Here is a 54,873-nt window from a genome sequence, read left to right on the forward strand (position 1 = left end):
CTCCCGAGGAGCTGCGCGCCCTGATCGCCTTCTACAAGAGCCCGATCGGCCAGAAATTCCTCGAGAAGACCCCGGCCGTGACCCAGCAGTCCCTGCTCGCTGGCCAGAAGTTCGGCCAGTCGGTGGCCGCGGACATGCGGCAGCGGATCGTCGAGGAGCTGCGCAAGAAGGGGCACGACCTCTGACCTAGTAAGGCCCCGCCTGAGCGACATTGCACCCGCTGATCCCCGCGGCCCACCGTCGCTGCGCGGCGGCTTAACCGCCATTTTCGCGTCGTGGCGCAGGCTAACATCAACGTTATCGGGCGAATGGCACCTATGAAAGGTAATTAGAGACCGTTGCTGACTGATTCGCGACTCGCAATGTCGGCCGAGACCCCCTAAATCGCCTCCCCGGGGCCGGACGGCCCAACCGGAACCAAGCCAAAACAATCGGCATTGCCGGGAGAACAGGAACAGCAGGGCGTCTGACAGAGATGATGGATCAGCAGAACATCGAGGCTGCACGGCTCGTTTCCGCCGATCCTGCTGTTGCCCTCGCGAAGGCGCTGGGTCAGTGGCCGAAGCAGCCGCCGGCAAAGTCCAAGATCAGTGCCAAGATCGCCGCTCCTGCCGCCGTCAAGACCTCGGTCGAGGAGCTTGCGCGCGACTTGGGCCTCCGGCTCGGCGACCAGAACGAGCTGACCATTCGCCGCGTCAAGCGCGGCAAGAGCTATTCATTCGTTCGCGCCAACGGTTCGCACATCCGCGATGCCCGTACGATCCGCAGACTCCATTCGATGGCGGTTCCGCCGGCCTATCGCCACGTGCGTTATTCCAGCGATCCGAGCTCGCATCTGCAGGCGGTCGGCCGTGATGCCGCCGGCAGGCTGCAATACCGCTATCACGCGGACTGGGAGAAGGTTCGCGAGCAGCGCAAGGCGCATCGCCTCGCCAAGCTGGTGGCGGCGCTGCCGAAAATCCGGCGCAAGGTTTCGGCGTTTCTGTCCGGCGACGAGCCGACGCGCGAATTCGCGCTCTCGGCCGTGATCGAACTGATCGCGCGCACCGCGATCCGTCCCGGCAACGAATCCTATGCGCGCCTCAACGGCACCCGCGGCGCTACCACGCTGCTCAAGTCCAACGTCACGCTGGAAGACGACAGTCTGGTGCTGACCTTCAAGGCCAAGGGCGGCAAGGCCGTGCGCAAGGAATGCGATGCGGCCAAGCTGGTGCGCGCGATCGGCATTCTGCGTACCGTGCCGGGCAAGCGCATGTTCCAGTATTACGATCGCTCCGGTGTCGTGCGCGCCGCCTCGACCACGGCGGTGAACGCGTTCCTGCGCGAAATCGCCGGCATCAAGATCTCGCTGAAGGATTTTCGCACGCTGATGGCATCCGCCGTCGTCGTGGAGTCGCTGTCGCGCATCACGCCGGCCACCAGCGAGCGCGGCCGCAAGCGCCAGGTGCTGGACGCGATCCGCGCCGCGGCCGACCAGCTCTCCAACACGCCTGCGATCTGCCGCAAGAGCTACGTCCACGACACCATCGTCACCGCCTTCGAGGACGGCATCCTCGAACGTTTCGCGGCGACGATGAAGGGCTACCGCACCCAGTCCAAGCGCGAGCAGTTGCTGGCGCAGGTGGTGACGGCGGCGGGGGCGTAAGCCTCGCTTTTTCAACCGGGGTCGTCCCGGCCTAGTGCGCAATTGCGCACTAGGCCGGGACGACATCAAAGTCCGCCCATCTTGCAGACCATCTTCCATTCCTCGGCCGTGACCGGCTGCACCGAGAGCCGCGAATATTTCACCAGCGCCATGTCGGCGAGCTTCTTGTCTGCCTTGATCGCGACCATCGTCACCGCCGTCTTCAGCGGCTTGTCGGCCTTGATGTCGACGCAGACGAACTTGCCGGTCTTGTCGGTTGGGTCCGGATAGGCCTCTTTGATGACCTCCGCGATACCGACGATCTCCTTGCCCTCGTTGGAATGATAGAAGAAGGCCTTGTCGCCCTTCTTCATGTTCACGAGGTTTTGCCGCGCCGTGAAGTTGCGCACGCCGGTCCAGGCCTCTCCCTTTGCGCCCTTCGCCACCTGTTGGTCCCACGACCAGACGGACGGTTCGGATTTCACCAGCCAGTAATTCATGTCGCCACCCACTTCATTTCCGCGCGCATTATCTCGACGCGGACGCCCGTGCCGTCAAGCGCGAACGCTCACCCATCATAGGCGATTGAACGCCATCTGCGGAATCCTGGCGGCGGCAAAGTCCAGGAATGCGCGGACACGCGGCGCCAAAAGGCGCGCGCTGGGATAGACCAGCTGGACCGGGAGGGGCGCGAGCTCGTAGCTCCTGAGCAGGCGGACCAGCGATCCCTCGGCAAGCTCGCGTGCGACCTGGTACGACAGCACGCGCGTCAGTCCCATGCCGTCACGCGCCAGTCTAATTGCGGCCTCGGCGCGATTGACCTCGATGCGGCTCGCAACCCTGACCTTGATCGGGCCGTGCGGCTTGCGCTGAAAGGTCCACGCGGCGGGGTTCGCCTGATTGACGAAGGTTACGGCGTGATGCCGCGCGAGATCGCCGGGCGTTCGCGGCCGGCCGTGGCGTCGCAGATAATCCGGACTGGCGACGGCAATACGCCTGACATCACCGACACGCCGCGCGACCAGCGAGGAGTCCGCGAGATGGCCGATCCGCAGCGCGATGTCGATGCGCTCGTCGATCAGGTCGACGAGCCGATCCTCCAGGGCGAGATGCAGCGTGATATCGGGGTGGAATTCGAGGAACTCCTGCGCCAGCGGCGCGATATGCCGGCTGCCGAACAACGTCGGCGCCGACAGCCGCGCAGGCTCGCGGCCTCTCCGATCGCGTCATCGATCGCGTCGTCATAATCGGCGAGCAGCCGGCGCGCCTGCTCTGCAAGCCGCGTGCCGGCATCGGTCAGCGACAATTTTCGCGTGGTCCGGTGCAAGAGCCGTGTGCCGAGGCGCCTTTCCAGCTCGCCGACAATGCGCGTCGTCGACGACGGCGAGCGGGCGAACCTGCGGCCGCCGGCCGCAAAGTTGCCGCTGTCGACGATCGCAAGGAAAAGCCTGAGCTCATCGAGCCGGTCCATGAACGCCTCCCTCGCATTCTTCTGAAATGTGGAATGATCTCTGCTGATTTCTGGCGATTGTGCCAAAACGCAATTGTGTGAACGCTCGCGTCTCGCAATGCGAGGAAACGACATGCTTCTCAATCGCCGGACGTTTACGGCCTTGGCTGCAGCGGGTGCTGCCGCAGCTTTGGTGCTGCCCGATCGGGCGCACGCGGCAGGCCGCCCGTCATTCAAGGCGATCGCCTTCGACGGCTTTCCGATCATCGACCCGCGTCCCGTATTTGCGCGCGTGGAGGAGATGTTTCCGGGCAAGGGTGCGGAGCTGAGCGCCTCCTGGCGCACGCGGCAGTTCGAATACAGCTGGCTCAGGACGCTTGGCGGCCGCTACGCCGACTTCTGGCGCGTCACCGAGGAGGCGCTGATGTTCGCGGCCAGATCGATGAAGATCGAGCTGTCGCCGGAGCAGCGCGACCGCTTGATGCAGACGTACCTCGAATTGAAGGCGTGGCCCGACGTGTCGGCGGCGCTCAGGCAATTGCGCGACGCCGGCCTGCGCCTGGCGTTCCTGTCGAACTTCACCGCACCAATGCTGGATGCGGCGATCAGGAATTCCGGGCTTGAAGGTCTGTTGGAGGATCACCTCAGCACCGACAAGGTTCAGGCCTTCAAGCCGGATGCCCGCGCCTATCAGATGGGGCTCGACGCGTTCGGCGTGCGCAAGGAGGAGATTGTGTTTGCTGCATTCGCCGGGTGGGACGCCGCCGGCGCGAAATGGTTCGGCTATCCGACCTTCTGGGTCAATCGCGCGAGTGCGCCCGTCGAGGAGCTTGGCGTGGTGCCTGACGGGATCGGGTCTGGGCTGCAGGATCTCGTCAACTTCGTGACCGCGGGTTGATCGTCGCGGTAACTACTCTTCCGCCTTGAACGGCCGCGTCAGCAGGCCCTCGATCGCGGCATCGACGGTCAGCTTGCCGCCAAGGATCGCCGCCACCGCCTGCGAGACCGGCATGTCGACGTTGCGCGAAGCGGCCAGCTCGACCAGCACCGGCGCGGTGAAGGCGCCTTCGGCGAGCTTGCCGCTGGGGGCCGCTTCGCCGCGGCCGAGCGCGATGCCGAGCGCGAAATTGCGCGATTGCGCGGTCGAGCAGCTCAGGATGAGATCGCCAAGCCCGGAGAGTCCCGACAGCGTTTCGGCGCGCGCGCCGCAGGCACGGCCCAGTCGGGCGAGCTCGCTGAAGCCGCGCGTGGTCAGCGCGGCTAGCGCGGAGGCACCGAGCTGGCGGCCCTCGACGATGCCGGCAGCGATCGCCAGCACGTTCTTTGCCGCGCCGCCGATCTCGACGCCGCGCACGTCGGTCGTGTGATAGGGCCGGAAGGTCGCCGAACCCAGCGCCTGCACCAGGCGGCCCGCGAGCGCTTCATCCTTGGCAGCGAGCGTCACCGCGGTCGGCAGCCCGCGGGCGACGTCGTCGGCGAAGCTCGGCCCCGACAGGATGGCGGGCGTCGCCTGCGGTGCCGCTTCAGCGATCACCTCGGTCATGAATTTGTGCGTGCCGTGCTCGATGCCCTTGGCGCAGGCGATCACGGGCGTGCCCGATGCGACATGCGGTGCAAGGTGACTGACGGCGCCGCGCAAATGCTGCGCGGGCGTCGCGGCCAGGATCAATTCCGCGCGTGCGGCGGCCGCGATATCAGAGGTCACGGTGATGCCGGGATCGAGCCGCACGCCGGCCAGCCTCGGATTGACGCGCGTCGCCTCGATCAGCGCCGCATGCTCGGGATTGCGCGCATACAGCGTGACGCTGCGTCCGGCGCGCGCCGCGACACCGGCCAGCGCCGTGCCCCAGGCACCGGCTCCGATCACGCTGACTGACATTTGCGCGGGCATCGGCGGTACCGTGAGTTAATACGCAGCGCGGCTGTTGGCGAAGCCGGCCGGCGCCTTGGCGTTGGCATCGAGCAGCCAGCGGGCGCGCGGCGGCGCATCCATCGTATCGGTCAGGCCGATCGCCATCCGCTCGGCGCCGGCCCAGGCGATCATCGCGCCATTGTCGGTGCAGAGCGCCGGCGGCGGGATGATCAACGTGGTCTGTGCCCTGGCCGCGACATCCTGCAACGCACCGCGGATGGCGTGGTTGGCGGCAACACCGCCGGCCGCGACCAGCGCCCGCGGCGCACCGAACCGCTCCTGAAACAATTTCAGCCCGACGCTCAGGCGATCCTCGGTCGATTCCAGCACCGCAGCCTGGAAGCTCGCGCAGAGATCGCTGATGTCCTGCGGCTCCAGCGGCGTCAGCCGGCTTGCTTCGTTGCGAACCGCGGTCTTCAGTCCCGACAGCGAGAAATTGGCGTCCGGCCGGCCGAGCATCGGGCGCGGAAACGCAAAGCGCTTGGCGTCGCCGCCCTCGGCCGCGCGTTCGACCTGCGGCCCGCCCGGATAGGGCAGCGAGAGCATCTTGGCGACCTTGTCGAAGGCTTCGCCCATCGCATCGTCAACCGTGGTGCCGAGGCGCACATATTCGCCGACGCCGACCACGGCGACGATCTGGGTGTGGCCGCCGGAGGCCAGGAACAGGCAGTAGGGAAACGCCAGCGCGCAGGTCAGCCGCGGCGTCAACGCATGCGCCTCGAGATGGTTCACCGCGATCAGCGGCGTGTTGTGCACCATCGCGATCGCCTTCGCGGTGGTCAGTCCGACGATCACCCCGCCGATCAGGCCGGGCCCGGCGGCTGCGGCGACCGCCGACAATTGCGCGTAGCCTGTGCCGGCCTCCTTCATTGCGCTCGCGACGATGCCGTCGAGCAGGTCGACATGGGCGCGCGCCGCGATCTCCGGCACCACGCCGCCGAAACGGGCGTGCTCGTCGGTCTGCGAGCGCACGATGTTGGAGAGGATCCGCCCCGACCCGTCGGCCTGGCGCTCGACCACGGCGGCTGCGGTTTCATCGCAGGTGGTCTCGATCCCCAACACCAGCATCGGTGGTTCGTTACCCAATTTCGGCCCTTGTGCTATCGCTTGAGACATGCTCCCGACGTAGCATTGCGAGGTCTCAAAGTGCAATCGGTAGCGAACCCCCATTTCGTGCGGCTGGAGCCCTGACCGTGGCCGTCCTCGTCACCCGTCCGCATCACGACAATGAAGCAACGCTGGCCAGTCTGCACGCGCGAGGCTTTGCCGCGCTATCAGCCCCGATGCTGCGTTTCGAGCCGCTGCCGTTTCATGACGATTCCGAGGCTGAATATGACGGCGTCATCGTGACCAGCGCCAATGCGCTGCGCGCGATCGATCTCGCCGGCAGCCGGTTGCTCGCACTGCCGGTGTTCGCGGTCGGGGCCCACAGCGCCGACGCCGCGCGCATCGCCGGCTTCGGCGCGGTGATCGCGGCCAAGGGCGACGCCGGCGCGCTACGCGATCTCATCGTCGCGCGCGTCAAGGCGGGGCAGTTGAGGAAAGCGGCGACCCTGCTTTACCTCGCCGGCGCCGATCTTTCGCGCGACCTTGCGGGCGAGTTGGGCGAGAAGGGATTTGCGGTCGTCACCCACACCACCTACCGGATGGCGCCGGTCGAAAGCTTTCCGCGCGAGATCTGCGACGCGTTCATGGCGAACGAGATCACGGCGGTGCTGCATTATTCTCGCCGCAGCGCGCGGGCCTTCCTGGCGGCGGCGCGGGCCGGCGGCGTCGAGATTTCGGCCTTGGCGCTGCCGCAATGCTGCATTTCAGCGTCGGTCGCCGCCGTCCTCCACGATGCGGGCGCCTCCCACGTGGTGGTGGCGGCGTCGACGGACGAAAACGCCCTGCTGGATGCGCTCAGCCGCACCTTGCGGTCCTGACGCGCATGATTCCTTCGTTTGAACATGGTGTTAGCCAATGCCTTGTTTCGTGCTCTAAGAACCCGGGCCGATTCTGATACAATGTGCCGCGACTAGTTTGAGGACCCCCGCGATGGTTGAAGACAGGCCTGAGGACACTGGACCATCGCCGGATTCCGCCCGGCCCAAGCGCGCGCCGCCGACCATCGAGCTTCAGGCCACCGATGTCTCGAGCGAGGCGTCCGCCTCGGCCGAGGCGGCCAAACCATCCGTCGAAACGACCGAGCCCGAGGCTGCGCCGGAGCCAGAGCCAGCCCCCGAACCCGTCCCGGCGGCAGCCGCCACGGAGCCGTCACGGCCGGTCTCGCCCTGGGTGGTCGCGCCGGTATCGGGTGCGGTGGCTGCGGCGCTCGTGATCGGTGTCGGCTGGCTGCTCGGCTGGCCTGCGGTGCCGCCGGCATCCGCGCCCGCGCCCCAGCTCAATGCCGCCGCGATCGACGATCTCACCGCGCGCGTCGCCGGCCTCGAGCAGAAGCTCGGCAAGCCCGCTGCACAAGCGGGCGATCCTGCCACAGCGGCGCGGCTCGACGCGCTTGATAAATCGATCGCGGCACTGCGCAGCGAACTTGCCGGCACGCGCTCGCAATCGGACAAGCTTGCCGCAGCGATCAACGAGGTGAAGGCGGCGCCCAGCGGCGGCGCCGCGGCGCCGGATCTGTCGGGCATCACGGCGCGCATCGAGAAGATCGAGAGCGCCGTGAAGGCGCAGAACGCCGAGATCGCGAAGCAGGACAGCAAGATCGCGGACAGCAAGGCCGATGCGAAACCCTCCGATGACGCGCCGCTGCGCCGCGTGGTGGCGGCATCGCTGCTCGACGTCGCGGTCCGCCATGGCGATCCCTTCGTCTCCGCGCTCGCCGCGGCCAAGGCGCTCGCCGACGACGCCGACAAGCTCAAGCCGCTCGAGGCCTTCGCCGCATCCGGTGTGCCGAACCCGAATGCGCTCTGCCGCGAATTGCTCGAGATCGTGCCAAAGCTTGCACCGCCGCCGCCAGAGGCGGCGACAACCGGCGCGGGCCTCGTCGATCGCCTGCAGGCCGGCGCGTCCAAGCTCGTCCGCATCGAACGGACCGATGCCACAGGCACCGATCGCGGCAGCATCGTTGCGCGCGTCACCACGGCCGCCCTGCACAACGATCTCGCATTGGCCGAGCGTGAGTTGAAGTCGCTGCCGGCGTCCGATCGGACGGCCGCGCAGGGCTGGATCGACAAGGTGGAGGCGCGCAGGGCCGCGCTTGCCGCCTCCCGCAAATTCGCCGACGCTGCGATGGCGTCGCTCGCCTCGGTCAATCAATAGGTCCTTGATGATCCGCATCATTCTGTTTCTGCTGCTGATCGCGCTCGCTGCGGCGGGCGCGGCCTGGGTGGTCGATCAGCCTGGCGATCTCGTGATGTCATGGGGCGGCTTGCGTCTGACGTCCAAGCAGCCAATGCTTCTGCTCGGTATTGTCGTCTTGGCTGCAATGTTTGTCGGGGCGATCCTGTGGGCGGTGTGGAATGTGCCTAGGCGCATCCGCCGTGGCAGGCGCGAGCGGCGCCACGCGCGGGGCCGCCACGCCATCACGCAAGGCCTGCTCGCGATCGGCCACGGCGATTCGTCGGCCGCCCGCGAGCATGCCGAGGTGGCGCGGCGCCATGCCGGCCACGATCCGCTGACGCTGTTGCTGCACGCGCAATCGGCGCAGCTCGACGGCGATCGCGCCGGCGCGCAACGCGCCTTCCGTGCGATGGCGGAGCGCGAGGACACGCGGCTGCTCGGCCTGCGCGGCCTGTTCATCGAAGCGCAGCGCGCCGATGATCCAGTGGCTGCCGTGATGATCGCGGAGGAAGCGCTGAAGCTGGCGCCGTCCTCGTCATGGGCCTCGCATGCCGTGCTCGGCTTCTGCTGCGCCAAGGGCGATTGGGCCGGCGCGCTGTCGATCCTCGACAACAACCAGAGCTCGGGCCTGATCGACAAGGCGACCTATCGACGGCAGCGCGGCGTGCTGCTGACGGCGCGCGCAATGGAGCTGGAAAATGTCGATCGGGATCTCGCTCGCGATAGCGCGATGGAGGCGATCAAGCTTTCGCCGACATTGATCCCGGCGGCGGTGCTCGCGAGCAAATTCGAGAGCGAGGCGCACCAGGTGCGCCGCGCGATGCGGATCGTCGAAGCTGCCTGGCTGGCGCAGCCGCATCCCGATCTCGCCGACGCCTATGCGCATGTGCGGCTCGGCGATTCCGCGCGCCAGCGCCTGGTGCGGGTCGAGACGCTGGCGGCCAAGACATCAGGCCATATCGAGGGCGCGCTGGCGATCGCGCGCGCCGCGATCGATGCGTCCGAGTTTGCCAAGGCACGCGCCGCGCTCGAGCCGTTCATCGCGACGCCGACCCAGCGCGTCGCGCTGCTGATGGCGGAGATCGAGCGCACCGAGCATGGCGACAGCGGCCGGGCGCGAGCCTGGACCTTGCGCGCGGTGCGCGCGCTGCACGATCCGGTCTGGACCGCGGACGGCTATGTCTCGGACCGCTGGCGCCCGGTCTCGCCGGTCACCGGCCGGCTCGACGCCTTCCAATGGCAGACGCCGGTTGCCGCGCTGCCGTCCGACAAGGCCAGCGCAATCGAGCCGTCGCCGTTCGAGGAGGCGATGCTGGCCCCGCGCCGGGTCGAGCCGCCGAAGGAAGTGGCAACCGATCCGCCACCTCCCGCCAAGCCCGTTGAGCCGGTCGAAGCCAACCCGGTCGAGATGCACCCGGCCGGATCAGCGGCGCCCGCGGCCCAGGACAATGCCCCGCCGGCTGCCGTCGACGCTCAGCCGGTTCCCGACGCGCCGGCTCCTCCTGCCGAATCAGCGCCTCCCGCGCCGGCACCCCTGTTCCGGGCCCGGGCCGACCTCGCCAAGCCGGCCGCGGCGCCGATTCCGGCGGTCATTCCCATCATTCGAGCCCCTGACGACCCCGGGGTCGATGAGGACGGCATTCGCGACGAATTCGCGGAACAAATCGGCCCGCCCAAGGCCCAGGCCGGCGGCTGGCGCGGATTTTTGTCACGCTGGGGCAGTTGAAGGGCGGTCAGGTAACCGCGTTTTCCTTGCCAATCGGGGCCATGCCCGATATCAGGTGGCACGCCTTTCAAGGCAGTTGCCGAACGGTCCGCCGCAATAGCTCAGTCGGTAGAGCACGTCATTCGTAATGACGGGGTCGGGGGTTCGAATCCCTCTTGCGGCACCACTCTTCGCCTGTCCGGCCCGGAGACATCCGTAACGGGTCGTCCCCAAAGATTAAAGGACCGTCCGCCCCAGACAAGGATGCGGATCGTTGCGCTTGAAGCGTAGGAGAGCGTCACGGGTTCAACTGCTCGTGCGTCACCGCATCCGCTCCCGCGGTCACCTCGCCGTCCATGATCGCCGAAACGGCGGCACAGGCGTCTCTACACACGCTGGACCCAAGGGCGCATCATCACCGAGCGCACCCGACGTCGCTTGCTGATAGCTCGAAAGCAAAAGCGCCCCTGGATTTCTCTAGGGGCGCTTTTGTTACCGCGGAAATGTCCGCAAATGACGGACAGAACCCTAATCCGACACCGTCTGCACGACGCTGCCCACCGGGCGGCTCGATGCGGTCGGAACCTTCTCGTTCTTCACCATCATCGCGTCGTATTCGGGCAGCGTCTCGAGCGTGGTCTTGGCCCGCATCGCGACCACCTTGTAGCCGCCGGCCTTCAGCCGGCGCAGCAGGGTCGGCAGCGCCTGCGCGGTGTGCTTCTGCAGGTCGTGCATCAGGATGATGCCTTTGCCCTGCTTGTCGAGCTTGGTCATCACGTTCTGGATCACCTGCTCGGCGCTAGAGGACTTGAAGTCGTTGGAATCGACGTCGACCGAGAACATCGCGATGTTGCGGGTGCCGAGATAGGCCTGCGTCGCCGGTGTGTGCGCCAACGCTGGGAAGCGGAAGAACGGCGCAGGATTGCTGCCCAGCGCCATCTTCACGGCGCTAAAACCTTTCTCGATCTCGTCCTTGGCCTGCTGCTCGCTGAGCTTCTTGCTGGCGAGATGCGCGTGCGACCAGGTGTGCGCACCGATCGTGTGGCCTGCGGCTGCGACCTGCCGGAGGATGTCGGGGTGGTAGGTGGTGTGCAGGCCGATCGGGAAGAACACCGCCTTGGTGCACTCATCCGCCAGCGCCTTGAGCACGGCGGGCGTGGTCGGCCACGGACCGTCATCGAAGGTCAGCAGGACCTCCTTGTCGGTCAGGAAGTCGAACTGCTTGTACTGCAGGAAGCCAAAGCCTGGGCCGCCGGTTGTATCGACCACGACGGTGCGGCTGACGCCGAGCGCATCGGGATTGGCGCAGGCCGCCTTGGGTGCGGCCGCCACGGGCGCTGGCGCCGGCGCCGGTGCGGGGGCCGCCTCGGCGCGCTTCGACAGCGCGGCGGTGACGTCGACGTCGTCCTTGGCTGGCTTCGCCGCCTGTGCGGGAAGCGGATCGGCCGCCCGGGCGGCCACGGTTTGGGGGGCAGCCGCGTCGGCGCGCGGGGAGGAGGTCCAGAACCACACTCCGGCGATCACGACTGCCGCTACAACACTGGCCAGCATCAGGCCTAACGCATTACGCATCGCTACACACTTTCTGGGAACGCTGAGTACGCCACATCCGTAACGAGCGATTAATGCCAACAAGGTCTTAACGCGGTCCCAACGCGGGGCCGGGAGCTCAAGAAAAAGAGCGCCTTATCCTTGCGTGATGACCGTCACAGTCGGGTGGCACGCCGCGGCGCATGATCGGACGGTCAAACAGCGGGCCCGCCTCCGGCGGTGCCAATGGGAGCCGATCATGACCACCGTCTTCAGGAGCCAGGTTCTTGGGAGCCGAGTTCGCAGGGCCAGTGTCGCGTTGGCTTTTGCGGCTGTTATTTCCGCGCTGTCCTCGACGGCAAGCTTCGCTTTCAGCGCCGAAGCGCAGCAAATGTGCACGGGCGATGCGTTCCGCCTCTGCAGCTCGGAGATCCCGAACATTCCAAAGATCACCGCCTGTATGATCAAGCACCGCACGGAGTTGAGCAGCGGCTGTCGCGTGGTCATGGACCGTGACCTGGCCGCGCGATCGCGCAAGGTTGCCGAACAATAATTGCGGCACCGCATCGATCCCGGTCGGCCTGCGGCGACGAGCCGCAGTCTAATCCCGGAACGGGCGGCCGGGCAGGAGCTCGCCGCCGGCCTGGTCGTTTCAAGCTTCTTCGGCGCCTCGAAACGCTATAGAACCCGGCGCCGCGTTTTCTTAGAGACTTTGAAAGATGGTCAAGTTTCTGGTTTTTGCCGTTCCGCTGGTTCTGGTGGCGTCGGCTGCGTCGGCGCAGCAGGGGCGTGATGCCTGCACGCGGGACGCGTCGCGGTTCTGCCGCGCCCATCTCAGTGAGGGCGACCAGGTCGTTTTGGCCTGCCTGAAGCAAAATCGCGCCCGGCTGAGCAAGGCGTGCCAGCAGACGCTGATCGATCACGGACAGTAAAAGCCACCGCCGTCATTCCGGGCCATCGCCAACGGGTCGCGCGAATACGCGCGCCCCGGAATGACGCTGAGAGGCTACGTGCTGCTGCCCGCCGCGGTCGCGACCACCGGGATGACCTCGTTGGCGGCGCGGTCCGGGGTTTCGTCCTTCCAGCGCACCGATCCGAACGGACGCTCCAGCATCCGGCGCACCCGCACCGGCTCGCTGCCGATGTGGAAGTCTGCCGCCTTCTGGTGCAGTTCGCGCTCGATCTGGGTGGCGCGGTTGCGCTGGCGCAGGAAGTCGAGCCAGGTCGGGCAGTGGTAGCGCTCGGTCCAGAGTTCGGGATCGGCGATGTCGCGCGCGATCGACCAGCCATAGGCGCCGTTGCGTTGGCGGCTGAGCTGCACCTCCAGCATCACATTGTGGAAGGCGCGGGCCTTGTCCTGTGCCACGCGATATTCGATCTCGACCACCAGCGGTCCGCTGCGGCCCTTGAGTTGCAGCCGCACCTCGGGATCGGCGAGCGCCTCGGTCGCAGTCTCGTTCCGCGCGCCGACCGGCGGCATCCTGAGCCAGATGCCGAGCAGCGGCGACAGGACCATCAGGCCGGCTGAAATCAACAGCGCGGTCTCGACGCCGGCGACGTCGGTGAGATGGCCCCAGCCCCAGCTTCCGATCGCGATGCCGCCGGCGATCGCAGCCTGGAACGCCGCGAGCGAACGGCCCGCGACCCAGCGCGGCGCGGATAGCTGCACGCCGATATTGAACAGCGCCACCGCGAGCATCCACACCGCGCCGGCGATCACCAGCGCCGCCGCCGTGATCACCGGCTGCGTGCTCAATGCGACTGCTGCGATTGCGCCCGCCATCGATAGCGCACAGGCGCGGATCGCGGCTTCGCCGCTGAGGCGGCGGCGCACCTCGCTGATATTGAGCGCGCCGATCACCGCACCCATGCCGAAGGCGCCGAGCATGATGCCGTAGGTCTGCGCGCCGCCATGCAGGAGGTCGCGCGCCACCAGCGGCATCAGCGCCGAGACCGAGCCGCCGATGATGCCGGTGACCATGGTGCGGGTCAGCACGATCTTGATCGACGGCGAATTGGTGATGTAGCGCACGCCGGAGACGATGGCGCGGTTGAGCCGCTCGCGCGGCAGCCGCGATGGCTCGCTGGCGCGCTCCCACAGGAACAGCACGACGAGAAGCGGAAGATAGAGCACCGCATTCGCCGCGAACGCGGCCACGGCGCCTGCGGTCGCGACCACAATGCCGCCGATCGCCGGGCCGAAGCTGCGCGCGATGTTGTAGCTGATGCCGTTGAGCGCGACCGCGGCCGGCAGCGTTTCCGCCGGCACCTGTTCGCTGACCGAGGATTGCCAGGCCGGGCCGAACAGCGCCATGCCGCAGCCGACGACGAAGCACAGCGCGAGCAGGATGTTCGGCGTCACCAGGTTGAACCAGGCCAGCATCGTGAGCGCGGTGGCGCCTACGAGCGCGATCGCCAGCGACACCATCGCGACGATGCGGCGGTCATGCATGTCGGCGATCGCGCCTGCGGGCATCGAGATCAGCATCACCGGCAGCATCAAGGCGGTCTGCACCAGCGCGACCTTGTCGGCCGACGACGTCATCTGGGTCATCGCCCAGGCCGCGCCGACGCCCTGGATCAGGATGCCGAGGTTGGACAGCAGGCTGGCGAGCCAGATCCGCCTGAAAATTGAGTGCCGTAACGGTGCAGTGATACTGTCGGTACGTTTCGGCGGTTGGGTCATATCCGGTCCCGTTTGGCCTGCTATGGCTTGCTGATGATTCCGGCTGGATCAACAAATGCCTGCGAAAAGCTTGTCCTGTCCAGTAGTTACGGCACTGTTCGCCGGCTTAGGGCACAGCTAAAGTACTGAAAAGCCTGGGGGAGGAAATAATGGACCTATCGCGCCGGACGCTTCTGAAGGGGGCCGGAGCCCTGTCGCTGCTGGGAGGCTATTTCGATACCCCAGCATGGGCACAGACGGCTCAGGCGGCGCCGGCGGTCGACATCCCGCCGATCCTGTTCGTGCACGGCAATGGCGATCAGGCGCCGCTCTGGGTGACGACGATCTGGCGGATGGAATCCAACGGTGTGCAGCGCGAGCGGCTGTTCGCGATCAACTTCACGGATCCATTGGCGCGCAATGACGACAAGGTCGAGCAGGCGGGCCGCTCCTCGACCGAGGATGCGCGCCGCGAGCTTGGCGAGGCGATCAAGGAATTGAAGCAGACGACCGGCGCCGCGCGCGTCGCGCTGGTCGGCAATTCGCGCGGCGGCAACGCCATTCGCAACTACATCAAGAGCGGCGGTGGCGGCGATGTCAGCCATGCCGTCCTGTGCGGCACGCCCAATCATGGCGTCTACGCATGGGACGACGGGCTCGGCAACGAATTCAACGGCCGCGGCCCGTTCCTGCGTGGCTTGAACGACGGCGACAGCGAGGTGACGGCGGGTACCGCGTTTCTGACACTGCGCAGCGACGGGCTCGACAAATATGCGCAGGCCGACGGCCGCTTTGTCGGCAAGGCGGGCACGCCAACCAATGTCACCACCGACGGCACGGCGCTGAAGGGCGCGACCAATCTGGTGCTCGGCGCGGTCGATCATCGCGAGACCGCGTTCCATCCGCGCGCCTTCCGCGAGATCTACAAATTCATTGCCGGCCGCGAGCCGTCGCGAATCGAGATCGTGCCGGAGACGATAGTCAGGCTCAGCGGCCTGGTCACGGGCACGCCGGGCGGCGTGCAGACCAACCGTCCGGTGTCGGGTGCGTCCGTCGACGTCTATCATGTGTCGACTGAGACCGGCGAACGGATGGGCGGGCCGGTTCACAGCTCGCAGACCGGCGCCGACGGCCGCTGGGGTCCGGCGCAGGTCGATCCCGGCTGGTCGCTTGAGATCGTGTTGGCCTCGCCGGGCGCGGTGACCACGCATATCTACCGCTCGCCATTCCCGCGCTCCTCCGACATCGTGCATCTGCGCGCCGCGCGGCCGCTTGGGGCCGCCGATGCAGGCGCCGGCGCCGTGGTGCTGATGTCGCGGCCGCGCGGCTATTTCGGCCTGCCGCGCGATGTTGTGCTGCTCGACGGCAAGGAGCCGGCGGACGTGAAACCGGGCGTGCCGACGGATTCGGTCACGACCTTGCGGCTGCCCGCCGCCGAGGCCGGCCGTCCGGTGGTTGCCATCTTCAACGAGGAGCGGATCGTCGCGCGGGCCTGGCCGGCGTCGGAAAACCGGATTGCGGTGGCCGAGCTGACTTACTAGCTTTTCTATCGGTCCACCCGCCTTCAAGGCGCCGGGATCGGGTGCCTGAATCCATTGTCGCGAGGGGCTGGAGCGAGGGCCATGAGCATAGCCGAAGTCTACGACATGACGCTCACGCGGCGGCCCCTGGTGCCGCCGACCCCGCCGCGCGCGCCCGACAGCATGACCGCGTTCGGGCGGATGCGGGCGATGCGCAAAAGCCCGATCGAGACCTGGGCCCAGCGCGCCTATGAGGAGGACATCCTTCAGGGTCGCTTCTTCGGTCGCTCGAGCTTCATCCTCAACACGCCGGATGCGATCCGGCATGTGCTGGTCGACAACTACGAGAACTACACCCGTACGCCGGCCGGCATCCGCGTGCTGCGCCCGATGCTTGGCGAAGGCTTGCTGATCGCAGAAGGCCGCGCCTGGAAGCATCAGCGCCGTACGCTGGCGCCGGCGTTCACGCCGCGCGCGGTGACGACACTCGTGCCCTACATGGTCTCGGCGATCGACGAGACGATCGCCAAGCTGAACGCCGCGAGCAATGGCCCGGTCGACCTGCGCGAGGCAATGCAGCGCATGACGCTCGAGATCGCCGGTCGCACCATGTTCTCGTTCGGCATGGATCGTCACGGCGCGGCGCTGCGCGACTTCGTGATGGAGTATGGCGAGACGCTGGCACGGCCGCATATGCTCGACCTGCTGCTGCCGCTGAACTGGCCAAGCCCGCAGGATTTCCGCCGCGCTCGGTTCCGCAAGCGCTGGACCGCGTTCGTCGGCATGCTGATGGCCGAGCGCCGTGCCGCGGGGAAAAACGACAACGCGCCTGCGCGCGACCTGTTCGACCTGATGGGAGAAGCCCGCGATCCCGAAACCGGCGTGGCCTTCACCGACGACCAGCTCGGCGACCAGGTCGCGACCATGATCCTCGCCGGCCACGAGACCACCGCGACCGCGCTGTTCTGGGCGCTCTATCTGCTCGCGCTCGATCCCGCGACCCAGGAGCAAGTCGCGGCGGAAGTGCGGAGCGTGGCAGCAGCCGGCACGCCGGACATCGAACGGCTGAAATTCACCCGTGCGGTGATGGACGAGACGATGCGGCTGTATCCGCCGGCATTCCTGATCGCACGCGCGGCGGGGGGGCCGGACACGGTCGCGGGCCGACCGGTCAGGAAGGGCGACGTGATCCTGATCGCGCCCTGGCTGTTGCACCGGCATGAAAAGCTGTGGCGCGATCCGAACGCGTTCGTGCCGCAGCGCTTCATGACGGGACCGCCGCCCGACCGTTTCGCCTATCTTCCGTTCGGCGTCGGCGCGCGCGTCTGCATCGGCGCGCATTTCGCGCTGGTCGAGGCGACGCTGGCGCTGGCAAAGATCATCGGTGCCTTCCGCGTCGCGCTGGCGGACAAGGAGCCGGTGCTGCCGATCGGCGTGGTGACGACGCAGCCGGACCGCTCGCCGATGTTTGCGATCACACCGCGCTGAAAACACTTGCGCGGACCTTTCCGAATGCTCATCTAGGTCCTCACCATGAGCGATACACAGGCCCAGTTCGCAGTCCTCAGACAGACCGCCGATCCGGCCGTCGTCGATGCCATCGAGCGGCTGATTGCCGAGGGACATGATCGCGACCTCAATCGCATCAACCTGCTGGATTTCTCGCGCCGCGCCGGGCTCGACCAGGAGAAGGTGATCTCCGGCTTCCTGCATGCGTCGCGGCTCGGCCTGTTCGACATGAGCTGGAACGTGCTCTGTCCCGGCTGCGGCGGCGTGCTCGACGCGCATTCGACGCTGAAGTCGCTGCGCCACGACGACTACAATTGCGCGCTGTGCGCGGCGGGTTATGAGGCTTCCGTCGACGAGCTTGTCGAGGTCGCCTTCACCGTCAGCCCGCGCGTCCGCCGTATCGCCGCGCACGATCCCAATTCGCTACCGATCTGGGAATACTTCCGGCAGATGTTCTGGAGTTCGGGCATCGACCTCAACGAGGAGTCGCTGTCGACGTTGATCAACGAGGTGACGCTCGAGGGGCTCGAGCTGCCGCCCGGTGAGAAGGCAATTCTGTCGCTCAATCTGCCCAATCAATTCGTCATCGTGTTCGAGCCGGTGACGCATTCCGCGCACTTCTTCTCCGTCGAGGGCGAGCCGACCACCGAGCGCCAGCAATTTTCGATCGCATTCAACAAGCTGCAGGCGCCGACCGGCACCTCTACGATGCGACCCGGGCCGCTGCGGCTCTCACTGGAGAATCAGGCCGACGTTCGTGTGCTGCCCTCGGTCTGGATCGCGGGCGACCCGCTGCACAAATTGCTAGGCAAACGCAAGCCGATCCTGACGGCAAAGCGGATGCTGTCGAACCAGACCTTCCGCGACGTCTTCAAGGCCGACAATCTCAATGTCGACCAGCGGCTGAAGATCACGGCGCTAACGTTCCTGTTCACCGACCTGAAGGGATCGACCGCGCTCTATGAGCGTGTCGGCGATCTCGCCGCCTTCGATCTGGTGCGCGCGCATTTCCACGCATTGCTCGACATCATCGCATCCGAGCGCGGCGCCGTCGTGAAGACGATCGGCGACGCCGTGATGGCGACCTTCATCAAGCCCGAGCACGCGCTGTCTGCTGGCTTGCGGATGCGCGCGGCGATGGCGAAGCTCAACGCCGAGCGCGGCAAGGAGGATCTGATCGTCAAGATCGGCATCCACGAAGGTCCCTGCCTTGCGGTGATGCTCAACGAGCGGCAGGACTATTTCGGCCAGACCGTGAACATCGCGGCGCGGGTGCAGAGCTTATCGACGTCACAGGAAATTCATCTTACCCAGCCGGTGATGGAATCGCCCGAGGTCGCCGGCATTCTCGATCGCGCCGCGATCAGGCCGATCCAGAAGGAAGCGGCGCTGCGCGGCATCGCCGACAAGCTCGTGGTGTACGAGATACCTTGATAGCCGGCAGACGCGCTCAAGCGGCTTGAATGCGTCATGCCTGGGCTGGTCCTCCGCATCACGCGATGGTGTTATTGCCAAAACGTAATGCGCTCTCCGGAGCCCGCGTCGATTGCGCCGGTTGTGTTTCCACGCCATATGTGTTTCACGCCGGAAACATTTCATCAGGCTTCAATCGATAGACACACGATGCTCGACGGACTTCGCCAATTCATTGCCGATATCGTCTCCCCCGACGCGCAGGCTGACCGGACGTTCGACGAGGGCGATTATCGCCTGGCCGCGACCGCGCTGCTCGTTCACGTCGTCTCGCTCGATGGCGAGCCGACCGAGGTCGAGAAGCGCAAGCTACACGGCCTGATCGAAAGCCGATTCAAGCTCGATCCCGGCACCGCCGACAGGTTGATCGCGTCCGCAACGCGGGTCGAGGGCGAAGCAGTCGATCTCTATCACTTTACCAGCGTGATCATGCGCTCGGTGAATGAGGAGTGCCGGCTGCGCATCGTCGAGATGATGTGGGAGCTGGTCTACGCCGACGGCCAGGTCAGCGAGTTCGAGGACAATGTGGTCTGGCGCGCCGCCGACCTGCTCGCCGTTTCCTCGCGCGATCGCCTCGATCTGAAACACCGTGTCGCCGAGCAGCAGGCGGCCCTGCCCAAGGGGCCTTGGGGAACGGCAGACGCGGCAATCTGACACGCCTGCCGTGTTCGTGCGGCCACAGTCGTGCCGGTATCGCAGATGACGAAACTTTAATCTGGGGCACGATTTGTCGCCATCGCGAGCGATAAGCCTGAAAACCCTGCGTTTCACTTCGAAAACGGCACACCTCAGCATGGCAAAATGCTTACGGACGGCTTGCGTCGCACCGCAAGCCTATGCTCTCGTCGCCCCAGTTCGTAACCTCGCGGCAATTTGAAATAAGAGTTTGAATCGTGACCGAGCGTGTGACGCTGATAACCGGGGCATCGGCGGGCATAGGCACCGAACTGGCGCGCGTATTTGCATCGAACGGTCACCGTGTGGCGCTGGTGGCGCGACGGGCAGATCGCCTGAAGGCGCTGGCCGACGAGCTCGGCGGCAAGGGCGGGGCCGCGCCGATCGTGATTCCCTGTGATCTCCAGGAGATCGATGCCGGCGACAAGATCGCGGCGGCTCTGGCGGACGCCGGGGTCGAGGTCGAATATCTCGTCAACAATGCCGGCTTCGGCCTGTTCGGCCTCGCCATCACGCGCGACCGGGCCGAGCAGCTCAACATGATCGCGGTGAATATCCGTGCGCTGACCGATCTGTCGCTGCGCTTTGCCGATCAGCTGATCCGTAACCGCGGCGGCATCCTTAATCTCGGCTCTATTGCGGGATTCCTGCCGGGGCCGGGCATGGCGGTTTATTACGCCACCAAGGCCTATGTGTTGTCGTTCTCCGAGGCGCTGCGCTGTGAGCTCGCGCCGAAGGGGGTGCGCGTCACCGTGGTGTGCCCCGGCCCGGTGCCGTCGGAATTCCAGAAGCGGGCCGGATTCGCGCCCGGCTTCGATTCGGCGATTCTTGACGTCGCGCCGGCCGAGGTCGCCCGGCAGGCCTATCGCGGGCTGATGGCCAACAAGCGCGCGGTCCTGCCCGGCCCGTTCATCAAGCTCGTCCCGTTCCTGCTCCGTCTGTTCCCGCGCTCCTTCATTCTGACCGCGGTTGGCGGCTTCCAGCTCCGCAAGCGCTGATCCCGCATTCGGCTTCGGCGCGTTTTCGAGCGAATCGGCGCCGGTTCGCGTGAGGACAATGCGTAAGACCAAAAACCGGAGCCTTCGATCAGCCCGGGGCCGTCTCTGGCCCGCGATTTGCTTCGAAATTTCGCCTGAGCGCGCTCGAACTCACACGAAATTAAGAATCACTTACCTATGATCGTCGCTTACGTGTCGAATCCTTAAGCAGAGGCCGAATTCTAGCAAAGGCAATGTCGTTCCGGTCGGACCAAGCCCGTGTCGTGGTGCCCTTCGCATGCCGGAGGCTGGCCGCGGTCACGCCGCCGGATCCGGCCCTGTTGCGGCCGGTGCTGGTCGTGCTGCACCGGGAGACGTCGACCCCCGGCCGGATCGGAAATGCCTTGCGCGCGCTGGGCTATTCCCTGGATATCCGCCGTCCGCGCTTCGGCGACGCCTTGCCGGAGAGCCTCGACGAACATGCCGGCGCGGTGATCTTTGGCGGCCCGATGAGCGCCAACGATCCCGACGACTACGTGCGACGCGAGATCGACTGGATCGAAATTCCCCTGCGCGAGCAGCGGCCGTTCTTAGGCATCTGCCTCGGCGCTCAGATGCTGGCGCGGCAGCTTGGCGCTGAGGTCGCGTCGCATGCGGAAGGCCGCGTCGAAGTCGGCTACTATCCGATCAGGCCGACGGCGGCAGGCCGCGCGCTCTGCCCGGACTGGCCGGCGCGGGTCTATCACTGGCACGGCGAGGGATTTGAGCTACCCGATGGCGCCGAGCTGCTTGCCGCCGGCGACGACTTTCCGGTGCAGGCGTTCCAGCTTGGCAATGCCTTCGGCATCCAGTTTCATCCCGACGTGACCTACGCGATGATGCATCGCTGGACCACGCGTGGCTGCGTACGGATGGACCAGCCCGGCGCCCAGCCGCGCCATCAGCACTTCGCCGAACGCGCCGTATACGACGTGGCCGAACGCGCCTGGCTGAAGCACTTCGTCGACGGCTGGATCGCGCGCCCGCCGCGCCCGGTGGTGCTGCAGGCCGCCGAGTAGCCGTCACGCGGAATATTCCGCGCACCACAGCGCGGCTTTCCATCCTCGCGAATGTGCTAGTGTTGCGTCACCAAGCTCGCAGGCAAGCGAGCGCAGGGGAGGCGACATGACCGGCGATGACTTCGCGCGTCTGCTCGGCGATTTCACGCAGTCGGCGGAATCCGGCGACGGCGCGCGCTTTGCACGTCACTTCACCGAGGACGCGGTCTATCACGACTACATCTACGGCCCGCACACCGGCCGCGTCGACATCGCGCACATGCTGCAGAACCTGTTTCATCGCGACGCCACCGACTATCGCTGGGAAATGTTCGATCCCGTGCTCGACGGCCGCCAGGGCTATGCGTGGTCGCTGTCGAGCTTCACCTCGACAATTCCGCAGTTCGCCGGCAAGCGTGTCGTGATCGACGGCATGAGCCGCTTCATCCTGCGCGACGGCCTGATCGCGGAGTACCGCGAATCCGTCAATGGCGGCGTCGCGATGGCGCAGCTCGGCGTCGAGCCGGAGCGGATGGCGAAGGTGTTCCGGCGCTGGAGCGGCTGGCTGGAGCAGCGGCCGGAGACGCAGGACTATCTGGCGCGGCCGAAAGGCTCGCGCAAACAGCAACAATAACCGAGCACAGGGAGATCGCCGTGAGCTACCAGCACATTCTGTACGACGTCAGCGACAGGATCGCGACCATCACGTTGAATCGGCCCGACCGCATGAATGCGTGGACCGCGACGATGGAGCGCGATGTCCGCCACGCGATGGAGGCGGCGGCCAAGGACGACAACGTCCGCGTCATCGTGCTGACCGGCGCGGGCCGCGGGTTCTGCGCCGGCGCCGACATGGAGGCGCTGAAGGGGATCGATCCCAACGATATCAGGCGCGGCGACAATATTCCGTTCGACATGAACCGGCGTGCCGACTGGCAGACGCGCTACGCCTATTATCCTGCGATCCAGAAGCCTGTGATTGGCATGCTCAACGGCGCCACGGCCGGCATCGGCCTGGTGCACGCGCTTTATTGCGACCTGCGCTTTGCGGCCGACACCGCGGTTTTCACCACCGCGTTTTCGCGGCGCGGCCTGATCGCTGAGCACGGCATCAGCTGGATGCTGCCGCGCATCGTCGGCCATGCCAATGCGCTCGACCTGTTGATGTCGGCGCGGCGCGTCTCCGCCGAGGAGACGCTGCGCATCGGTCTCGTCAACCGGCTTTATTCGCCGGAGAAGCTGCGCGAGGAAACCTACGCCTATGCGCGCGACCTCGCCGACTTCGTCTCGCCGAGCGCGATCGCGGTGATCAAGCGCCAGCTCTACGACGTGCCGTTCCAGACGCTGGCGGAAGCCACCATCGACGCCAACCGCGAGATGCAGATCGCGCTGAAGGGCAGCGATTTCAGGGAGGGCGTCGCGAGCTTCATGGAAAAGCGGCCGCCGCGGTTTACGGGGAAGTGAGGGGGGGGGGATAGGCGGAGCCGGCGAGAAAGCCCGGCTTCGTCCTTCGGGCTACGCCGAGGCAGCCCTCGCTACGTGAGGGCTTGCCGAGCCGAAGCAGGCGTAGCCTGCGAAGGCTGGTGGAGCCAGGCGGGATCGAACCGCCGACCTCGTCATTGCGAACGACGCGCTCTCCCAGCTGAGCTATGGCCCCGTCGCGGCCGGGTGTTGCTGAGTGTCCCGGCCGACAGTCGGGCGCCATTTACAGTCCCGCCCAAGGCCAAGTCAAGAACGCTGAAACTGCGGTTTTGGTCCTAATTGACCGGGAACTTCCCTTGTTTGCGAGGGGATGAACCGATATCTAGCTGATCATCCCACCTGCGAGCTCCCCCCACATGCGCGCCGTCCTCGACATCGTCATCATCGTCCTCGACCTCTATGTCTGGCTCTTGATCGCTTCGGCCATCCTGTCCTGGCTGGTTGCCTTCAATGTGGTCAACACGCGCAACCAGTTCGTCTCCGCGGTGGCCGAGTTCCTCTACCGGATCACCGAGCCGGTGCTGCGGCCGATTCGGAACTTCATGCCGAATCTGGGCGGGCTTGATATCTCGCCGATCATCGTGATCCTGGTCATCTTGTTCATCCAGCGGGTGATCGCGTATTACATCTACCCCAACGTCATCTGACCCTCTTCCATGGACCCTTGGCGCTACTCCACCGAGGGAATCAGCATCGCCTTGCGCGTGACGCCGCGCGGCGGCCGTGACGATATCGATGGGATCGAGACGCTGGCCAACGGCCGTTCCGTCGTGAAGGTGCGGGTTCGGGCCATCGCCGATGGCGGCGAGGCCAACCGCGCGGTGACCGAGCTGTTGGCGAAAGCGCTCGGCGTGCCGAAGGCCCGGGTGAAGATCCTGTCGGGGACCACGTCGCGGCTGAAGCAGGTGGCCGTCGACGGCGATCCCAGGCAGCTTGGCGACACCTTGAAAAAGCTGACCGCAGCGAAGCCGGAACGAGAGACAAAGGACTGACATGGCTGCCCGCATCATCGATGGAAAGGTCATTGCCGCCGAGCTTCGCGCCCGCGTCGCCGACGAGGTCGCCCGCGTCAAGCGCGACCACGCGCTCACGCCGGGGCTTGCGGTGGTGCTGGTCGGCAACGACCCCGCGAGCGAGGTCTATGTCCGCAGCAAGCACACGCAGACGCAAGGCTCCGGCATGGCCTCGTTCGAGCACAAGCTGCCGGCTGATGTGTCTCAGGCCGATCTGCTGGCGCTGATCGCGCAGCTTAATCGTGATCCGAAGGTGCACGGCATCCTGGTGCAGCTGCCGCTGCCGAAATCGCTGCACACCGAAACCATCATCAACGCGATCGATCCGGCCAAGGACGTCGACGGCCTGCATCCGAACAATGCCGGGCGGCTGGCCGGCGGTTTTGCCGCGTTGTCGCCCTGCACTCCGCTCGGCTGCATCATCCTGACCAAGAGCGTGCATCCCTCGATCGAGGGCATGAATGCGATCGTGATCGGCCGCTCCAATCTGGTCGGCCGTCCGCTGGTGCAGCTCCTGCTGAACGAGAACGCCACCGTGACGATCGCGCATTCGCGTTCACGCGACCTGCCAAAGCTCTGCGCCCAGGCCGATCTGGTCTATGCCGCGGTGGGTAAGCCCGAAATGGTGCGCGGCGACTGGCTGAAGCCCGGCGCCACCGTGATCGACGTCGGCATCAACCGCATCCCGGTGCCTGGCGCCAAGCCGAAGCTGGTCGGCGACGTCGCGTTCCAGGAGGCGCTCAATGTCGCCGGCGCGATCACGCCGGTGCCTGGCGGCGTCGGTCAGATGACGGTGGCGTGCCTGCTCGTGAACACGCTGCGCGCGGCCTGTGCGATCGCCGGCCTGCCGGCGCCGGCAGTGTGATCGTCACCTCTCCCGCCTGCGGGGCGAGGGCGTGCAACAGTCACCCGGCGGTGTTCTCGATCAGGCGCCGGTAGAAGCGGATCATGTCGGCATAACCCTCGACGCTGAGGCGCTCGTTGGTGCCGTGGAAACGCTTCAGGTCCTCGGTATTGGCGCGCACCGGCGAAAAGCGGAAAATCTTGTCGGTGGCGCCGACATAGTGCCGCGAGTCGGTTGCGGCGACCATCAGGCCCGGCGAGACGATCACGTCGGGATAGACCTCCCGAATGGTGCGGGCGAGCGCCTGGAACGACGCGCTGTCGCTGGTCGTGACCGGCGGCGGGTCGGTATTGCCGGGAAACGGCTTGATCGAGATGCGGTCGTTCTGGATGGCGTTGCGCACGTGATCGGTGATGCTTGCCTGGGTGTCGCCCGGCAGCAGGCGGAAATTGACGGTGGCTTCCGCGATGCCGGGCAGCACATTGTCCTTGTCGCCGGCATTGAAGATGGTCAGCGCGGTCGTCGTGCGCACGGTCGCTTCGGCCGCGCCGCTCTTGGCGAATTCGCGCAGCAGCAGCGGCTTGAACAGCCAGAGATTCGACAGCGCCATGCGATTGAGGCCGCTTGCTTCCGGCGCCAGCGTGTCGAACATGTCGGCGACCGTGCCGCGGATCTGCATCGGCAGGCGGTGATCCTCGAGCTTCACCAGCGCTGCCGCCATCATGCCGATGGCAGTCTCGCGCGGCGGCATCGAGGAATGGCCCGGCGCGGTATGCGCATTCAGCACCAGCGTGGCATAGCCCTTCTCGGCAAGGCCGATCAGGGCGATCGGCTTGTCGAGCCCCTTGATCATCCCGTCGATGATCAAAAGGCCCTCGTCGAGCACGAAGTCGAGCCTGACGCCGCGTGAGGCCAATAGCGCAGCGATCGCCTTGGCGCCGCCTGTGCCGGCGATCTCCTCGTCATGACCGAACGCGAAATAGATCGTCCGTTTCGGCCGGAAGCCGGCCTTCGCCATCGCCTCGGCGGCCTCCAGCATCGAATAGAGGTTGCCCTTGTCGTCCCAGGAGCCGCGGCCCCAGACATAGCCGTCGGCGATCACGCCGTCATAGGGCGGCTGTTGCCAGTCCTTGTCGGTGCCGGGCGCCACCGGCACCACGTCCTGATGCGCCAGCAGCGCGATCGGCTGCGCCTTGGGATCGGAGCCTTCCCAGGTGTAGAGCAAGCTCAAATCGGCGACGACCTCGCGCTTGGCGACCGCGTGGAACGCCGGAAAGCTCCTTTCGATATGGGCCTGCATGCCGCGCAGCGCGTCGGCATGCTGATCGGGCTTGTCGAAATTCGAGACGGTTCTGAAGCGGATCGCCTCGGCGAGCCGCCCTGCGGCGGCTTTTTCATCGACCGCCACGCGGGGGATCGCGGCGACCTGGATCTGCCGCGAGCCGTGGGAGAACGTGTTGAAGGCGAGCGCGCCGGCGAGCACGAGGATCGTGGCGATCAGCACCAGGACAATGTTGCGGATGATCCTGAAGGCGCGGCGCATGCCTACTTCTTTTGCGCCCGCGCGATGCCTTCCATGATCAGCTTGCAGGCTTCGTCGGCGTCGCCCCAGCGCAGCACCTTCACCCACTTGCCCTTCTCGAGATCCTTGTAGTGCTCGAAGAAGTGCTGGATCTGCTGCAGCGTGATGTCGGGAAGATCGCTGTAGTTCTTTACCTTGTCGTAGCGCTGGGTCAGCTTCGACGAGGGTACCGCGATGATCTTCTCGTCGCCGCCGGCCTCATCCTCCATGAGCAGCACGCCGACGGGGCGGACGCTCATCACGGCGCCCGGCACAATCGCGCGGGTGTTGATGATCAGGACGTCGCATGGATCGCCGTCGCCGGACAGCGTGTGCGGAATGAAGCCGTAATTGCCGGGGTAGCGCATCGGCGTATAGAGGAAACGGTCGACCACCAGCGTGCCGGCGTCCTTGTCCATCTCGTATTTGATCGGCTCGCCGCCCACGGGCACTTCGATGATGACGTTGACGTCGTGGGGCGGATTCTTTCCGGTCGATATGGCGTCGATACGCATGGATTGCTCCGCGTGGCCTGAGAAGTTGAGAAACGATGTGAGTTTTTTTGTTCTGGCGCTTTCGTGGCGCGAAGCCGGTATAGCGCCCGGCAGCCGCCAGGCAGGCTTTCGCGCGAAGCGCTCAGCCGTGTTTAGCCTTGCTGCAGCTGCGAGAGAAGCAGGATTTTCAGTTGGTCCAGGCGAAAGCGATCTTGTCGAGCGACTTGGGCCCGAATCGCTCCGACGAGCGCGCCACCATCCGGCCGCCGAGCGCGCGATAGAACTCCGTCGCGGCGTCGTTGTCGGACAGCGCCCAGACCACCATGCTCTTCAGCCCGCTCTGCATGAGATCGCGGCGCGCTGACGTGAACAGGCGGCGGCCGAAGCCGAGGCCCTGAAATTCGGGCCGCAGGTAGAGCTCGTAAATCTCGCCTTCGTAGTGCAGGCTGCGGGCACGGTTGCGACCGTAATTGGCATAGCCCGCGATCTTGTCACCGAACACCAGCACGCTGACGCGGCTGCCCTTGCGGATCGCGCTATCCCACCACTGCGGGCCGCGGCGGTTGATCAGCTTCTCGAGCTCCGCGCCGGGGATGATGCCCTGATAGGCCGAGCGCCAGGCTTCGTCGTGGGTAGACGCCACCGCGGCTGCGTCTGCAGCTTTGGCCGGCCGGACCTCGATCAGGGTTGTGCTCATAGACCCGATCAAATCAAGTCGCCGGGCTGGCGGCAAGACCTATCGTTAATTATCGGTTAACCTGTGGATTTTCTGCATCAGTTTGCCGAAAACTTGTACCGAAAGAGGACAGGGGCGGCATCGAGCGGCGTTCCGCCGGTCGTCCAGCGGACAACGCGTCGCCGCACGGATTTATGACAGCGCCGATGTCACGGAAAAATGCAGCCGAATTGAGCCGTCGTCGGTATTCTACGGGCGAAATTCAATCGCGGCGCGTTCGCGCCGGGGGCTCGGATGCATTCGGCGAAAGTCCTGGTCGCGGCCGCTGTCCTCGCGCTGCTCGGCGTGCGGGTCGTATCCGCGCAGGTCGGCTTCGGTCCGCAGGGTGGCGAGGGCGAGCCGAACCGGCGCCAGCAATGGCTGGTGCCGTCATCAGATCCGGCCACGCTGTCGCATGCGCTGCTGTTTCGTCCCGCGGGCGGCGGCCCGTTTCCGCTCGCCGTGATCGTGCATGCATCGACGCAGAACGTGCTGCGCCGGGCGCAAATGGCGCAGCCGGAGTATCGCGCGCTCGCCGGCTGGCTCGTGGCCCACGGCTTTGCCGTTCTGGTGCCTGAAAGGCTCGGGCACGGCGCAACGAGCGGAAAGTATGTCGAGGACCAGGGCGGCTGCGACGAGGCGGATTATGCGCGGTCCGGGCACGCCACCGCCGAGGAGATCGCATCTGCGATGGACTATGTCCGCAAGCAGGCCTTCATCCGGCAGGACGGCACGGTCATCGTCGGTCATTCCGCGGGCGGATGGGGTGCGCTGGCACTCGCGGGCGAAAATCCCGGCGGCGTGGCGCGCATCATCGTGTTCGCGCCGGGGCGTGGCGGCCGCGCCAATGACTTCCCGAATCAGGTTTGTGCGCCGCAGACGCTGGTCGCATCCGCGGGCGAATTCGGCGCGCATGCGCGCATTCCGGTGACCTGGCTTGTGGCCACCAATGACAGTTACTTCACGCCTGTCTTCTCGCGCCAGCTCGCGGATGCCTTCGCGAGGGCAGGCGGAAAGGTGGATTTCCGCCAGCTTCCGGCCTACGGCAGCGAAGGTCATTGGTTGGCGGAAACGGAGAACGGCGTGAAGTCGGCGGCATCCGAACTCGAGCGTGCGCTGAAGGCGGCGCGTCCGTTGGCAGGCGGGAAGCGATGACGCTCTACTTCCTCGTCAAATATCTCCACGTGCTCGGCGCCATCGTCATTCTCGGCACCGGGACCGGCATCGCCTTCTTCATGCTGATGGCGCATCGCTCGGGTGATACCGCCTTCATCGCGCGCACCGCTGCGACCGTCGTGGTCGCAGACATGATCTTCACGCTGACCGCCGTGCTGTTGCAGCCGGTCAGCGGCGGGCTGCTGATGATACTGTCGTCGACCAGTTTCACCGAGCGCTGGCTGCTGACGTCGTTCGCGCTATACGCCGTCGCCGGGATGTTCTGGGTGCCGGTGATCTTCATGCAGATGGAGATGCGCGATCTCGCGCAAGCGGCGGCGGAGAAGAGCGAGCCGCTGCCGGCCCGCTATTTTGCGCTGTTCCGGCGCTGGTTCCTGTTCGGCATCCCCGGCTTCGGCTCGGTGATGGCCATCCTCTGGCTGATGCTCGCAAAGCCGTTTTAGGGACTGACAATGCCCGCACAAAATATCCTCCTGTTCGGCGCGTCCGGCTTGATCGGCCGTTACGTCACCGACGCTCTGCGAGCGCGCGGCTTCAATGCGATCGGAATCGCGCGGCAGTTTTTGCCCGCGCAGAAGGTCAGCGCGCTCGATCTCGAACTGCCGGTGATGGCGATGGATGCGGCGGCGCTGGCGCAGCTGCTTCGCACCCATGCCGTCGACATGGTCGTGAATTGCCTCGGCGTGCTGCAGGATGGGCCGGGCAGCGACACCCAGGCGGTGCATCGCGATTTCGTCGCGCGGCTCCTGGATGCGATCCGCGCCAGCGGGCGTGCCATCCGCCTCGTGCACGTCTCGATTCCCGGCACCGCCGATCAGGACCGCACCGCTTTCAGCACCACCAAGCGCGAGGCCGAACGTTTGATCGCAGCGTCCGGCATCGCCTACGCCATCCTGCGTCCGGGGTTTGTCATCGCGCCGGCAGCCTATGGCGGCAGCGCCATGCTGCGCGCGCTGGCGGCGCTGCCGGTCGATCTGCCACCGAGCGAGGCGGCGACGCCGTTCCAGCCGGCGGCGGCCGAGGACATCTCCGCGACCATCGCCTGGCTGGCGGGCCGCGATGTCGCGGATGAGAGCGTGCACGCCGTGACCTGGGATCTGATGCAGCCGCAGCCGGTCACGCTTGGTGGCGTGATCGGCCAGTTCCGCTGGTCGTTCGGCACGGCGAAGGATTTTCGGATCACGCCGCCGGTGTTCCTGATCGATCTCGGAGCCAAACTCGGCGATCTCGCCAGTCGTCTCGGCTGGATGCCGCCGCTGCGCACGACCGCGATCGCCGAGCTGCGCCGCGGCGTCGCGGGCGATCCCGCCGCATGGATGGCGGCGACGGGGATCGTGCCGAAGACGATGGCGCAGGCCGTCGGGGCGCGTCCCGCCACCATCCAGGACAAATGGTTCGCGCGGCTGTTCCTGATCAAGGCGCTGATCATAGCGAGCCTCGTGCTGTTCTGGGTTGCCTCCGGCTTCATCGCGCTGGTCGTGTCTTATGACGCCGCCGCCGGCATCCTGACCGCGCACCATTTTCCGCCCGCTTTGGTCGGGCCGATCACGGTGCTGACCAGCCTGATGGACATGAGCATCGGCGTCTTGATCGCGTTCCGCCGCACCGCGGCGGTCGGCCTGATCGCGGGCATCCTCGCCGCGCTCGGCTACATGATAGGATCGGCAATCCTGACGCCCGACCTCTGGATCGAGCCACTCGGCGCGCTGGTGAAGACAGGGCCTGCAATCGTGCTGATGCTGGTGGCGCTGTTGATGTTGGATAACCGATAGCGTTTTCGAGCGAAGTGGGGACCGGTTCGCATGAAGAAAACGCGTCAAATGGAATCGAGATGACGAACTGGCCCGACGACGATGTGATCCTCTATGACGGCGTCTGCATCTTCTGCTCGCGCTGGGTCCGTTTCGTCATCGCCCGCGATGCTGCGCGCCGGTTTCGCTTCACACCGGTCCAATCGGACTACGGCACGCGGCTGGCAAAAGCATTCGGCATTGATCCCAGTGATCCCGATACCAACGCGGTCGTCCACGGCGGTGTCGCCAAACTGAAGTCCGACGCCGCGCTGACGGTGCTGAGCCTGCTCCCCGGTTGGGGCTGGACGCGCGCGCTGTTCGCGGTCCCAAAGCCGCTGCGCGACGCTGTCTACAGCCTGATCGCGCGCAACCGATACAAGATCTTCGGCAAGTACGAGACGTGCTTCGTGCCGGATGCGGATATGCGGGCGCGGGTGATGGAATAGATTCGTCGTTCCGGGGCGATGCGAAGCATCGAACTACGATGCGCAATTGCGCATCTGAGGTCTGGTCCTTCGGACCATCCCGCAATGACGCGTCCAGCGACTATCGCTTGGATGAAGCTGCCAACGCTTCCTTCGCCGCCCGCTCCCCGCTGTCCCGCGCGCCATGCGCGGTCGAGAAAAAGTGCGGCGAGGTCGCCTCGCCGGCGAAGAACAGGCGGCCGTCGATCGGCGCAGCCAGCACGGCACGCGCGCCGGCGTGGCCGGGCAAAGCGTGCGAATACGAGCCGCGAGCAAAGGGGTCGTGCGACCAGCGCGATTCCTTGAGCGGCTTCAGCTTGCGACGAAAATCGCTGCCGAGGAACGAGACGATCTCGTCGATGCTGTGCGCGGCCATCGCGCCGTCGCCTGCGTCTTCAAGCTGTTGAGCGAAGCGGCCGCCGAAGAAGCCTTCGATGCAGGGCTGACCGAACGGGCGGATGTGATAGGTGCCCATGTCGGTGCGCATCGTGGCACCGCGCAGATTGCCGTCCTTCGGCAGCGCATCCGCCTCGTCGAGCGCCAGCATCACCTTGTCGGCAAGGCCGAGCGGCAGGCCGCGCGCGGCGTCGACCTTGTCGGGCAGTGCGGGGTGAAAGCGGATCGCTTCGTCGGCGATCAGGTTGGTCGGCACGGTGACGATCACCTTGTCCGCCTCGATCGTGCCGCGCGAGGTCTCGATACGTACGCGCTTGGCGGAGTGATCGATCAGATTGACGGCGCAATTCAGCGCGATCGGGACTTCCGAGCCATAAGCCGCAACCAGCGCGCCATAGCCGCGGCGTACCCGCCAGTTGATGTTGGTGTCCTCATAGGCGTCGACGTCGAGGATCGAGACGCGGTCGAGCTCGCTGCCGTTCACATAGGTCGAGATCGCGTCGATCATCGGGTTCCAGCGGTTGCCGGGCTCGAGATAGCGATTGGCGGATGAGTCCTTGCCCGACCGCGCGGCCTGCTCGATGCGATCGTAGAATGCGTCGAGCGCGCGGACGAACTCGTCGCGCTCGGCCTGCGGGAATGCCTTGCCGTAGGCGCGCTCGCGCCAGGGGGGCAGGGTCTTGTCGAGTTCGAAATCCAGCTGTTCGGCGATCGCGACAAAGGTGTTCTGGTCAGCCGAATGCAGCCAGCCGCAGCCGAGGTCGAACACGACGTCAGGCGACGCCTGGATGGTATGCGCGCGCCCGCCGACGCGGTCGCGGGCTTCCAGCACGATTGTCGTGAGACCGGATTCTTTCAGCGCATGCGCGGCGCCGAGGCCGGCTGCGCCTGCGCCGATGATGGCGACGTCGACGGTGGAGGGGAGGGAACTCATGCCCCGGCTCTAGCATGTCCCGGGGCTTGTCTAAAGCCACCCCGCGCATGACTGTCATCACCCGCGAAAGCGGGTGATCCAGTATTCCTGAGGCCGTTGTGATGGAGCCGACGGACCGCGGCGTACTGGATGCCCCGGTCAAGCCGGGGCATGACAGATGGAGGCTTACGCTACAGCTTCCTTGGCCTTCTCCGCGCGCTTGCGGTCGTTCGGGTCGAGGTGCTTCTTGCGCAGGCGGATCGACTTCGGCGTCACCTCGACGAGCTCGTCGTCCTCGATATAGGCGAGCGCCTTTTCCAGCGTCATCCGGATCGGCGGGGTCAGGCGCACCGCCTCGTCCTTCGAGGTGGTGCGGATGTTGGTGAGCTGCTTGCCCTTCAGCACGTTGATCTCGAGATCATTGTCGCGGGTGTGCTCGCCGACGATCATGCCCTTGTAGACCTTCCAGCCCGGCTCGATCATCATCGGGCCGCGGTCTTCCAGCTTGAACATCGCATAGGCCACCGCCTCGCCCTGGTCATTGGAGATCAGGACGCCGTTGCGGCGGCCCTGGATCTCGCCCTTGTAGGGGGCATAGCCGTGGAACAGGCGGTTCATGATCGCGGTGCCGCGGGTGTCGGTGAGCAATTCGCCCTGATAGCCGATCAGGCCGCGGGTCGGCGCGTAGAATACCAGCCGCAGGCGGTTGCCGCCGGAGGGGCGCATCTCGATCATCTCGGCCTTGCGCTCGCTCATCTTCTGCACGACGACGCCGGAATGCTCCTCGTCGACGTCGATCACGACCTCCTCGATCGGCTCGTGCCAGCCGCCTGTGGCCTCGTCCTTCTGCAGCACGACGCGCGGGCGCGACACCGAGAGCTCGAAGCCCTCGCGGCGCATGGTCTCGATCAGGATCGCGAGCTGCAATTCGCCGCGGCCGGAGACTTCCATCGAATCCTTGTCGGCGGCCTCGACGACGCGCAGCGCGACATTGCCCTCGGCCTCGCGCATCAGGCGGTCGCGGATCATGCGGCTCGTCACCTTGTCGCCCTCGGTACCGGCGAGCGGCGAGTTGTTGACGATGAACGACATCGACACGGTCGGCGGATCGATCGGCTGCGCCGGTAGCGGCGTCTCGACGCTAGGGTCGCAGAACGTGTCGGCAACGGTACCCTTGGTGAGACCGGCAATGGCGACGATGTCGCCGGCTTCCGCCTCATCGAGCGGCGTGCGCTCGAGGCCGCGGAAAGCGAGGATCTTGGTCAGGCGGCCCTGCTCGATCAGCTTGCCGTCGGCGGACAAAACCTTGACCTGCTGGTTCGGCTTGATCGAGCCCGACGAGATGCGGCCGGTGATGATGCGGCCGAGATAGGGATTGGCCTCGAGGATGGTGCCGATCATGCGGAACGGACCTTCTTCGACCTTCGGCGGCTCGACATGGCGCACGATCAGGTCGAACAGCGGCTGCATGCCGAGGTCCTTCGGACCTTCCGGGCTCTCGGCCATCCAACCCTGCTTGGCTGATCCGTAGAGGATCGGGAAATCGAGCTGTTCTTCAGAGGCATCGAGCGCTGCGAACAGGTCGAACACCTCGTTGATGACTTCGGTCGGGCGCGCGTCGGGGCGGTCGACCTTGTTGATGACGACGATCGGCTTCAGGCCGATCTTGAGCGCCTTCGACACCACGAACTTGGTCTGCGGCAGCGGGCCCTCGGCGGCGTCGACCAGCACCAGCGCGCCGTCCACCATGTTGAGGATGCGCTCGACCTCGCCGCCGAAATCGGCGTGGCCGGGCGTGTCGACGATGTTGATGCGGAGGTCCTTCCACTGCACGGAAGCGGCCTTGGCCAGAATGGTGATGCCGCGCTCACGCTCCAGGTCGTTGGAGTCCATGGCGCGCTCGGCGACCTTCTGATTTTCGCGGAAGGTGCCGGATTGCTGCAGCAGGCGGTCGACGAGGGTAGTCTTGCCGTGGTCGACGTGGGCGATGATGGCGACGTTACGAAGGTTCATGGCTCTTCTTCTGGTCGTGCAAAGGGTCCTGAGCGCGATCTCGCCGGACCATCGTGGCCGGCCGTTCGCTCACGCGGCCCTTCCGGGCCCGGATCACGCTCATACCTAAGAAATTTGACGGGGACGCATCGCCCCAAAAAGGAAACCCGGCCAATGGACCGGGACCTTGCGCGTTGCGCCGCAATATAGTCAGAAAACGTCAAAAAACAACGGTTTATTGGCGGTTTGGTTGACCGATTTTCGGGCTCCGAACACGGGTTTCCACGGGGTCTTGGGGGCAATTTGGCCAAAAACGCATCTGCTCGGGGCCCTCGCAGGTTGCGCGAGGGGATCGGGAACGTGTGTTGCTAGTTCGCCGGGTTGTCCTCGCTCGGATAGACCCCGCGCAGCACCTCCTCGAAATGGTCTCTGACCGCGTCGTTGCACACGCAGGCGCGCTGTCGAGGGCGGTCGGCAGGCGGCGCGTTCGTCGTCTACAATCCGGGATGTCGAATCCTGGTAAAGCTCAAGCATTGGGGAAGCCGTCATGGCGATCAGGAAATCCGCCGCTGCGCTCGCGGCAGCGCTCGGGCTGCTCCTTACACCGCCGGTCTCCGTCGCCGCCGATGCGATCGTGAGCGCAGTCGCGCCGCTCGCCTCGGTCGCCCTCGGCCACCTCGGCTTCATGTCCCCGGCAATGGCCGAGCCGATTGCGCTCACGACCAAGCAATCGGACACTCTCAAAATCTACAACAATGCGCTGAAAAACTTTGAGTCGATCCTGGGTCAGCGCCGAGCACAGATCAATTCCAATCAAGCACTGCCGAACTTGCCGGGACAGGCCCTCTACCTTGCTCGCGTCGACATGATGAGCGCATACAAGGATCTCACCGACGCGCTTCCGTCCAGGATTGGAAAGCCCAACAAATTCGGAATCCCTCCGGCGTATTTCGACGCCGACAACGAGCCGCTGCTCGATGAATACAGGAAGCTCTTCGACGTCATGGAGGCGCCGCCTCTGCAGGCGCAAAGATCAGGTACCCCATTCAAGGACGTCGTCGATTTGGCAACGGCCATTGCGCGAGCCAAGGGCCTTGATGCCGCGAACGCCGACGTGGCGGGCCGTATCAGCCTCGGCCTTTTCTTTGCCGAGACGAATGGCAAGCAAAATGCAGGGAATGCGCGCTCGAACACATACAAGGGGAGTCTGCAGACCGGTCCGTCCGAGGATCAAAATGGTCGAAAGAAGTGGTCCGCCCTGAAGGGATCAATCGCGGCCCTGGATCCTGCGCTGAGCCTTCGCGATGACAAGGAAGAAGCGCGGGTTGGCGGCCCCGATCATCGGCTCAATCACTGGACCGCCGTGCGGGATGCGCTCATGAACGCACATGCGGATATTTTCCCGCAGGTCCCGGCGATCGCAAGAGCTCTGCCAAATCCGATCGATCAGATGAAGTTCTTCGAACTCATCCAGATCATTCCTACTCCGACCCGGTCCGCACTCAAGTCAGGCAACCTCGTCAGCTACAGAATTTCCGATCCCAGGATCATGGGATACCTGCGAAACAACAGCATCTTTGCTTTCGGACAGGCCGACAGGGTAAGAACATCTGCAACCTTCCGCGAAATCCTCGATGCAATGTGGCTCTTCAACGCCAAGTTTGAACAAGCGCTTGCCAAGTTCGAGGAGATCAAGGCAGGCAAGCAGGGATGAAGTCAGCAGGTGCCAATCGGATCGCGTTTCGCCAAGATGCTCGGATGGCGCGTCACAGGGCGATCAGAGCGGTCCGAGGAGGGCCCATCGCGGCTCGCAGAATTCCTTGACGGCGGCCGCGACGGCGCTGCTGATCATGGTCTGCCGTTCGGGCGAGGCCATCTCGAGCTCCTCGCCCCGGTTGATGATCGAGCCCGCCTCCAGCAGCACGGCAGGCATCCGGGTCTTTCTCAGCACGATGAGCTCATCATAGCTGTAGACGCCGGTTTCCTTGTTCAGCAGCGGGTGCTGGTAGCGACCCATGATGGCCTGCGTGTATTGCTCGGCATAGCGGAGCCCCTGGGCCTTCAATTCCTTGCCGATCAGCTCGGCGAACGAAAGGCTCGTCTTGAAGTCCGGATTGTCGCGCGAGACGAAGACGGAGTACCCGCTGAACCGGTCGCTGAAGTGGCTTTTCCTGCCCTCGAATTCCCAATCCTCGAGCAGTTTGTTGGGCACGGAGTCATGGTGGATCGACAGCAGCAGGTCCGCGTGCAGATTGTCGGCGGCGGCGACGCGCCTGAAGAGGCTGGGCCTGGATTTGCCCTCGGTCAGAAGCAGCCTGGTTTCGGCAAAGCCTTCGGCTTTCAACCTCTGCTCGATCAGCCGCGCAAGGCGCAGGTTGAAGACGAACTCGGCGACATTGCGCGCGCTGATCGCGCCTTCCGATTCAGCCGTATGTCCCACATCCAGTGCGACCCGGAATGTCGAGGGATCGCATTTGGATGCGGTTGGCTTGAGAACGGAAGGCGGCAGGACGGCCGGCCCAAGGGCGGCAAGCCGCGTGGCGCGGGGCTTTGGTGGGGCGCTGTGCTTTGCCAATTTGGTCGGCCTTGCCGACTTCGCGCGCTTTGGTGATTTGGCGTGCTTTGACGAGCTCTTGAAGAAATCCGGCAACCAGCCGGCATCGCTGGGCTCGATCGGCAGCAGCACGAACGCGGCCATGGCGACGACAATGAGACGGCAACGCCGAAACCCGGCAACGATGCCACCGAGCACACGAACGAACTCGCAGCGCTTCATGCTCCGCCCCTCCGGGCCCCCAGCATAACGGCTGCGATATCGGTACCGGAAGAGGCCGGGGACGTCCATCCCCGGTCAATCGCGTCGCCCTGGCCCTGGGCCAAGAGCATCCAGCTAAGGGAGTGCGGTTCCGTCGTGGATGCGACCGGACTACATCGGTTTCGGATCGAGCGTGATCGACCACAGCGCGACGTCGGCGCGGTCGCGCAAGGTGACGGTCATCTGCCCGCTCGCGCCGTCGATCTTGACGTGGCCGAAGAACTGCATCCCGGCCGACGGCGGCAGGTTCTGGTTCTCGAGCCCGGGCGCCTTGATGAACTTCACTTCCGGGCCGAAGGTGTTGTCGAGCTCGTTCGGGCCGAACGTGCCAGCATGCAGCGGCCCGGAGACGAATTCCCAGAACGGATCGAACTCCTGGAACTGCGCCTTGTTCGGGTTGTAGTAGTGCGCGGCGGCGTAGTGCACGTCGGCGGTCAGCCATACTGTGTTGACGACGCCGGATGTCTTGATGAAGCGCAGGATGTCGGCGATCTCGAGCTCGCGGCCGCGCGGCGGTCCGTCGCCCTGCGCGAACGCCTCCGAGCCTTTCTTGCCCGCTTCATCATAGACGATCAGGGACAGCGGCATGTCGGAGGCGATCACCTTCCAGGTGGCGCGCGAGTTGAGCAGGCCGCGCTTCAGCCAGGCGAGCTGGTCGGGTCCGAGGAAGTAGGCGTCGGGACCATATGACGTCTGCTGGTTCGGGCCATTCGGGCCGCGATAGCTACGCTCATCGAGCATGAACACGTCGAGATGCGGCCCGTAGCTCAGCGTGCGATAGACGCGACCCGGCTCGACGATGCTCTCGCGCATCGGATACATCTCGTGGAACGCGCGCGCCGCACGTGCGGCGAGCAGCGTGATGTCGCGCTCCTTGTAGGCCGCGGGCAATTGCTTCGAGAGCGACCAGTTGTTGGTCACCTCGTGGTCGTCCCACTGCACGAAGATCGGCACTTCGGCATTGAAGGCGCGCAGATTGTCGTCGAGGAAGTTGTATTTGTGCGCGGCGCGGAACTCGGCGAGCGTCTCGGCGACCTTCGCCTTCTCCGGAATCGTGACGTTCTTCCAGATTTTGCCGTCCGGCTGCTTCTGCTCGGCGGTGATGACGCTGTCGGCATAGATGGTGTCGCCGGAATGCAGGAAGAAATCCGGCCGGTGCTTCTTCATGGCGGAGAAGGTGAACATGCCGCCGTCATCGGGGTTGATGCCCCAGCCCTGGCCGGCGACGTCGCCGCCCCACACGAAGGAGACGTCGCGGCGATCGCCAGGCGCGGTGCGGAAGCGGCCGACCACCGGCTCGCTGGCGATGTCGATGTGGGAGAGGTCGCGGAAGCGGACCCGATAGAAGATATCCTGGCCCGAGGGCAGGTTCTCCAGCAGCATCTTCGCGGTGAAGTCGCTTTCCGGCAGCGCGTTGATCGGCGGCAGCGCGCGCGCATCCTTGAAGGATTCGGTGGTCGCGACCTCGACCAGCATCTGCGAGGGCCGGTCGGCGCGGGCCCAGACCACGCCGCCGTCGGCGCCGACATCGCCGGACTGCACGCCATGGGTGATCACCGGCCGGTCGGCGGCGCGCGACAGATAGGGCGTCGCGATCAGCCCTGCGCCGGCCGCTGCCGTGGTCGAGAGAAATCGCCGGCGGGTGATATTGCGCGAGAACCGGATTGTCATGGGGGCCTCCAGAGGGTCGCGGGGCGAGAATGCGCCGCAAGCGTGGAAAGACCTAGAAAAATTCCATGACGGAGAGATTACAGGGAAAGAGGAACCCTGCCGCCGGTGGCTTCCTCACAAGATTGTCGGCCCTACGCCGTCCCCGCCGCCCGGAATTGCGACGCGGCGCGCTGCAAATTCTGCGGCATGCTCAGCAGCAGCGCCTTGCGGTCGGCGATGGCGTTGTGGAACTGCTCGAGCGCGATGTTGAACGCGGTCAGCGGGCCCTGCTCGATCGCGCCATGCTCGAAGCACACCAGCGTGTCGCGTAGGATGTCGTCGGCTTCCGCCTGCATCTGGTCGAGCTCGTCGGTCGAATCGCTGTGCCGCGCGGCCTTCAGCATCTCGAGCAGCCGGTCGCGCTGCGAGGTGTTGGTGTTGCGCTCGTCCTTCTTCAGGTAGCCGGCAAACCATGCGCCGAGAGAGCCCATCGCCGAGAGCGCCATCAGGCTCCACCAGATATAATCGCTGTAGCGGTCGAGGAAGGTCTTCTCCTCGCCGTCGACGAAGGCCGCCGCGCCTGGATGCACGGGAATCGTGGCGTCCTTGTCGGTATCCGGCGTCTCGATCTTGGCCGCGAGCGGGAAGTCGTTCTTGAGCGTCTGGCGGACCGCAAACAATTGCCGCGTGAACGCGGCCACCGTCGATTCCGACAGGCCTTTGCGGGCGACGATGTGATGGGCGAAGCTGATGGTCTTGACTTCCTCCTCGGGCCGGTTGGCGGTCCCGAGCGAGCCGGCGGGAATTTCCGCGGCCTCGTAGGCTGGATGGTTCTGCGCGATCGCTTCCGACGCGTCGATGGCGAGGAAGGTGGGCTCGCCGCCGTCGCGGGCCGATGCTGCGATCGCATCGATCGTGATCTTGCTGTTGGCGGGGCCCGCGGCGAGATAGGCGTCGGCCTTCTGGTTGCGGATCGCTTCGACCGCTTCGTTGACCGGGAATTGCAGGATATCGACCTTCATCGGGTCGACGCCATATTGCTGCAGGATCACCCGCAGCAAATTGACGTTGGCCTGGGTGCGGCCGACCACGCCGATCTTGCGGCCGGCGAGCTGCGTGATCTTGGTGATCTTGGCGGCCTTCCTGCCCTTGCCCTTCGCCGGCGGCGGAACCCACAGCACCACGATATTCTTGCGCAGCGTCGCAACCGCCTGCGCGTTCTTCGGCACATCGAGATCGCCGCGGATGATGGCGAGCTCGGCCTTGCCGTCGGCGAGCGTCTGGGCGCTTGCGCTGGCACTGTCGGTTTGCACCGGGCGCAGCCGCACCTGACTATGCTGCGGGCTATTGAAGGCCTGGCTGAGGGCCTGCACCACCTTGATGTCGTCGCTGTTGGGCGGGCCCACCGCGATCCGCAGGGTGACTGGGCGCATCGCAAAATAATAGCCGGCGGCCAGCGTGCCGATGATGGCCAGCACGCCCGCAATCATCACGAAAGTCAGCCGTCGCGCCGTTGAACGGGGCGGCTTCGGCGGTGTATCGGCTGGGCCGGGGCCGTCGGTCATCGATCTCGCAAACAATCGGTTGGGCTAATTCCTGGACGTACCAACGCGCATACGTCAATTAATCTAGCAAATTCCTTGCCGGGCCGAGGTTACATCTCCGTCATGGTTACCAGCGGCCATAGGACGCGATTCCGGCCTGATTTTCGGCTTGGATACCATCCTTGGCGGGCCTGAGGGCCTGATCCCAGGGGATGGGAACCGGTCTCAGAAAAAAACAGGCACCAACAACGAGATGAACGCGCGGGATCATTAGCGCGCAACATCGATTGGGATAAAGTCGGGATCAAACGGGAGGGTTGCCATGATCGAACGGTTGTCGGCGGAGGCACGGAAGGCGGCGCTCTGGGAACTGGCCGGCTGGTCGGAGGTGCCGGGCCGCGAAGCGATCGGCAAGACGTTCGTGTTCAAGGATTTCAACGAGGCGTTCGGCTTCATGTCCCGCGCTGCTTTGGTCGCGGAGAAGAGCGACCATCACCCGGAGTGGAAGAACGTCTACAAGACCGTCGAGGTCGTGTTGGCGACCCACGAGGCCGACGGCGTGACCAAGCGGGACATCGATCTCGCCAAGGCGATGAACGCGATCGCGCGGCAATTCGGGGTCAATTGAGCGGGCTGGTAAGTCCGGATTTGTCAGCGTGGCTCAATGGCCGCTTCGCCATGCACCGACGTGATGGACCAACAGCAGCCGTCGCGACCTTAGTCCTCGTGGAGCTCTCCGATATGACGCTGGGAATATAGCTCGAGGCCGATCCGCGCCACGAGATCGATCTGGGTTTCCAGAAAATCGATATGCTCTTCCTCATCGTGCGTCAGTTGCTCGAACAGATCGCGTGACACGTAATCCTTGACCTGATGGCAATGGGTCGCGGCTTCGGCGTAGAGGGAGCGCGCAGACAATTCGGCTTGCAAGTCGTTCTCGAGCACGGCCTTCACGGTCTTGCCGATATGAAGGGATTCCAGCGTCTGCATGTTGGGAGATCCGTCGAGGAAGATGATGCGCTCGATCAGTCTGTCGGCATGTTGCATCTCTTCAATCGATTCCTTGCGCCAGGTCTTGGCCAGCGCCTTGTAGCCCCAATTGTCGAGCAGGCGGTAGTGCAGCCAGTACTGGTTCACCGCGGTGAGCTCGTGGCGCAGCGCCTTGTTGAGGTAGTCGATAACGTCCTTATCGCCCTTCATGCTCTGCTCCTTTTGCTGATGCCGCCCGGATCGATTGGCTATGCGGGGTCGGAATTTCCTTTCGGTTCGAGCCGATTGTGACGTCCGCCGCTCGCCGGAAGCAGCGACGCATCGAAGGGGCTGCCCGGCGTTGACTTGCGCACCCTTCGACACACATGAGGCGGAGGTTAATCCGTGTGCTGCAACGACAAAAGGCGCGAGCGAAGTCCAACCGGGGAGTTTGGGCCATGATCGAGGGGATCAGCGCGGTCACGCTCGGCACCCATGACATGCCGCGAGCCGTCCGATTCTACCGCGCGCTGGGCTTTGAGGTCCTGTATGGCGGCGAAGCGGCGTCGTTCACCAGCTTTCGGGCCGGGACGGGCTACCTCAACCTCATCGTCCAGCCTGCCGAGCGACGCTGGTCCTGGTGGGGGCGGACCATCTTCTACGTCAACGATGTTGACGCACTTTATGAGCGCGCGCTCGCCGCGGGGTACCACCCGGAGGCCAAGCCCCGCGATGCCGAATGGGGTGAGCGCTTCTTCCATCTGATAGACCCCGACGGCCACGAGCTCAGCTTCGCTCGGCCGTTGCTTCCGGTTTCGGCCCAATAACAGATCGAATCGGTGATCATTCCGGCAGGCGCTGCGAGAGCGTATGCTGTTTCGGGAGGCGCCATCGCCCCGAAGTCAGCTTCGGCTCGGAGACCCCGGGATGGCAGCGAACGGCCGCACCGTCACCGTATTCGGCGGAACCGGTTTTCTCGGCCGCCGCATCGTTCGGCATCTGCGCGATCGGGAATGTCTCGTCCGGATCGCCTCAAGGCATCCGGATCGCGGGCGCAGTCAGCTTGGCCCTGATGATCCGCAACTTCGGTTCGTCCAGGCCGATATCCACGACGAGCGGTCTGTTGCGGAGGCGCTTGCCGGCGCTGACGCCGCCGTCAACACGGTCAGCCTTTACGTCGAGCACGGCCAGGAGACGTTTCACTCCGTTCACGTCGAGTCCGCCCAACGGGTGGCAGCCCAGGCGCTCCGGGCCGGAGTTGAAAGGCTCGTTCACGTGTCAGGCATCGGCGCCGATCCTGCGTCGCGATCGCGGTATATCCGGGCGCGCGGCGAAGGTGAACGCGTGGTCAGGGCTGCGTTCGCCGACGCACAAATCATCCGACCTGCCGTCATGTTCGGACCCGACGATGCGTTCCTCACGACCCTCGTCACGCTTCTCCGCCGGCTCCCGATCTATCCGATGTTCGACCGCGGCGCGATGAAACTGCAGCCGGCCTATGTGGACGATGTGGCGGAAGCGACGGTTCGGATCATCCAGCGCGCCGAGACGCAGCCTTCGATCTTCGAGTGCGGCGGCCCCCGCGTCTACTCTTACGCGGAGTTGGTCGGGCTCGTCGCGCGCCAGGCTGGCCTCACGCCCATCCTGATCCCGATCCCGCTCGCCATTTGGCACGTGCTGGCACGGGTTTCCGAAATACTCCCAAGCCCACCTCTCACGCGCAATCAGGTGGAGCTGATGCAGATCGATACCGTGTCATCGCCGGAAATGCCCGGCTTTGCCGAACTCGGGATTTCGCCGCAGCCGGTCGAGGCAGTCCTCCAGGAGATGGTGTCAAGGTGCGGATGAAGGGGGCTCATCGGTCAATCTGCTTCAAATGGCGGGTTCGCACCGACGTTCTTTTCGCTGATCTACAGGGGTGTTCGGCCTGGAAGCGCAGGGCAACTGGGCTGATTTCCGCGGCGACCACATCAGCTTGTTCGACCCGACAGAGCGCCTCCGTTCGCGTGTCGACGCGTTTGGTCTGTTCACCGGTCAGGTGGGCTACGCCTGGAACAACGTTCTGCTCTACGTGAAGGGTGGCGCGGCCGTAACTGGCGACAAATATGACGTTTTCAACGTTGCCACCGGTCTGCTCACAGCGTCTGCCAAAGAAACCCGTTGGGGTGGCACTGTTGGCGCCGGTCTGGAATACGGCTTCGCGCCGAACTGGTCGGTTGGCGTCGAATACGACCACCTGTTCATGGGCGGCCGCGACGTCACCTTCACCTCGCCGGTTGGCACTTTCGCTGGCACCGATCGCATCCGCCAGGATGTCGATGTGGGCCTGGTCCGCCTGAACTACCGTTGGGGTGGCCCGGTCGTTGCCAGGTACTGAGACCAGAAACTGACAGCTTTCTCGTCCTGATCCGTTAGGACCAAAGCCCGGCCAAACGGCCGGGCTTTTTCGTTGGATCTCAGATCGTAGGCGCAGCGGTTCTCACCGTACGAGCGCAACCGTGGTCGCGAGGACCAGTGTGGCCGCGAGGACCACGTTCGCAAGGCGGACCACGTCGGACGTTGCGGCAATCTTGCGGCGGTCACCCGACATCCCCAGATTCGGGCCTGTCCGCCGGCGATGCGCCTGGCGGCATCGGGGAACCGTGCGATGGCTACGACAGAACACAGCGTGGGGTTTGAGCCTGCCGACCGGCTGGCGCAGGACCGCGAAAGCGTGCGCCGCCGCTTCTGGATCAAGTTCAAGAAGGTGGTGGCGAAGCTGCCTTTCGCCGAGGACCTGCTTGCCGCCTATTACTGCGCCTTCGACCGGGAGACGCCGCGGCATGTGCAGGCGGCGCTGCTCGGGGCGCTCGCCTATTTCATCCTGCCGTTCGACTTCGTGCCCGACATGCTGCCGATCCTCGGCTTCACCGATGACGCAGCCGTTCTGGCAACCGCAATCCGCATGGTCGCAAGCCACATCACGCCGGAGCATCGCGAAGCCGCGCGTGCCGCGCTGAAGCGCACGACACAAGCGGCCGAGTGAGGGCCGCACGTGCCGACAGTGACTGCCCGCGACGAGACCCATCCCGTCATCCGCTGGCTGATGACGGACGCGCGGCGGCGCGTCGACGCCAACGATTTCCTTGAGGCGTTCGCGCAGCAGTTGCTCGCCGCCGGCATCGACGTCGCGCGCATCACCACCGGAGTGCCGATCCTGCATCCGCAGATCTTTTCCTTCAGCGGGCTGTGGGAGCGCGGCGAGGGCGTGACCGAGCGGCTCTACCGCGCCGGCCCCTCTGCCACGGCGACGATGTCGAACAGTCCGATCCGCATCGCCTATGAGGGCGGCGGTCCGGTCCGTTGCGATCTGACGGCGCCGGCACGTGACGGCGAATTCCCGATCGTCGGGGACCTGCGCCGCGACGGCTACACCGACTATGTCGTCTATTCCGTGCCGTTCGCGGATGGCAGCCACAAGGCGCTGTCGCTCGCGACTCGGCGCGCCGGCGGCTTCAACGCCGATGAGCTCGCGCTGTTCGCTGCGATGATCCCGGCGATCGCCTTCAATATCGAGGTTCAGGCGCTGCGGCGCACCGCGCGCACGCTGCTCGATACTTATGTCGGCCAACAATCCGGCGGTCGCGTGCTGGAAGGCCAGATCACGCGCGGCAGCGGCGAGACGATCCGCGCGGTCATCTGGCTGTGCGATCTACGCGGCTTCACCTCGCTGTCGGAAGCGCTGCCGCGCGATGCCTTGATCGACCTGCTCAACAGCTATTTCGGCCCGATGTGCGATGCGGTCGCCGGTGCCGGCGGCGAGATCCTGAAATTCATCGGCGATGCGATGCTGGCGATCTTCCCGATCGGCGACGATCCGGCATCGATCTGCCGCGCTGCGCTCGCCGCGGCCGAGCGTGCGCAAGCCGCGCTCTCCGAGGAGAATGCAAAACGCGAGCGCGCCGGCCTGCCGCGCATCGAATACGGCCTCGCGCTGCATATCGGCGACGTCATGTACGGCAATATCGGCAGCGACACCCGGCTCGACTTCACCGTGATCGGGCCTGCCGTCAATCTGACGGCGCGCATCGAATCGATGTGCCGGCAGTTGGGACGCCAGCTGCTGCTGTCGTCCGATTTCGTCGGCGCCGGAAGCATCCCCGCGACATCGCTCGGCGCCCATTCGCTCAAGGGCGTCGGCAGCGAGCAGGAGATCTTCGCGCCGGCGTAGAAATGTAGCCCGGATGAAGCGGAGCGAAATCCGGGGCAGTCCATCCTCCGGCAAAAGACTCCCGGATTTCGCTGCGCTCCATCCGGGCTACGTGACCAACGCGCGTTAGCGCTTGTCGCGAACCTGGGCGCGGGCATTGTTTTCCGCTTCCCACGCCCGGAACTGCTTGAACAGCGCCTCCTTATCGGCATCGTTTTGCAGGCGTGCCGCGGCCGGCGACTGCTTCAGGAATTCATCGAAGCGGCTGCGGGTGACGGCTTCGACATTATGCTTCTCCAGCCATTGCTGGGCCACCGGCAGGCGTTGCCAACCCTGCAGCGGTGCCGCCAGCGAGACCTCCCGCCACTTCGGATGGAACGGCGGATTCTGGAACGTCGGAAACTTGGTGAAGAACGCATCCACGAACGTGGCGAGCTTGCGATACCGCTCGGTGTTGGGAGCCCAATTGTAGGCCGCAAGCACGGCCGGAACCGCGATCGTGTCGACGCGCTCTTCGCCCGAGATCAGGTTGGGATAGTCCTTTGCCGTCAGGCTCGCGGGCAGATAGTCGTCCTGCAACGGCTTGTCGTAGTTGACGGTCACCAAATGAAACCGATCGTCCTTGAAGCCGCTCACGGACTTGTAGGGCTTGCCGCCGCACACGATCACGGCGTCGATCTCCCCGGCCCTCAGCTTCTCCAGCGCGATGCGCTGCTCGATATAGACGACCTTCGGCTTCATTCCGAGCCGCTCGAACACCGTCAGCGCGGTCACGAAGGTGCCGCCATTGGGAAGGTCGACGCTGACGGTCTTGCCTTCGAGCTCTTTGAGTTCATGGATCGATTTCGACGCGATCACATGCACTTCTTCGTTATAGAGCTTGGTCACATAGGTGAACTGCTTCTTGATGTCTTTCGCAAAGCCCTTCCGCTCGAGATAATCAAGCGTATCGGATCGAACGATGCCGAGATCGACGCCCTGCAGGAACAGGATGTCGGCGACGCTCTGGACCGAGCCGCGCCCGACGATCGGCAGGATGCGCAGCTTGTTGCCGTCGTCGAGCACCGAGGCGAGGTCGGCGCCGAACTGAACATAGGTGCCGCCGATCGTGCCCGAGATCAGCGTGACCGTGTTGGCGTTCAGGCTTTGCTTGGTGTTTGCGGAGCCGAACTGGAAGATCGCCTTCAGACTGTCGCTGACCTTGGCGGGATCCAGTTCGGTCTGCTCGGCCCGCGCGGCGAAGCCGCAAATCATCATCGTCGTGAACAAGAACAATCCAAACAAACGTCGCATGTGTCCCTCTGAATGAGCTTAATTCTGTAGTTGCGCGAGGCGCTGCTGCGCGGGCTGCGAGCCGAGATCGGCGGCCTTGCGATACCAGTGGCGTGCCATTTCCGGATCGGGCGTGATGCTGCGCTTGTCCAAAGCCCCGAGCACGTCGGGGTCGTAGGTGCGCGCCAGGAGCAGCGCCGCATCCGCATCCTGCGCGTCCGCGGCCCGCTCGAGCAGCAGCCGCGCCGACACGATGTCGCCGATCGCAAGCAGGTTGTTGGCCCGCTTCAGGAGTGCAGCAATTTGATCCGGATCGAGACGTCGTGCCGGCGGTGCTGCTGGTGGCGATGGTTCGAACGGCGCAGCCGCAGGCGCTTCGCGCGCCACGACCTGGCCCTTGATCGCTTCCTGATAGGCTGCCGCGATCTGCTCGCGTGACGGCGAACTTGCGATGGCGGGTGATGCCTCCGTCGCCCCGGCGACCTCGGTCGCTCCCGCCACCCCGGTCGCCCCTGCGACCTTTGTCGTCGCGGCACGAACCGCCCCGGCGATTTCCGCGCGGGCTTCGACCGGCGAAACGCCGATCAGCGTGGCCTTGGCGCTCAGGATCGTGTCGCGCACGCTGCCGACGGACAACAGCGCGACAACTGCCGCTACCGTGGCCGCCGCACCAAGGCCGATGCCGATCCGCGTGGCGCGCGACAGGCCGATCGGCCGGGCTGGCGGCACGTCGAAGTCGGTTTCGTTCGCCGGACCTGGTTCGTTCGCCGGAGGTGAAAGGAACAGCGGAACAGGCTCGTCCGCGCCAAGGTCCTGATCCAGGCGACGCGATCGCCTGTAGCGATAAACCGAAAATCCGGGATCGTTGATATCTGCGCCGACCGCGCTGTTGGGCGGCTCGCCAGATTGCGGCCGCGTTGATTTGTCCACCATGGTGATGCTTCCCCGTTACTCAATGCAACGATTGGGCATCTCTGGTGTCTGGTTGTTGTTCTTGTTGGGGTCCCCGAGCGCCCGTCCCTAAATCGCATGGCGATTGAGCCCAAAAAGCGGCCTCGATCGCCGCGAATTGGGAGAAATTTGGGTTTGATTGCGGCGGAGCAATGCAATTCAGAGAATAAAATTTACAAGGATGGCGCGGTGTCGCGAGCGCAGCTCAACCCGCACGCGAGCGCGGGAACCGGTCGCCGCGCTCGTGCTGCTTGTTATCTGATGATGCGACTTGAGCGCCTCACGGATGCAGGATCACCTTGCCCATCGCCTTGCGGCCGGCGAGCACCTTCAGGGCCTCTGATGTTTGCGACAGCGGGAAGGTGCGGTCGACGTGCGAGGAGATCTTGCCCTCGGCAGTCCACTGCACGAGCTTCTCGAGGTTCTTGCGATTCTTCTCCGGGTTCTGCCGCGCCCATGCGCCCCAGAACACGCCTCTGATATCGCAGCCCTTCAACAGCGCGAGATTGAGCGGGATCTTCGGAATATCGCCGGCGGCAAAGCCGATCACCAGGAAGCGGCCTTCCCATGCGGTGGAGCGCAGCGCGGCCTCGGCGTAGGCGCCGCCGACCGGATCGAACACGATGTCGGCGCCCTTGCCGTCGGTCAGCTTGCGCAGGCCTTCCTTCAGATCCTCCTTGGCGTAGTTCAGCGTCAACTCGGCGCCGTGCTTCTTGGCGAATTCGAGCTTCTCGTCGGATGAGGCACAGGCGATCACCTTCAACCCCATCAGCTTGCCGAGCTCGCAAGCCGCAAGCCCGGTGCCGCCGGCAGCGCCAAGCACCGCAAGCGTCTCGCCCGGCTTCGGGCTCGCGCGATCCTCCAGCGCATGCAGCGCGGTGCCGTAGATGATGATGATGCCGGCGGCGCGATCGTAGTCGAGATTGTCGGGGATCTTCACGATCGCATTCGCCGGCAGCGCAATCTTCTCGCGCGCGCCGTTGTGGCCGCAGGAGGCGACGACGCGATCGCCGACCTTCAAGTCGCTGACACCGGCGCCGACGCTCTCGATCACGCCCGCAATCTCCGCGCCCGGCGAGAACGGGAACGGTGGCTTGATCTGGTACTTGCCCTGGATCATCAGGATGTCGAAGAAATTCAGCGCCGCGGCCTTGATCGCGATCACCGCCTCTCCCGGCCCCGCGACGGGATCGGGCACCTCGGCCAACACGAGATCGTCGGGTTGGCAGTATTGCGAGCAGAGGATGGCTTTCATGGACACACCTGATGTTCGGATGCGCAAGCTTCCTGCTTCATGCCGGATTTGAAGCCGGGCTACAATCCGATTCACGCGCTCGCACGAAGCGTGCCATCGGGAGGAATAAAACAATGTTTCAAACGGATTTGCTGGCCAACAAGCGCATCCTGATTACCGGAGGCGGCTCGGGGCTGGGGGCTGCGATGGGTCGCCGCTTTGCCGAGCTTGGCGCCGAACTGATCATCTGCGGCCGACGGCTCGAATTGCTGGAGGACACCGCAGCCAGATTCCGCAGCGAATTCGGCGGTAAAGTCTCTACCGCGCGCTGCGACATCCGCGACGGCGCGGCGGTCGAGGCGATGATGGATGCGATCTGGAAGGAGGCGCCGATCGACATTCTCGTCAACAATGCTGCCGCAACTTTCATCGCGCAGAGCGAACATCTGTCATTCCGTGCGGCGGACGCGATCCTCGCGCCGACACTGCACGGCACGATGTATTGCACGCTCGCGGCCGGCCGCCGCTGGATCGAGGGCAAGCACAAGGGCGTAGTGCTCTCGATCCTGTCGACCTCGACCATCACCGGGCGCGCCTTCACCGTGCCATCGTCGATGGCGAAGACCGCCGTGCTGGCGATGACCAAGAGCCTTGCGGTCGAATGGGGCCCGAAGGGCATCCGCACCGTCGCGATCGCGCCCGGTGCGTTCCCGACGCCCGGTGCCACCGGCCAGTTGCGTCCCGAGGGCCGCGGCGAGAGCTGGGCGCATCGCGTTCCGCTCGGCCGCCCCGGCGAGCATTCCGAGCTTGCAAACCTTGCGAGCTTTTTGATCTCCGACCAGGCCGGCTACATCAACGGCGAGATGGTGGTGCAGGATGGTGGCGCGCATTTGCGCAGTTCCGGCGCCGAGGACCTGCTGCAATGGACCGATGAGCAGTGGGAGAAGCAGCGCGCCGCGCGGGCCAAGGGGTGAACCAAGCGTTGAGCGCGCCGTGGCTGCGGCCGGCGGTCGTGCGTTTCGCGTAACTGCCTTCCCAAAAAGACGTTTCCCGGCTATCCATCCCCGCCGGTGGACGGGGACCGCCGAGCCATCTTCCAGTCACAATGATGGGGGAACCAGTCGGCCGTGCGGCAAATACTGACATCACTGATTGCGTGTGCCCTGGTGTGCGGGACGACGTCCCTCGCCCAGGCGCAAGGTGCGTCCAAAAAGGACACGGCGAAGGACACGGCGAAGCCCGCGCCGGCGGCCGCGGCCAAGCCCGCGCCGTCGCCGGCCGCCGCCGCGGCCGGCGGCGCGGAGCCGACGCTGATCGGCCAGTTCGGCACCTGGGGCGCCTATACCGCGACGCCGAACGGCAAGAAGGTCTGCTTTGCGCTGGCCAAGCCGTCGTCGTCGAAGACCAACCCGCCGAATCGGCCGCGCGATCCTGCCTATGCCTTCGTCTCGACCCGCCCGGCGGAAAAGGTCATCAACGAAGTCTCGATCATGATCGGTTACGCGCTGAAGCCGGGCTCTGAATCGACGCTCGAGGTCGGCGGCGGTAGTTACGCGATGTACACCCAGGGCGACGGCCTCTGGATCAAGAATGCGGCCGAGGAGGAGCGGATGGTGGAAGCCATGCGCAAATCGGCCGAGGTCACGGTGAAGGGCGTCTCCGCCAAGGGCACCGAGACGACGGATACTTTTTCGCTGAAGGGCCTGTCGCAGGCACTCGACCGGCTTTCGCAGGACTGCCGGCGCTAAGTCAGGGTTCAAGTCCCGAAATTGCAGCATTTGGCGGCTTTCCAGCGCGGTCTGGAAGGCCTATTTGAGGTTTCATGACCGACACCATGACCCCCGGCGCCAACGCGCCGCTCGAAAAGGTTCCGCTCGAGACCTATGTGCCGCCGGCGAAACCGTCGCTGATCGGGCTGTCGCGCGCCGAGATCGCCGACCGCCTCGGCGAGATTGGGGTTCAGCCCTCGCAGCGCAAGATGCGCACCCAGCAGCTCTGGAACTGGATGTATTTCCGCGGCGCCAAGACGTTTGACGAGATGACCAACGTCTCGAAGGACATGCGCGCCGAGCTCGAGAAGCATTTCACCGTCGACCGTCCCGAGGTGGTCGCCGAGCAGATCTCCAACGACGGCACCCGCAAATGGCTGTTGCGGTTGCCGAGCGGCGACAAGCTCGAGAGGCCGCACGAGGTCGAGTGCGTCTATATTCCGGAGACCGATCGCGGCACGCTGTGCGTCTCCTCGCAGGTCGGCTGCACGCTGAACTGCGCGTTCTGCCACACCGGTACGCAACGGCTGGTGCGCAACCTCACCGCCGGCGAGATCGTCGGCCAGGTGATGGTGGCACGCGACCGCCTGAATGATTGGGCCGACCGCGAGAACGGCTCGCGCCTCGTCACCAACATCGTGATGATGGGGATGGGCGAGCCGCTCTACAATTTCGACGCGGTGCGCGACGCGTTGCTCATCGTCGCGGATAACGAAGGCATCGGCATCTCCCGCCGCCGCATCACGCTGTCGACCTCGGGCGTGGTGCCGAACATCAAGCGCACCGGCGAGGAGATCGGTGTGATGCTCGCGATCTCGCTGCACGCGGTGCGCGACGAGCTGCGCAACGAGCTGGTGCCGCTCAACCGCAAATATCCGATCGCCGAGCTCTTGCAGGCCTGCCGCGACTATCCCGGCGCCTCGAACGCGCGGCGCATCACCTTCGAATATGTGATGCTCAAGGGCGTCAACGATTCGCTCGACGACGCCAAGCTGCTTGTCAAACTGCTCAAGGGCATCCCGGCCAAGATCAACCTGATCCCGTTCAATCCGTGGCCGGGCACGGTCTATCAATGCTCGGACTGGGATCAGATCGAGAAATTCTCCGAATACATCTTCAACGCCGGCTATTCCTCGCCGGTGCGCACGCCGCGCGGCCGCGACATCCTCGCCGCCTGCGGTCAGTTGAAGTCGGAGACCGAAAAGCTGTCCGCACGCGAGCGCCAGGCGCTGCGCGCGATGGCGATGACGGATTAGGGCATGATCCCGAAAAGCGGCTACCGGTTTTCGGATAAGATCATGACCAATCAAAAGAGGATCCGATGGCCCTGATCGGCCGGCTGTTCGTCATCTTATTCGCCTTCCTCGCGGCCTGCCTGGTGGCGGGGATCATCGTGGTCGGCGTGGTGCTCTATCCAGAAATCAGCGACTTCACCGGCGCGCCGATCGACCAGCGCGCGATCGACGTCGTGCTCGGCTTCGGCTTCATCTTCATTTCCGGCTTTGCGTTGTTGCCCGCGCTGATCGTCGTGCTGATCACCGAGGCCTTCTATATCAGGAGCGTGCTGGCCTACGCCGTCGGCGGCGCGCTGGTCGGCGCTGCCTGCTATCTCGGGCTCGTGCCGTTCGACCCCGATACGCTGCGCTTCGAGGGCATCGTGCGCCGGCACCTGGAGATCATGACCGGCGCCGGTATCGTCGCCGGCCTCGTCTACTGGCTGATCGCCGGCCGCAGCGCCGGCGCCTGGCGCGAGCCGCTCCGCCCGGTGCGCCCGCCGCCTCCGCCGCTACCGTCGCAATCGCGGCCGCAGCCGTGATGCTTCCCATGTCCCGCCGCTTCGGATAAACCGCGCGCCATGAACCGGACCGGACCTGTCATCGCGCTGGCGCTGGCGCTTATCATCGGGCTCCTGTTCGGGGTCTATCCCGAGCTCGACCTGAAGCTGGCGGCGCTGTTCTATGACGACGCGCAGAAGATCTTTCCGCTGAAGCTCAACGCGGTCGCTGCGTTTGCGCGCGATGCGGCGATGTGGATCGCCTGGGCGTTCGTGCTGCCGGCGATCGTGGCCATCGTCGCAAAATTCGTGCGGCCCGATCGGCCGATGCTGATGTCGGGCCGCGCCGCGATCTTCCTGCTCGCAACGATGCTGCTCTCCGCCGGCGTGCTCACCAATCTCACCTTCAAAAGCTATTGGGGCCGGCCGCGGCCGGTGGTGGTGACCGAGTTCAGCGGCGACAAGGCATTCGTGCCGTGGTGGGATCCGCGCGGCACCTGCGCGCGCAACTGCTCGTTCTTCTCCGGCGAGGGCGCGACCGCGTTCTGGACCTATGCGCCGGCAGCGCTGGCGCCCCCGACCTGGCGGCCGCTCGCCTATGCCGCGGCGACCGTGTTCGGCGTCGCCACCTCAGGCTTGCGGATGGCGTTCGGCGGGCATTTCTTCACCGACGTCGCGATCGCCGGCCTGGTGTCGTTCCTGGTGATCTGGCTCGCCTATGCCCTGATCTACCGCTGGGCCGCGACCCGGCTGACCGACGCAGAGGTCGATGCGGCGCTGACGCGGCTCGCCTGGCCCGGTTACCGGCTGATCCAGCGCTGGCGTGGCCGCGACGTCGGCCCCGCGCAGCCGGCGCGCGCGGTGTCGTAAACCGCATTAAACGCGTGCCCATTGCGGCGAAATTTGTTATTCGCGCACTCAAGCCGCCGGCGGCAAAGCGACATCTCGACCGATTGGAAGCACCATGAGTACGATCCTGAAAAGCCTTCCCAAGGGGGAAAAAGTCGGCATCGCGTTTTCGGGCGGTCTCGACACCAGCGCAGCGCTGCTCTGGATGAAGCAGAAGGGCGCGCGCGTCTTTGCCTATACCGCGAACCTCGGCCAGCCCGACGAGGCCGACTACGACGAGATCCCGCGTAAAGCGCTGGAGTTCGGCGGCGAGAAAGCCCGGCTGGTGGATTGCCGCACGCAACTGGTCCATGAAGGCGTCGCCGCGATCCAGTCGGGCGCGTTCCACGTCTCGACCGGCGGCCTCACCTATTTCAACACCACGCCGCTCGGCCGCGCCGTCACCGGCACGATGCTGGTCGCGGCCATGCAGGAGGACGGCGTTAACATCTGGGGCGACGGCTCGACCTTCAAGGGCAACGACATCGAGCGCTTCTACCGCTACGGCCTTTTGACCAATCCGAGCCTGAAGATCTACAAGCCCTGGCTCGACCAGCAGTTCATCGACGAGCTCGGCGGCCGCGCGGAAATGTCGGCGTTCATGACCGCCAATGGCTTCGCCTACAAGATGAGCGCCGAAAAGGCGTACTCGACCGACAGCAACCTGCTCGGCGCGACCCACGAGGCCAAGGATCTCGAGCAGCTCGACAGCGGCATCAAGATCGTCAATCCGATCATGGGCGTGCCGTTCTGGCGCGACGACTGCGCCGTCAAGGCCGAGAAGGTCGTCGTGCGCTTTGTCGAGGGCCAGCCGGTCGCGCTGAACGGCCAGACCTTCACCGATCCGGTCGCGCTGTTCCTCGAGGCCAATGCGATCGGCGGCCGGCACGGCCTCGGCATGAGCGACCAGATCGAGAACCGGATCATCGAGGCCAAGAGCCGCGGCATCTACGAGGCGCCCGGCATGGCGCTGTTGCACATCGCCTATGAGCGGCTGGTCACCGGCATCCACAACGAGGACACCATCGAGCAGTACCGCATCAGCGGCATGCGCCTCGGCCGGTTGCTTTACCAGGGACGCTGGTTCGATTCGCAGGCGCTGATGCTGCGCGAAACCGCCCAGCGCTGGGTGGCGCGCGCCATCACCGGCGAGGTGACGCTCGAGCTGCGGCGCGGCAACGACTACTCGATCCTGAACACCGAGAGCCCGAACCTGACCTATCAGCCGGAGCGGCTGAGCATGGAGAAGGTGGAGGATGCGCCGTTCACGCCGGCGGACCGCATCGGCCAGCTCACGATGCGCAACCTCGATATCGCCGATACCCGCACCAAGCTGAAGCTCTATTCCGACACCGGCCTGATTTCGCTCGGCGAGGGTTCGCCGATCCTCAGGATCGAGAAGGACAAGGGCTGAGCGCGGCGGACATCACCACCGTCATTGCGAGGAGCGAAGCGACGAAGCAATCCATCTCTCCCCGTGTGGCGACATGGATTGCTTCGCTTCGCTCGCAATGACGGCGGAGAAAGCGCGCTGAACGGTACGCTTTGCTCACCCTACAAATTTCTTGAATTACTTCACCCTCAGCGCATCAAGCAGCGAGCGGAACGCGCGCGCA

At 65.2% G+C, this 54,873-nt stretch carries 55 protein-coding genes, 2 tRNA genes and 2 pseudogenes (2 of these 59 only partly in view); 37 read left to right on the forward strand and 22 right to left on the reverse strand.

The features are described 5' to 3' along the window. On the forward strand, positions 1 to 185 hold the end of the coding sequence (locus ACFFWD_RS24000) for a DUF2059 domain-containing protein (protein WP_376969184.1). Its footprint begins 328 nt before the window's first position; only the last 185 of its 513 coding nucleotides appear in the window; the start codon falls outside the window, past its left edge; it ends in the stop codon at positions 183 to 185. Positions 186 to 475: 290 nt separating this feature from the next. Beyond that, positions 476 to 1,645 (forward strand): DNA topoisomerase IB, encoded by a 1,170-nt coding sequence (locus ACFFWD_RS24005; RefSeq protein WP_376969186.1) that lies wholly within the window; start codon positions 476 to 478, stop codon positions 1,643 to 1,645. Positions 1,646 to 1,710: 65 nt separating this feature from the next. On the opposite strand, the gene ACFFWD_RS24010 is transcribed toward ACFFWD_RS24005, so the two are convergent. The 3 genes from ACFFWD_RS24010 to ACFFWD_RS24020 all read right to left on the reverse strand — a co-directional run bounded on the left by ACFFWD_RS24010 (position 1,711) and on the right by ACFFWD_RS24020 (position 3,095). Beyond that, on the reverse strand, positions 1,711 to 2,124 hold the full coding sequence (locus tag ACFFWD_RS24010) for an EVE domain-containing protein (protein WP_376969188.1): 414 nt from the start codon (positions 2,122 to 2,124) through the stop codon (positions 1,711 to 1,713). Positions 2,125 to 2,199: 75 nt separating this feature from the next. Next, complete coding sequence (locus tag ACFFWD_RS24015; RefSeq protein WP_376969190.1) at positions 2,200 to 2,805, reverse strand: LysR substrate-binding domain-containing protein; 606 nt, start codon at positions 2,803 to 2,805, stop codon at positions 2,200 to 2,202. Then, a complete protein-coding gene (locus tag ACFFWD_RS24020) occupies positions 2,703 to 3,095 on the reverse strand; it encodes a LysR family transcriptional regulator (protein ID WP_376969192.1) in 393 nt (130 codons plus the stop codon). Before ACFFWD_RS24020 ends, ACFFWD_RS24015 begins: the two co-directional genes overlap by 103 nt. A gap of 112 nt (positions 3,096 to 3,207) precedes the next feature. On the opposite strand from ACFFWD_RS24020, the gene ACFFWD_RS24025 reads away from it, so the two are divergent. Continuing rightward, positions 3,208 to 3,972 carry a haloacid dehalogenase type II gene (locus ACFFWD_RS24025; protein WP_376969194.1) on the forward strand — a complete coding sequence of 255 codons (765 nt, stop codon included), beginning with the start codon at positions 3,208 to 3,210 and terminating at the stop codon, positions 3,970 to 3,972. 12 nt (positions 3,973 to 3,984) lie between these two features. Here ACFFWD_RS24025 and ACFFWD_RS24030 read toward each other — a convergent pair whose 3' ends face one another. Both ACFFWD_RS24030 and tsaD read right to left on the reverse strand, forming a co-directional pair. Then, positions 3,985 to 4,965 (reverse strand): NAD(P)H-dependent glycerol-3-phosphate dehydrogenase, encoded by a 981-nt coding sequence (locus tag ACFFWD_RS24030; RefSeq protein ID WP_376969196.1) that lies wholly within the window; start codon positions 4,963 to 4,965, stop codon positions 3,985 to 3,987. Positions 4,966 to 4,980: 15 nt separating this feature from the next. After that, a complete protein-coding gene (tsaD, locus tag ACFFWD_RS24035) occupies positions 4,981 to 6,054 on the reverse strand; it encodes a tRNA (adenosine(37)-N6)-threonylcarbamoyltransferase complex transferase subunit TsaD (protein WP_376969198.1) in 1,074 nt (357 codons plus the stop codon). 125 nt (positions 6,055 to 6,179) lie between these two features. Between tsaD and ACFFWD_RS24040 the strand changes: the two genes are divergently transcribed. The 4 genes from ACFFWD_RS24040 (at position 6,180) to ACFFWD_RS24055 (ending at position 10,160) form a co-directional block, all read left to right on the forward strand. After that, the gene (locus ACFFWD_RS24040) at positions 6,180 to 6,911 is read left to right on the forward strand and encodes a uroporphyrinogen-III synthase (protein WP_376969200.1); all 732 of its coding nucleotides are present in this window, start codon (positions 6,180 to 6,182) and stop codon (positions 6,909 to 6,911) included. A 112-nt stretch (positions 6,912 to 7,023) separates the two neighbouring features. Continuing rightward, positions 7,024 to 8,247 (forward strand): COG4223 family protein, encoded by a 1,224-nt coding sequence (locus ACFFWD_RS24045; RefSeq protein WP_376969202.1) that lies wholly within the window; start codon positions 7,024 to 7,026, stop codon positions 8,245 to 8,247. Between the two features lie 7 nt (positions 8,248 to 8,254). Next, positions 8,255 to 9,994 (forward strand): heme biosynthesis protein HemY, encoded by a 1,740-nt coding sequence (locus ACFFWD_RS24050; RefSeq protein WP_376969204.1) that lies wholly within the window; start codon positions 8,255 to 8,257, stop codon positions 9,992 to 9,994. Between the two features lie 90 nt (positions 9,995 to 10,084). Continuing rightward, positions 10,085 to 10,160: transfer RNA gene (locus ACFFWD_RS24055), tRNA-Thr, on the forward strand. Positions 10,161 to 10,501: 341 nt separating this feature from the next. On the opposite strand, the gene ACFFWD_RS24060 is transcribed toward ACFFWD_RS24055, so the two are convergent. Then, positions 10,502 to 11,545, reverse strand: coding sequence for a polysaccharide deacetylase family protein (locus tag ACFFWD_RS24060; protein ID WP_376969206.1), 1,044 nt, complete (start codon positions 11,543 to 11,545; stop codon positions 10,502 to 10,504). A gap of 217 nt (positions 11,546 to 11,762) precedes the next feature. On the opposite strand from ACFFWD_RS24060, the gene ACFFWD_RS24065 reads away from it, so the two are divergent. Further along, the gene (locus ACFFWD_RS24065) at positions 11,763 to 12,056 is read left to right on the forward strand and encodes a hypothetical protein (RefSeq protein ID WP_376969208.1); all 294 of its coding nucleotides are present in this window, start codon (positions 11,763 to 11,765) and stop codon (positions 12,054 to 12,056) included. Between the two features lie 166 nt (positions 12,057 to 12,222). Then, entirely contained in the window at positions 12,223 to 12,435 is a 213-nt protein-coding gene (locus ACFFWD_RS24070) for a hypothetical protein (RefSeq protein WP_376969210.1), read from the forward strand. 74 nt (positions 12,436 to 12,509) lie between these two features. Here ACFFWD_RS24070 and ACFFWD_RS24075 read toward each other — a convergent pair whose 3' ends face one another. Continuing rightward, positions 12,510 to 14,189: an MFS transporter gene (locus ACFFWD_RS24075; protein ID WP_376969212.1), complete on the reverse strand. Its 1,680-nt coding sequence runs from the start codon at positions 14,187 to 14,189 to the stop codon at positions 12,510 to 12,512. A gap of 149 nt (positions 14,190 to 14,338) precedes the next feature. Here ACFFWD_RS24075 and ACFFWD_RS24080 point away from each other — a divergent pair, with 149 nt between their 5' ends. The 8 genes from ACFFWD_RS24080 (at position 14,339) to ACFFWD_RS24115 (ending at position 22,823) form a co-directional block, all read left to right on the forward strand. Continuing rightward, a complete protein-coding gene (locus ACFFWD_RS24080) occupies positions 14,339 to 15,709 on the forward strand; it encodes a hydrolase (RefSeq protein ID WP_376969214.1) in 1,371 nt (456 codons plus the stop codon). Between the two features lie 81 nt (positions 15,710 to 15,790). Beyond that, a complete protein-coding gene (locus ACFFWD_RS24085) occupies positions 15,791 to 17,176 on the forward strand; it encodes a cytochrome P450 (RefSeq protein ID WP_376969216.1) in 1,386 nt (461 codons plus the stop codon). A 45-nt stretch (positions 17,177 to 17,221) separates the two neighbouring features. Next, on the forward strand, positions 17,222 to 18,631 hold the full coding sequence (locus ACFFWD_RS24090; RefSeq protein ID WP_376969218.1) for an adenylate/guanylate cyclase domain-containing protein: 1,410 nt from the start codon (positions 17,222 to 17,224) through the stop codon (positions 18,629 to 18,631). A gap of 189 nt (positions 18,632 to 18,820) precedes the next feature. Next, positions 18,821 to 19,324: a tellurite resistance TerB family protein gene (locus ACFFWD_RS24095; RefSeq protein WP_376969220.1), complete on the forward strand. Its 504-nt coding sequence runs from the start codon at positions 18,821 to 18,823 to the stop codon at positions 19,322 to 19,324. A gap of 239 nt (positions 19,325 to 19,563) precedes the next feature. Further along, entirely contained in the window at positions 19,564 to 20,343 is a 780-nt protein-coding gene (locus ACFFWD_RS24100) for an SDR family NAD(P)-dependent oxidoreductase (protein ID WP_376969222.1), read from the forward strand. Positions 20,344 to 20,576: 233 nt separating this feature from the next. Next, positions 20,577 to 21,380: a glutamine amidotransferase gene (locus tag ACFFWD_RS24105; RefSeq protein ID WP_376969224.1), complete on the forward strand. Its 804-nt coding sequence runs from the start codon at positions 20,577 to 20,579 to the stop codon at positions 21,378 to 21,380. 106 nt (positions 21,381 to 21,486) lie between these two features. Beyond that, a complete protein-coding gene (locus ACFFWD_RS24110; RefSeq protein ID WP_376969226.1) occupies positions 21,487 to 21,993 on the forward strand; it encodes a nuclear transport factor 2 family protein in 507 nt (168 codons plus the stop codon). 20 nt (positions 21,994 to 22,013) lie between these two features. Further along, complete coding sequence (locus ACFFWD_RS24115; protein WP_376969228.1) at positions 22,014 to 22,823, forward strand: enoyl-CoA hydratase; 810 nt, start codon at positions 22,014 to 22,016, stop codon at positions 22,821 to 22,823. Positions 22,824 to 22,940: 117 nt separating this feature from the next. Here ACFFWD_RS24115 and ACFFWD_RS24120 read toward each other — a convergent pair. Continuing rightward, positions 22,941 to 23,016: transfer RNA gene (locus ACFFWD_RS24120), tRNA-Ala, on the reverse strand. Between the two features lie 181 nt (positions 23,017 to 23,197). Here ACFFWD_RS24120 and ACFFWD_RS24125 point away from each other — a divergent pair. From ACFFWD_RS24125 to ACFFWD_RS24135, 3 genes are read left to right on the forward strand one after another with little or no spacing between them, the layout of a single operon-like run. Continuing rightward, the gene (locus ACFFWD_RS24125; protein ID WP_376969230.1) at positions 23,198 to 23,488 is read left to right on the forward strand and encodes a YggT family protein; all 291 of its coding nucleotides are present in this window, start codon (positions 23,198 to 23,200) and stop codon (positions 23,486 to 23,488) included. 9 nt (positions 23,489 to 23,497) lie between these two features. Further along, the gene (locus ACFFWD_RS24130) at positions 23,498 to 23,833 is read left to right on the forward strand and encodes a DUF167 domain-containing protein (protein ID WP_376969232.1); all 336 of its coding nucleotides are present in this window, start codon (positions 23,498 to 23,500) and stop codon (positions 23,831 to 23,833) included. A gap of 1 nt (position 23,834) precedes the next feature. Continuing rightward, on the forward strand, positions 23,835 to 24,719 hold the full coding sequence (locus tag ACFFWD_RS24135; RefSeq protein WP_376969234.1) for a bifunctional methylenetetrahydrofolate dehydrogenase/methenyltetrahydrofolate cyclohydrolase: 885 nt from the start codon (positions 23,835 to 23,837) through the stop codon (positions 24,717 to 24,719). 40 nt (positions 24,720 to 24,759) lie between these two features. Here ACFFWD_RS24135 and ACFFWD_RS24140 read toward each other — a convergent pair whose 3' ends face one another. From ACFFWD_RS24140 to ACFFWD_RS24150, 3 genes are all read right to left on the reverse strand, one after another. Continuing rightward, positions 24,760 to 26,241, reverse strand: a complete 1,482-nt coding sequence (locus tag ACFFWD_RS24140; protein ID WP_376969236.1) for a M20 family peptidase — start codon at positions 26,239 to 26,241, stop codon at positions 24,760 to 24,762. A gap of 2 nt (positions 26,242 to 26,243) precedes the next feature. Then, on the reverse strand, positions 26,244 to 26,774 hold the full coding sequence (gene ppa / locus ACFFWD_RS24145; RefSeq protein ID WP_376969238.1) for an inorganic diphosphatase: 531 nt from the start codon (positions 26,772 to 26,774) through the stop codon (positions 26,244 to 26,246). Between the two features lie 166 nt (positions 26,775 to 26,940). After that, entirely contained in the window at positions 26,941 to 27,450 is a 510-nt protein-coding gene (locus tag ACFFWD_RS24150; RefSeq protein ID WP_376969240.1) for a GNAT family N-acetyltransferase, read from the reverse strand. A gap of 273 nt (positions 27,451 to 27,723) precedes the next feature. Between ACFFWD_RS24150 and ACFFWD_RS24155 the strand changes: the two genes are divergently transcribed. From ACFFWD_RS24155 to ACFFWD_RS24170, 4 genes are read left to right on the forward strand one after another with little or no spacing between them, the layout of a single operon-like run. Next, positions 27,724 to 28,623, forward strand: a complete 900-nt coding sequence (locus ACFFWD_RS24155; protein WP_376969242.1) for an alpha/beta hydrolase family protein — start codon at positions 27,724 to 27,726, stop codon at positions 28,621 to 28,623. Continuing rightward, complete coding sequence (locus tag ACFFWD_RS24160) at positions 28,620 to 29,087, forward strand: DUF2269 family protein (protein ID WP_376969244.1); 468 nt, start codon at positions 28,620 to 28,622, stop codon at positions 29,085 to 29,087. Before ACFFWD_RS24155 ends, ACFFWD_RS24160 begins: the two co-directional genes overlap by 4 nt. 9 nt (positions 29,088 to 29,096) lie before the next feature. Continuing rightward, a complete protein-coding gene (locus tag ACFFWD_RS24165) occupies positions 29,097 to 30,416 on the forward strand; it encodes an SDR family oxidoreductase (protein WP_376969246.1) in 1,320 nt (439 codons plus the stop codon). Positions 30,417 to 30,475: 59 nt separating this feature from the next. Next, positions 30,476 to 30,883: a thiol-disulfide oxidoreductase DCC family protein gene (locus ACFFWD_RS24170; protein ID WP_376969248.1), complete on the forward strand. Its 408-nt coding sequence runs from the start codon at positions 30,476 to 30,478 to the stop codon at positions 30,881 to 30,883. A 100-nt stretch (positions 30,884 to 30,983) separates the two neighbouring features. Here ACFFWD_RS24170 and ACFFWD_RS24175 read toward each other — a convergent pair whose 3' ends face one another. The 3 genes and pseudogenes from ACFFWD_RS24175 to ACFFWD_RS24185 all read right to left on the reverse strand — a co-directional run. Then, complete coding sequence (locus tag ACFFWD_RS24175; RefSeq protein ID WP_376969250.1) at positions 30,984 to 32,231, reverse strand: flavin monoamine oxidase family protein; 1,248 nt, start codon at positions 32,229 to 32,231, stop codon at positions 30,984 to 30,986. A gap of 165 nt (positions 32,232 to 32,396) precedes the next feature. Next, entirely contained in the window at positions 32,397 to 34,223 is a 1,827-nt protein-coding gene (typA, locus tag ACFFWD_RS24180) for a translational GTPase TypA (RefSeq protein WP_376969252.1), read from the reverse strand. 347 nt (positions 34,224 to 34,570) lie between these two features. After that, a pseudogene (locus ACFFWD_RS24185) lies at positions 34,571 to 34,675 on the reverse strand (Crp/Fnr family transcriptional regulator); the annotation flags it as partial. A 74-nt stretch (positions 34,676 to 34,749) separates the two neighbouring features. On the opposite strand from ACFFWD_RS24185, the gene ACFFWD_RS24190 reads away from it, so the two are divergent. Beyond that, on the forward strand, positions 34,750 to 35,916 hold the full coding sequence (locus ACFFWD_RS24190; RefSeq protein WP_376969254.1) for a hypothetical protein: 1,167 nt from the start codon (positions 34,750 to 34,752) through the stop codon (positions 35,914 to 35,916). Positions 35,917 to 35,979: 63 nt separating this feature from the next. Here ACFFWD_RS24190 and ACFFWD_RS24195 read toward each other — a convergent pair whose 3' ends face one another. From ACFFWD_RS24195 to ACFFWD_RS24205, 3 genes are all read right to left on the reverse strand, one after another. After that, entirely contained in the window at positions 35,980 to 36,978 is a 999-nt protein-coding gene (locus ACFFWD_RS24195) for an N-acetylmuramoyl-L-alanine amidase family protein (RefSeq protein ID WP_376969256.1), read from the reverse strand. A 150-nt stretch (positions 36,979 to 37,128) separates the two neighbouring features. Beyond that, positions 37,129 to 38,688 (reverse strand): alkaline phosphatase D family protein, encoded by a 1,560-nt coding sequence (locus ACFFWD_RS24200; RefSeq protein ID WP_376969258.1) that lies wholly within the window; start codon positions 38,686 to 38,688, stop codon positions 37,129 to 37,131. Positions 38,689 to 38,819: 131 nt separating this feature from the next. Continuing rightward, on the reverse strand, positions 38,820 to 40,232 hold the full coding sequence (locus ACFFWD_RS24205) for a TAXI family TRAP transporter solute-binding subunit (RefSeq protein WP_376969260.1): 1,413 nt from the start codon (positions 40,230 to 40,232) through the stop codon (positions 38,820 to 38,822). A gap of 301 nt (positions 40,233 to 40,533) precedes the next feature. Here ACFFWD_RS24205 and ACFFWD_RS24210 point away from each other — a divergent pair, with 301 nt between their 5' ends. Next, positions 40,534 to 40,839, forward strand: a complete 306-nt coding sequence (locus ACFFWD_RS24210; RefSeq protein WP_376969262.1) for a 4a-hydroxytetrahydrobiopterin dehydratase — start codon at positions 40,534 to 40,536, stop codon at positions 40,837 to 40,839. 89 nt (positions 40,840 to 40,928) lie between these two features. On the opposite strand, the gene bfr is transcribed toward ACFFWD_RS24210, so the two are convergent. Beyond that, complete coding sequence (bfr, locus tag ACFFWD_RS24215) at positions 40,929 to 41,411, reverse strand: bacterioferritin (RefSeq protein ID WP_376969264.1); 483 nt, start codon at positions 41,409 to 41,411, stop codon at positions 40,929 to 40,931. Between the two features lie 227 nt (positions 41,412 to 41,638). Here bfr and ACFFWD_RS24220 point away from each other — a divergent pair, with 227 nt between their 5' ends. The 5 genes and pseudogenes from ACFFWD_RS24220 to ACFFWD_RS24240 all read left to right on the forward strand — a co-directional run bounded on the left by ACFFWD_RS24220 (position 41,639) and on the right by ACFFWD_RS24240 (position 45,390). Further along, complete coding sequence (locus tag ACFFWD_RS24220; protein ID WP_376969266.1) at positions 41,639 to 42,007, forward strand: VOC family protein; 369 nt, start codon at positions 41,639 to 41,641, stop codon at positions 42,005 to 42,007. A 100-nt stretch (positions 42,008 to 42,107) separates the two neighbouring features. Beyond that, positions 42,108 to 43,028: a complex I NDUFA9 subunit family protein gene (locus ACFFWD_RS24225; protein WP_376969268.1), complete on the forward strand. Its 921-nt coding sequence runs from the start codon at positions 42,108 to 42,110 to the stop codon at positions 43,026 to 43,028. Between the two features lie 70 nt (positions 43,029 to 43,098). Beyond that, positions 43,099 to 43,557: pseudogene (locus ACFFWD_RS24230) on the forward strand (outer membrane protein); the annotation flags it as partial. A 270-nt stretch (positions 43,558 to 43,827) separates the two neighbouring features. Beyond that, entirely contained in the window at positions 43,828 to 44,205 is a 378-nt protein-coding gene (locus ACFFWD_RS24235; RefSeq protein ID WP_376969269.1) for a YkvA family protein, read from the forward strand. A 9-nt stretch (positions 44,206 to 44,214) separates the two neighbouring features. Continuing rightward, positions 44,215 to 45,390 (forward strand): adenylate/guanylate cyclase domain-containing protein, encoded by a 1,176-nt coding sequence (locus ACFFWD_RS24240; protein WP_376969271.1) that lies wholly within the window; start codon positions 44,215 to 44,217, stop codon positions 45,388 to 45,390. Between the two features lie 105 nt (positions 45,391 to 45,495). On the opposite strand, the gene ACFFWD_RS24245 is transcribed toward ACFFWD_RS24240, so the two are convergent. The 3 genes from ACFFWD_RS24245 to ACFFWD_RS24255 all read right to left on the reverse strand — a co-directional run bounded on the left by ACFFWD_RS24245 (position 45,496) and on the right by ACFFWD_RS24255 (position 48,847). After that, complete coding sequence (locus ACFFWD_RS24245) at positions 45,496 to 46,662, reverse strand: TAXI family TRAP transporter solute-binding subunit (protein WP_376969272.1); 1,167 nt, start codon at positions 46,660 to 46,662, stop codon at positions 45,496 to 45,498. An 18-nt stretch (positions 46,663 to 46,680) separates the two neighbouring features. Beyond that, positions 46,681 to 47,574 (reverse strand): hypothetical protein, encoded by an 894-nt coding sequence (locus ACFFWD_RS24250; protein WP_376969274.1) that lies wholly within the window; start codon positions 47,572 to 47,574, stop codon positions 46,681 to 46,683. Between the two features lie 298 nt (positions 47,575 to 47,872). Continuing rightward, a complete protein-coding gene (locus ACFFWD_RS24255; protein ID WP_376969276.1) occupies positions 47,873 to 48,847 on the reverse strand; it encodes an NADPH:quinone oxidoreductase family protein in 975 nt (324 codons plus the stop codon). Positions 48,848 to 48,960: 113 nt separating this feature from the next. Here ACFFWD_RS24255 and ACFFWD_RS24260 point away from each other — a divergent pair, with 113 nt between their 5' ends. The 6 genes from ACFFWD_RS24260 to argG all read left to right on the forward strand — a co-directional run bounded on the left by ACFFWD_RS24260 (position 48,961) and on the right by argG (position 54,671). Then, positions 48,961 to 49,800, forward strand: coding sequence for an SDR family oxidoreductase (locus ACFFWD_RS24260; RefSeq protein WP_376969278.1), 840 nt, complete (start codon positions 48,961 to 48,963; stop codon positions 49,798 to 49,800). A gap of 153 nt (positions 49,801 to 49,953) precedes the next feature. Next, complete coding sequence (locus ACFFWD_RS24265) at positions 49,954 to 50,574, forward strand: invasion associated locus B family protein (protein ID WP_376969280.1); 621 nt, start codon at positions 49,954 to 49,956, stop codon at positions 50,572 to 50,574. Positions 50,575 to 50,648: 74 nt separating this feature from the next. Next, positions 50,649 to 51,851 carry a dual-specificity RNA methyltransferase RlmN gene (gene rlmN, locus ACFFWD_RS24270; protein WP_376969282.1) on the forward strand — a complete coding sequence of 401 codons (1,203 nt, stop codon included), beginning with the start codon at positions 50,649 to 50,651 and terminating at the stop codon, positions 51,849 to 51,851. 65 nt (positions 51,852 to 51,916) lie between these two features. Continuing rightward, a complete protein-coding gene (locus ACFFWD_RS24275) occupies positions 51,917 to 52,411 on the forward strand; it encodes a hypothetical protein (protein WP_376969284.1) in 495 nt (164 codons plus the stop codon). Between the two features lie 39 nt (positions 52,412 to 52,450). Then, complete coding sequence (locus ACFFWD_RS24280) at positions 52,451 to 53,239, forward strand: phosphatase PAP2 family protein (protein WP_376969286.1); 789 nt, start codon at positions 52,451 to 52,453, stop codon at positions 53,237 to 53,239. A 94-nt stretch (positions 53,240 to 53,333) separates the two neighbouring features. Further along, positions 53,334 to 54,671 carry an argininosuccinate synthase gene (gene argG / locus ACFFWD_RS24285; RefSeq protein ID WP_376969288.1) on the forward strand — a complete coding sequence of 446 codons (1,338 nt, stop codon included), beginning with the start codon at positions 53,334 to 53,336 and terminating at the stop codon, positions 54,669 to 54,671. 156 nt (positions 54,672 to 54,827) lie between these two features. On the opposite strand, the gene ACFFWD_RS24290 is transcribed toward argG, so the two are convergent. Next, positions 54,828 to 54,873, reverse strand: partial view of a TetR/AcrR family transcriptional regulator gene (locus ACFFWD_RS24290; protein WP_376969290.1) — the 3' portion only. The gene runs 542 nt beyond the window's last position; the window shows 46 of its 588 coding nt (coding positions 543-588); the start codon falls outside the window, past its right edge; its stop codon occupies positions 54,828 to 54,830.

It is taken from the genome of Bradyrhizobium erythrophlei (genome assembly GCF_042430365.1).
GTDB classification, from domain to species: Bacteria; Pseudomonadota; Alphaproteobacteria; order Rhizobiales; family Xanthobacteraceae; genus Bradyrhizobium; species Bradyrhizobium erythrophlei.

Coding starts and splice junctions, on each gene's coding strand:
- ACFFWD_RS24005 (WP_376969186.1), top strand. CDS start 476: ATGATGGATCAGCAGAACATCGAGGCTGCACGGCTCGTTTCCGCCGAT.
- ACFFWD_RS24010 (WP_376969188.1), bottom strand. CDS start 2,124: ATGAATTACTGGCTGGTGAAATCCGAACCGTCCGTCTGGTCGTGGGAC.
- ACFFWD_RS24020 (WP_376969192.1), bottom strand. CDS start 3,095: ATGGACCGGCTCGATGAGCTCAGGCTTTTCCTTGCGATCGTCGACAGC.
- ACFFWD_RS24025 (WP_376969194.1), top strand. CDS start 3,208: ATGCTTCTCAATCGCCGGACGTTTACGGCCTTGGCTGCAGCGGGTGCT.
- ACFFWD_RS24030 (WP_376969196.1), bottom strand. CDS start 4,965: ATGCCCGCGCAAATGTCAGTCAGCGTGATCGGAGCCGGTGCCTGGGGC.
- tsaD (WP_376969198.1), bottom strand. CDS start 6,054: ATGCTGGTGTTGGGGATCGAGACCACCTGCGATGAAACCGCAGCCGCC.
- ACFFWD_RS24045 (WP_376969202.1), top strand. CDS start 7,024: ATGGTTGAAGACAGGCCTGAGGACACTGGACCATCGCCGGATTCCGCC.
- ACFFWD_RS24050 (WP_376969204.1), top strand. CDS start 8,255: ATGATCCGCATCATTCTGTTTCTGCTGCTGATCGCGCTCGCTGCGGCG.
- ACFFWD_RS24060 (WP_376969206.1), bottom strand. CDS start 11,545: ATGCGTAATGCGTTAGGCCTGATGCTGGCCAGTGTTGTAGCGGCAGTC.
- ACFFWD_RS24065 (WP_376969208.1), top strand. CDS start 11,763: ATGACCACCGTCTTCAGGAGCCAGGTTCTTGGGAGCCGAGTTCGCAGG.
- ACFFWD_RS24070 (WP_376969210.1), top strand. CDS start 12,223: ATGGTCAAGTTTCTGGTTTTTGCCGTTCCGCTGGTTCTGGTGGCGTCG.
- ACFFWD_RS24075 (WP_376969212.1), bottom strand. CDS start 14,189: ATGACCCAACCGCCGAAACGTACCGACAGTATCACTGCACCGTTACGG.
- ACFFWD_RS24080 (WP_376969214.1), top strand. CDS start 14,339: ATGGACCTATCGCGCCGGACGCTTCTGAAGGGGGCCGGAGCCCTGTCG.
- ACFFWD_RS24085 (WP_376969216.1), top strand. CDS start 15,791: ATGAGCATAGCCGAAGTCTACGACATGACGCTCACGCGGCGGCCCCTG.
- ACFFWD_RS24090 (WP_376969218.1), top strand. CDS start 17,222: ATGAGCGATACACAGGCCCAGTTCGCAGTCCTCAGACAGACCGCCGAT.
- ACFFWD_RS24095 (WP_376969220.1), top strand. CDS start 18,821: ATGCTCGACGGACTTCGCCAATTCATTGCCGATATCGTCTCCCCCGAC.
- ACFFWD_RS24105 (WP_376969224.1), top strand. CDS start 20,577: ATGTCGTTCCGGTCGGACCAAGCCCGTGTCGTGGTGCCCTTCGCATGC.
- ACFFWD_RS24110 (WP_376969226.1), top strand. CDS start 21,487: ATGACCGGCGATGACTTCGCGCGTCTGCTCGGCGATTTCACGCAGTCG.
- ACFFWD_RS24125 (WP_376969230.1), top strand. CDS start 23,198: ATGCGCGCCGTCCTCGACATCGTCATCATCGTCCTCGACCTCTATGTC.
- ACFFWD_RS24130 (WP_376969232.1), top strand. CDS start 23,498: ATGGACCCTTGGCGCTACTCCACCGAGGGAATCAGCATCGCCTTGCGC.
- ACFFWD_RS24135 (WP_376969234.1), top strand. CDS start 23,835: ATGGCTGCCCGCATCATCGATGGAAAGGTCATTGCCGCCGAGCTTCGC.
- ACFFWD_RS24140 (WP_376969236.1), bottom strand. CDS start 26,241: ATGCGCCGCGCCTTCAGGATCATCCGCAACATTGTCCTGGTGCTGATC.
- ppa (WP_376969238.1), bottom strand. CDS start 26,774: ATGCGTATCGACGCCATATCGACCGGAAAGAATCCGCCCCACGACGTC.
- ACFFWD_RS24150 (WP_376969240.1), bottom strand. CDS start 27,450: ATGAGCACAACCCTGATCGAGGTCCGGCCGGCCAAAGCTGCAGACGCA.
- ACFFWD_RS24155 (WP_376969242.1), top strand. CDS start 27,724: ATGCATTCGGCGAAAGTCCTGGTCGCGGCCGCTGTCCTCGCGCTGCTC.
- ACFFWD_RS24160 (WP_376969244.1), top strand. CDS start 28,620: ATGACGCTCTACTTCCTCGTCAAATATCTCCACGTGCTCGGCGCCATC.
- ACFFWD_RS24165 (WP_376969246.1), top strand. CDS start 29,097: ATGCCCGCACAAAATATCCTCCTGTTCGGCGCGTCCGGCTTGATCGGC.
- ACFFWD_RS24170 (WP_376969248.1), top strand. CDS start 30,476: ATGACGAACTGGCCCGACGACGATGTGATCCTCTATGACGGCGTCTGC.
- ACFFWD_RS24175 (WP_376969250.1), bottom strand. CDS start 32,231: ATGAGTTCCCTCCCCTCCACCGTCGACGTCGCCATCATCGGCGCAGGC.
- typA (WP_376969252.1), bottom strand. CDS start 34,223: ATGAACCTTCGTAACGTCGCCATCATCGCCCACGTCGACCACGGCAAG.
- ACFFWD_RS24190 (WP_376969254.1), top strand. CDS start 34,750: ATGGCGATCAGGAAATCCGCCGCTGCGCTCGCGGCAGCGCTCGGGCTG.
- ACFFWD_RS24195 (WP_376969256.1), bottom strand. CDS start 36,978: ATGAAGCGCTGCGAGTTCGTTCGTGTGCTCGGTGGCATCGTTGCCGGG.
- ACFFWD_RS24200 (WP_376969258.1), bottom strand. CDS start 38,688: ATGACAATCCGGTTCTCGCGCAATATCACCCGCCGGCGATTTCTCTCG.
- ACFFWD_RS24205 (WP_376969260.1), bottom strand. CDS start 40,232: ATGACCGACGGCCCCGGCCCAGCCGATACACCGCCGAAGCCGCCCCGT.
- ACFFWD_RS24210 (WP_376969262.1), top strand. CDS start 40,534: ATGATCGAACGGTTGTCGGCGGAGGCACGGAAGGCGGCGCTCTGGGAA.
- bfr (WP_376969264.1), bottom strand. CDS start 41,411: ATGAAGGGCGATAAGGACGTTATCGACTACCTCAACAAGGCGCTGCGC.
- ACFFWD_RS24220 (WP_376969266.1), top strand. CDS start 41,639: ATGATCGAGGGGATCAGCGCGGTCACGCTCGGCACCCATGACATGCCG.
- ACFFWD_RS24225 (WP_376969268.1), top strand. CDS start 42,108: ATGGCAGCGAACGGCCGCACCGTCACCGTATTCGGCGGAACCGGTTTT.
- ACFFWD_RS24235 (WP_376969269.1), top strand. CDS start 43,828: ATGGCTACGACAGAACACAGCGTGGGGTTTGAGCCTGCCGACCGGCTG.
- ACFFWD_RS24245 (WP_376969272.1), bottom strand. CDS start 46,662: ATGCGACGTTTGTTTGGATTGTTCTTGTTCACGACGATGATGATTTGC.
- ACFFWD_RS24250 (WP_376969274.1), bottom strand. CDS start 47,574: ATGGTGGACAAATCAACGCGGCCGCAATCTGGCGAGCCGCCCAACAGC.
- ACFFWD_RS24255 (WP_376969276.1), bottom strand. CDS start 48,847: ATGAAAGCCATCCTCTGCTCGCAATACTGCCAACCCGACGATCTCGTG.
- ACFFWD_RS24260 (WP_376969278.1), top strand. CDS start 48,961: ATGTTTCAAACGGATTTGCTGGCCAACAAGCGCATCCTGATTACCGGA.
- rlmN (WP_376969282.1), top strand. CDS start 50,649: ATGACCGACACCATGACCCCCGGCGCCAACGCGCCGCTCGAAAAGGTT.
- ACFFWD_RS24275 (WP_376969284.1), top strand. CDS start 51,917: ATGGCCCTGATCGGCCGGCTGTTCGTCATCTTATTCGCCTTCCTCGCG.
- ACFFWD_RS24280 (WP_376969286.1), top strand. CDS start 52,451: ATGAACCGGACCGGACCTGTCATCGCGCTGGCGCTGGCGCTTATCATC.
- argG (WP_376969288.1), top strand. CDS start 53,334: ATGAGTACGATCCTGAAAAGCCTTCCCAAGGGGGAAAAAGTCGGCATC.